This window comes from Pseudofrankia sp. EUN1h (genome assembly GCF_001854645.1).
GTDB lineage: Bacteria > Actinomycetota > Actinomycetes > Frankiales > Frankiaceae > Pseudofrankia > Pseudofrankia saprophytica.
In genome coordinates this window covers 1-57,671 of record NZ_MBLN01000054.1, presented here as the reverse complement: position 1 = coordinate 57,671, position 57,671 = coordinate 1, and the positions used below count along the sequence as shown (strand labels likewise).

Annotated in this window: 50 protein-coding genes (1 of these 50 running past the window's edge); 19 read left to right on the top strand and 31 right to left on the bottom strand. The window is 72.4% G+C overall.

Features of this window, described 5'->3' with window-relative positions:
- The 4 genes from BCD49_RS18275 to BCD49_RS18260 form a co-directional block, all read right to left on the bottom strand.
- On the bottom strand, positions 1-838 hold the 5' portion of the coding sequence (locus BCD49_RS18275) for a Gfo/Idh/MocA family protein (RefSeq protein WP_007517864.1). The gene continues 818 nt to the left of window position 1, outside the view; the window shows 838 of its 1,656 coding nt (coding positions 1-838); it begins with the start codon at positions 836-838; the stop codon falls past the left edge of the window.
- A gap of 401 nt (positions 839-1,239) precedes the next feature.
- Positions 1,240-2,493, bottom strand: coding sequence for an NAD(P)/FAD-dependent oxidoreductase (locus BCD49_RS18270; RefSeq protein ID WP_007517866.1), 1,254 nt, complete (start codon positions 2,491-2,493; stop codon positions 1,240-1,242).
- Positions 2,494-2,592: 99 nt separating this feature from the next.
- Complete coding sequence (thiH, locus tag BCD49_RS18265; protein ID WP_007517868.1) at positions 2,593-3,735, bottom strand: 2-iminoacetate synthase ThiH; 1,143 nt, start codon at positions 3,733-3,735, stop codon at positions 2,593-2,595.
- Positions 3,732-4,574 carry a thiazole synthase gene (locus BCD49_RS18260; protein ID WP_007517870.1) on the bottom strand — a complete coding sequence of 281 codons (843 nt, stop codon included), beginning with the start codon at positions 4,572-4,574 and terminating at the stop codon, positions 3,732-3,734. Before BCD49_RS18260 ends, thiH begins: the two co-directional genes overlap by 4 nt.
- Before the next feature lie 256 nt (positions 4,575-4,830).
- On the opposite strand from BCD49_RS18260, the gene BCD49_RS18255 reads away from it, so the two are divergent.
- Positions 4,831-5,886 carry a lytic transglycosylase gene (locus BCD49_RS18255; RefSeq protein WP_007517871.1) on the top strand — a complete coding sequence of 352 codons (1,056 nt, stop codon included), beginning with the start codon at positions 4,831-4,833 and terminating at the stop codon, positions 5,884-5,886.
- Positions 5,887-5,901: 15 nt separating this feature from the next.
- Entirely contained in the window at positions 5,902-7,941 is a 2,040-nt protein-coding gene (locus BCD49_RS18250) for a Stk1 family PASTA domain-containing Ser/Thr kinase (protein WP_071041717.1), read from the top strand.
- A 587-nt stretch (positions 7,942-8,528) separates the two neighbouring features.
- On the opposite strand, the gene BCD49_RS18245 is transcribed toward BCD49_RS18250, so the two are convergent.
- The 5 genes from BCD49_RS18245 to BCD49_RS18225 form a co-directional block, all read right to left on the bottom strand.
- Positions 8,529-9,917, bottom strand: a complete 1,389-nt coding sequence (locus BCD49_RS18245) for a class II 3-deoxy-7-phosphoheptulonate synthase (RefSeq protein WP_051467456.1) — start codon at positions 9,915-9,917, stop codon at positions 8,529-8,531.
- A gap of 196 nt (positions 9,918-10,113) precedes the next feature.
- Positions 10,114-11,259 carry an ABC transporter substrate-binding protein gene (locus BCD49_RS18240; protein ID WP_007517877.1) on the bottom strand — a complete coding sequence of 382 codons (1,146 nt, stop codon included), beginning with the start codon at positions 11,257-11,259 and terminating at the stop codon, positions 10,114-10,116.
- Between the two features lie 186 nt (positions 11,260-11,445).
- Entirely contained in the window at positions 11,446-12,429 is a 984-nt protein-coding gene (locus tag BCD49_RS18235) for an ABC transporter permease (RefSeq protein WP_007517879.1), read from the bottom strand.
- Between the two features lie 38 nt (positions 12,430-12,467).
- Positions 12,468-13,304, bottom strand: a complete 837-nt coding sequence (locus BCD49_RS18230) for an ABC transporter ATP-binding protein (protein ID WP_007517880.1) — start codon at positions 13,302-13,304, stop codon at positions 12,468-12,470.
- A gap of 1 nt (position 13,305) precedes the next feature.
- The gene (locus BCD49_RS18225) at positions 13,306-14,400 is read right to left on the bottom strand and encodes a TauD/TfdA family dioxygenase (RefSeq protein WP_027141327.1); all 1,095 of its coding nucleotides are present in this window, start codon (positions 14,398-14,400) and stop codon (positions 13,306-13,308) included.
- A gap of 212 nt (positions 14,401-14,612) precedes the next feature.
- Between BCD49_RS18225 and BCD49_RS18220 the strand changes: the two genes are divergently transcribed.
- Positions 14,613-15,317 (top strand): GntR family transcriptional regulator, encoded by a 705-nt coding sequence (locus BCD49_RS18220; RefSeq protein WP_106410603.1) that lies wholly within the window; start codon positions 14,613-14,615, stop codon positions 15,315-15,317.
- Positions 15,318-15,451: 134 nt separating this feature from the next.
- Here BCD49_RS18220 and BCD49_RS18215 read toward each other — a convergent pair whose 3' ends face one another.
- The 5 genes from BCD49_RS18215 to BCD49_RS18195 all read right to left on the bottom strand — a co-directional run bounded on the left by BCD49_RS18215 (position 15,452) and on the right by BCD49_RS18195 (position 20,605).
- Positions 15,452-16,480: a 6-phosphofructokinase gene (locus tag BCD49_RS18215; protein WP_071041747.1), complete on the bottom strand. Its 1,029-nt coding sequence runs from the start codon at positions 16,478-16,480 to the stop codon at positions 15,452-15,454.
- Between the two features lie 210 nt (positions 16,481-16,690).
- Complete coding sequence (locus BCD49_RS18210) at positions 16,691-17,212, bottom strand: polyadenylate-specific 3'-exoribonuclease AS (RefSeq protein WP_007517888.1); 522 nt, start codon at positions 17,210-17,212, stop codon at positions 16,691-16,693.
- Positions 17,213-17,392: 180 nt separating this feature from the next.
- On the bottom strand, positions 17,393-18,670 hold the full coding sequence (locus BCD49_RS18205) for an ornithine cyclodeaminase family domain (RefSeq protein WP_071041716.1): 1,278 nt from the start codon (positions 18,668-18,670) through the stop codon (positions 17,393-17,395).
- 382 nt (positions 18,671-19,052) lie between these two features.
- Positions 19,053-19,736, bottom strand: coding sequence for a hypothetical protein (locus tag BCD49_RS18200; RefSeq protein WP_007517892.1), 684 nt, complete (start codon positions 19,734-19,736; stop codon positions 19,053-19,055).
- 5 nt (positions 19,737-19,741) lie between these two features.
- Positions 19,742-20,605 (bottom strand): alpha/beta hydrolase, encoded by an 864-nt coding sequence (locus tag BCD49_RS18195; protein WP_007517894.1) that lies wholly within the window; start codon positions 20,603-20,605, stop codon positions 19,742-19,744.
- Positions 20,606-21,131: 526 nt separating this feature from the next.
- Here BCD49_RS18195 and BCD49_RS45095 point away from each other — a divergent pair.
- Both BCD49_RS45095 and BCD49_RS43600 read left to right on the top strand, forming a co-directional pair.
- The gene (locus BCD49_RS45095) at positions 21,132-22,238 is read left to right on the top strand and encodes a lysophospholipid acyltransferase family protein (protein WP_241832351.1); all 1,107 of its coding nucleotides are present in this window, start codon (positions 21,132-21,134) and stop codon (positions 22,236-22,238) included.
- An 82-nt stretch (positions 22,239-22,320) separates the two neighbouring features.
- Complete coding sequence (locus BCD49_RS43600; protein ID WP_071041715.1) at positions 22,321-23,994, top strand: hypothetical protein; 1,674 nt, start codon at positions 22,321-22,323, stop codon at positions 23,992-23,994.
- Between the two features lie 75 nt (positions 23,995-24,069).
- Here BCD49_RS43600 and BCD49_RS18180 read toward each other — a convergent pair whose 3' ends face one another.
- Positions 24,070-25,884: an AMP-dependent synthetase/ligase gene (locus tag BCD49_RS18180; RefSeq protein WP_007516311.1), complete on the bottom strand. Its 1,815-nt coding sequence runs from the start codon at positions 25,882-25,884 to the stop codon at positions 24,070-24,072.
- A 342-nt stretch (positions 25,885-26,226) separates the two neighbouring features.
- Between BCD49_RS18180 and BCD49_RS18175 the strand changes: the two genes are divergently transcribed.
- The 5 genes from BCD49_RS18175 to BCD49_RS18155 all read left to right on the top strand — a co-directional run bounded on the left by BCD49_RS18175 (position 26,227) and on the right by BCD49_RS18155 (position 30,766).
- Positions 26,227-26,994 (top strand): metallophosphoesterase family protein, encoded by a 768-nt coding sequence (locus tag BCD49_RS18175; RefSeq protein WP_071041714.1) that lies wholly within the window; start codon positions 26,227-26,229, stop codon positions 26,992-26,994.
- Positions 26,995-27,345: 351 nt separating this feature from the next.
- The gene (locus BCD49_RS18170) at positions 27,346-27,846 is read left to right on the top strand and encodes an SRPBCC family protein (RefSeq protein WP_007516309.1); all 501 of its coding nucleotides are present in this window, start codon (positions 27,346-27,348) and stop codon (positions 27,844-27,846) included.
- Between the two features lie 7 nt (positions 27,847-27,853).
- A complete protein-coding gene (locus BCD49_RS18165) occupies positions 27,854-29,068 on the top strand; it encodes an ArsA family ATPase (RefSeq protein ID WP_007516308.1) in 1,215 nt (404 codons plus the stop codon).
- Complete coding sequence (locus BCD49_RS18160) at positions 29,065-29,661, top strand: hypothetical protein (protein ID WP_232794390.1); 597 nt, start codon at positions 29,065-29,067, stop codon at positions 29,659-29,661. The genes BCD49_RS18165 and BCD49_RS18160 overlap by 4 nt, the downstream gene beginning before the upstream one ends.
- On the top strand, positions 29,654-30,766 hold the full coding sequence (locus BCD49_RS18155) for an ROK family glucokinase (RefSeq protein WP_007516306.1): 1,113 nt from the start codon (positions 29,654-29,656) through the stop codon (positions 30,764-30,766). The genes BCD49_RS18160 and BCD49_RS18155 overlap by 8 nt, the downstream gene beginning before the upstream one ends.
- 15 nt (positions 30,767-30,781) lie before the next feature.
- Here BCD49_RS18155 and BCD49_RS18150 read toward each other — a convergent pair whose 3' ends face one another.
- From BCD49_RS18150 to BCD49_RS18140, 3 genes are all read right to left on the bottom strand, one after another.
- Positions 30,782-31,927, bottom strand: a complete 1,146-nt coding sequence (locus BCD49_RS18150) for a glycosyltransferase family 4 protein (protein ID WP_071041713.1) — start codon at positions 31,925-31,927, stop codon at positions 30,782-30,784.
- Between the two features lie 55 nt (positions 31,928-31,982).
- A complete protein-coding gene (locus BCD49_RS18145; protein ID WP_232794391.1) occupies positions 31,983-32,306 on the bottom strand; it encodes a hypothetical protein in 324 nt (107 codons plus the stop codon).
- 130 nt (positions 32,307-32,436) lie between these two features.
- Positions 32,437-33,747 (bottom strand): NYN domain-containing protein, encoded by a 1,311-nt coding sequence (locus tag BCD49_RS18140; RefSeq protein WP_007516303.1) that lies wholly within the window; start codon positions 33,745-33,747, stop codon positions 32,437-32,439.
- A 427-nt stretch (positions 33,748-34,174) separates the two neighbouring features.
- Between BCD49_RS18140 and BCD49_RS18135 the strand changes: the two genes are divergently transcribed.
- Positions 34,175-35,500, top strand: coding sequence for a DUF4352 domain-containing protein (locus BCD49_RS18135; protein WP_071041712.1), 1,326 nt, complete (start codon positions 34,175-34,177; stop codon positions 35,498-35,500).
- A 127-nt stretch (positions 35,501-35,627) separates the two neighbouring features.
- On the opposite strand, the gene BCD49_RS18130 is transcribed toward BCD49_RS18135, so the two are convergent.
- Positions 35,628-36,023 carry an HIT family protein gene (locus tag BCD49_RS18130; RefSeq protein ID WP_007516301.1) on the bottom strand — a complete coding sequence of 132 codons (396 nt, stop codon included), beginning with the start codon at positions 36,021-36,023 and terminating at the stop codon, positions 35,628-35,630.
- Positions 36,024-36,154: 131 nt separating this feature from the next.
- Here BCD49_RS18130 and BCD49_RS18125 point away from each other — a divergent pair, with 131 nt between their 5' ends.
- The gene (locus BCD49_RS18125) at positions 36,155-36,568 is read left to right on the top strand and encodes a VOC family protein (RefSeq protein WP_007516299.1); all 414 of its coding nucleotides are present in this window, start codon (positions 36,155-36,157) and stop codon (positions 36,566-36,568) included.
- A gap of 41 nt (positions 36,569-36,609) precedes the next feature.
- On the opposite strand, the gene BCD49_RS18120 is transcribed toward BCD49_RS18125, so the two are convergent.
- The gene (locus BCD49_RS18120; protein WP_007516298.1) at positions 36,610-37,653 is read right to left on the bottom strand and encodes a DUF3592 domain-containing protein; all 1,044 of its coding nucleotides are present in this window, start codon (positions 37,651-37,653) and stop codon (positions 36,610-36,612) included.
- 215 nt (positions 37,654-37,868) lie between these two features.
- Here BCD49_RS18120 and BCD49_RS18115 point away from each other — a divergent pair, with 215 nt between their 5' ends.
- Together BCD49_RS18115 and BCD49_RS18110 are read left to right on the top strand one after the other, a co-directional pair.
- On the top strand, positions 37,869-39,656 hold the full coding sequence (locus BCD49_RS18115; protein ID WP_071041711.1) for a DEDD exonuclease domain-containing protein: 1,788 nt from the start codon (positions 37,869-37,871) through the stop codon (positions 39,654-39,656).
- Between the two features lie 284 nt (positions 39,657-39,940).
- Entirely contained in the window at positions 39,941-41,008 is a 1,068-nt protein-coding gene (locus tag BCD49_RS18110; protein ID WP_157845329.1) for a type IV toxin-antitoxin system AbiEi family antitoxin domain-containing protein, read from the top strand.
- A gap of 327 nt (positions 41,009-41,335) precedes the next feature.
- Here the strand turns inward: BCD49_RS18110 and qcrB are convergent, their stop codons facing one another.
- The 7 genes from qcrB to BCD49_RS18075 form a co-directional block, all read right to left on the bottom strand.
- Entirely contained in the window at positions 41,336-42,967 is a 1,632-nt protein-coding gene (gene qcrB, locus BCD49_RS18105; protein WP_071041710.1) for a cytochrome bc1 complex cytochrome b subunit, read from the bottom strand.
- On the bottom strand, positions 42,964-44,127 hold the full coding sequence (gene qcrA, locus BCD49_RS18100; protein WP_007516294.1) for a cytochrome bc1 complex Rieske iron-sulfur subunit: 1,164 nt from the start codon (positions 44,125-44,127) through the stop codon (positions 42,964-42,966). The genes qcrB and qcrA overlap by 4 nt, the downstream gene beginning before the upstream one ends.
- Entirely contained in the window at positions 44,124-45,266 is a 1,143-nt protein-coding gene (qcrC, locus tag BCD49_RS18095) for a cytochrome bc1 complex diheme cytochrome c subunit (RefSeq protein ID WP_335341696.1), read from the bottom strand. The genes qcrA and qcrC overlap by 4 nt, the downstream gene beginning before the upstream one ends.
- Positions 45,267-45,271: 5 nt before the next feature.
- Positions 45,272-45,910: an aa3-type cytochrome oxidase subunit III gene (gene ctaE, locus BCD49_RS18090; RefSeq protein ID WP_027141331.1), complete on the bottom strand. Its 639-nt coding sequence runs from the start codon at positions 45,908-45,910 to the stop codon at positions 45,272-45,274.
- A gap of 957 nt (positions 45,911-46,867) precedes the next feature.
- Complete coding sequence (locus BCD49_RS18085) at positions 46,868-47,458, bottom strand: DUF3501 family protein (protein WP_007516290.1); 591 nt, start codon at positions 47,456-47,458, stop codon at positions 46,868-46,870.
- A gap of 328 nt (positions 47,459-47,786) precedes the next feature.
- Positions 47,787-48,221, bottom strand: coding sequence for a rubrerythrin family protein (locus tag BCD49_RS18080; RefSeq protein WP_007516289.1), 435 nt, complete (start codon positions 48,219-48,221; stop codon positions 47,787-47,789).
- 66 nt (positions 48,222-48,287) lie between these two features.
- On the bottom strand, positions 48,288-48,728 hold the full coding sequence (locus BCD49_RS18075; RefSeq protein WP_007516288.1) for a Fur family transcriptional regulator: 441 nt from the start codon (positions 48,726-48,728) through the stop codon (positions 48,288-48,290).
- A gap of 416 nt (positions 48,729-49,144) precedes the next feature.
- Here BCD49_RS18075 and BCD49_RS18070 point away from each other — a divergent pair, with 416 nt between their 5' ends.
- Genes BCD49_RS18070 through BCD49_RS18060 form a run of 3 tightly spaced genes read left to right on the top strand, consistent with a single transcriptional unit; the run spans position 49,145 to position 51,139 of the window.
- On the top strand, positions 49,145-49,582 hold the full coding sequence (locus BCD49_RS18070; RefSeq protein WP_007516287.1) for a response regulator transcription factor: 438 nt from the start codon (positions 49,145-49,147) through the stop codon (positions 49,580-49,582).
- On the top strand, positions 49,579-50,697 hold the full coding sequence (gene trpD / locus BCD49_RS18065; RefSeq protein ID WP_007516286.1) for an anthranilate phosphoribosyltransferase: 1,119 nt from the start codon (positions 49,579-49,581) through the stop codon (positions 50,695-50,697). The genes BCD49_RS18070 and trpD overlap by 4 nt, the downstream gene beginning before the upstream one ends.
- 46 nt (positions 50,698-50,743) lie before the next feature.
- A complete protein-coding gene (locus BCD49_RS18060; protein WP_007516285.1) occupies positions 50,744-51,139 on the top strand; it encodes a type II toxin-antitoxin system PemK/MazF family toxin in 396 nt (131 codons plus the stop codon).
- A gap of 170 nt (positions 51,140-51,309) precedes the next feature.
- On the opposite strand, the gene BCD49_RS18055 is transcribed toward BCD49_RS18060, so the two are convergent.
- Genes BCD49_RS18055 through ctaC form a run of 3 tightly spaced genes read right to left on the bottom strand, consistent with a single transcriptional unit; the run spans position 51,310 to position 54,473 of the window.
- On the bottom strand, positions 51,310-51,711 hold the full coding sequence (locus tag BCD49_RS18055; protein WP_007516284.1) for a cytochrome c oxidase subunit 4: 402 nt from the start codon (positions 51,709-51,711) through the stop codon (positions 51,310-51,312).
- A 12-nt stretch (positions 51,712-51,723) separates the two neighbouring features.
- Positions 51,724-53,421, bottom strand: a complete 1,698-nt coding sequence (gene ctaD / locus BCD49_RS18050) for an aa3-type cytochrome oxidase subunit I (RefSeq protein ID WP_007516283.1) — start codon at positions 53,419-53,421, stop codon at positions 51,724-51,726.
- On the bottom strand, positions 53,418-54,473 hold the full coding sequence (gene ctaC / locus BCD49_RS18045) for an aa3-type cytochrome oxidase subunit II (protein ID WP_083401534.1): 1,056 nt from the start codon (positions 54,471-54,473) through the stop codon (positions 53,418-53,420). Before ctaC ends, ctaD begins: the two co-directional genes overlap by 4 nt.
- A gap of 485 nt (positions 54,474-54,958) precedes the next feature.
- On the opposite strand from ctaC, the gene BCD49_RS18040 reads away from it, so the two are divergent.
- Both BCD49_RS18040 and BCD49_RS18035 read left to right on the top strand, forming a co-directional pair.
- Positions 54,959-56,104: a cysteine desulfurase family protein gene (locus BCD49_RS18040; RefSeq protein ID WP_007516281.1), complete on the top strand. Its 1,146-nt coding sequence runs from the start codon at positions 54,959-54,961 to the stop codon at positions 56,102-56,104.
- 73 nt (positions 56,105-56,177) lie between these two features.
- A complete protein-coding gene (locus BCD49_RS18035) occupies positions 56,178-56,438 on the top strand; it encodes a sulfurtransferase TusA family protein (protein WP_007516280.1) in 261 nt (86 codons plus the stop codon).
- A gap of 114 nt (positions 56,439-56,552) precedes the next feature.
- Here BCD49_RS18035 and BCD49_RS18030 read toward each other — a convergent pair whose 3' ends face one another.
- Positions 56,553-57,536, bottom strand: a complete 984-nt coding sequence (locus tag BCD49_RS18030; RefSeq protein WP_071041745.1) for a carbohydrate kinase family protein — start codon at positions 57,534-57,536, stop codon at positions 56,553-56,555.
- Between the last annotated feature and the right edge of the window lie 135 nt (positions 57,537-57,671).

Here is a 57,671-nt window from a genome sequence, read left to right as displayed (position 1 = left end):
ACGGGATGACGACGTCCTTGCCGGCCTCCAGCGCTCGGGCGGCCCACTGCGCGCGGGTGTTGTTCGGGGTGCCGATGATGACGAGGCGGACGTCCGCGTCGGCGATCAGGCCGTCGGGCTCGTCGTAGGAGCGTGCCTGACCCTCGCCGGACCGGGCGCCGGCGGCGCGGCCGGTGCCGCTGACCGCGACCAGGTTCAGGCCCTCGGTGGCCTCGACGGCCGACTGGTGGTGGGCCCCCGGCATGCCCGGGGCGCCGAGCAGGCCTACGCCGACGGGCTCGGCGTCGTGGACGCCGAGGGTGTGGCGCAGCCAGCGGCCGACCAGCCGGTGGTAGGCGGGATCGGCGAGCGTGCTCGCGGTGGAGCCGAGGGTGAACATGCCCAGGCCGGTGGACGGCCGCCAGGTGCAGACCGGGTACTCGGTCAGGCTGTGCTGGACGACCAGCAGCCGTTCGACGTCGTCGGCGATCTTGTCGGGGACGACCCAGCTGTCGACCGGTCGGAAGTCGCCCATCCGGGCGGCGACCTGCGCGCCGTTCGGGCCGACCGTCACCCGCAGCTCGTGCGCGGGCGTCGTGTGGCCGGGAATCAGCCCGGAGGCCTCGACCAGCGGGCTGTCGGACGGCAGCGCGCGCACGGTGGGTCCCGCGAGCAGCACCGGCACCGACTGCCGCGCACGGTCGAGAAGCTCCTGCTCGACGGAGTCCAGCGGCCGGTCGATGAGGACCAGTAGGGCGTCGGCGGAGCGGGCTGAGGTAGGCCCGAGCCCGGCGGCCCGGAGGTGGTCACCGAGGGCGCTCACCCCAGGCAGGTTGGAGACCAGGTGAATGCGCGGCACAGCGCCAGACTCTAGTGACAGGACCCCATCCGCCCGCCAACGGGTGCTATACGTCCGATCGACCCGAACGTCCAGCTAGCCGCCCCGCCCCACGCTCCTGACGACGGGCACCGGCGAGCCCACGACCAGCGACAAGCCGCCGCGGCCACCACGTAGTGTGACATCGGCCGGTCACAGGGCGGCGCAGCCGGCGCCCCGCCCCGGCGGGCCCGGACCGCGCCGCCGGCGCGCGGCATGAGATCTGGTCATGAAGCACGCCTTGTCTGGCGGCCCGAAACCGTGTGGGAGGCCGTCCCGCGCCCACGTGCGCCTCAGGTCGGCCACGAAGGACGGCCTCGGTCGGTCACCAGGGACGGCCGGGTCCGTCACCAGGGACGGCCGGTCGGTCACCAGGGACGGCCTCAGTCAGCCACGAAGGACTTCAGGGGGACGGCCGGGTCGGCGAACTGGGCCTGGTCGGGRCGGGCCGCGGCGGCGAGCAGGCGGCGGCCGGCGACCATGTCGATCGGGCGCGCCACCGTCACCAGCGCGGTGAGCGTGCCGTCCGGGGCGAACCAGCCGGCCGTCCAGCCGGGTGCCTTCTTGGCGTCCGGCTCCCGGCGCGCGGTCGGGTCGCCGCGGAACACCAGATGGGCGTCGTCCGCCGGCAGGCCGGCGAACTGCACCATCCGGCCGAACTGCTCCGACCAGAAGTACGGCACCGGGTTGTAGACGGGCAGGTCGGCGACGGCCTGGCCGGCGGCGAGGCCGAGCAGGGTGCTGGCCGCGACGGCGGGCGCGCCCTGGGCGCTGTCCCAGTGCTCGACGTGCATCCGCTTGCCGTAGCGCAGCGACCACCAGGCCGCGCAGTCGCCGACGGCGACCACCGGCGCGGCGCCCGCCGCGCCGGCGACGTCGGGGGCCCAGGTGGCCAGCAGGTGCTCGTCGCTGACGATCCCGCGCTCGAGGGCCAGCGCCCCGCCGAGCCAGCCGACGTCCGGGCGCACGCCGACGCCGACGACGATCTCGTCGGCCGGGATGAACTCGCCGCCCACGAGCAGCAGCCCGTCCTCGCCGATCTTGTCGACCATGGCGTCGACGCGCAGGGTGACACCGGCTTCCTCGTACCAGTGGACGGCGTGCCCGCCAACCTCGGCGCCCAGCGGCGCGAGCGGGAAGCCGCCACCTTCGACGACGGTCACCTCGGCGCCCTGCTTGGCGGCGACGGTCGCGACCTCGGCGCCGATCCAGCCGGCACCGACGATGACGAGCCGCAGCCCCGGACGCAGCGCCTCGCGCAGCGCGAGCGAGTCGTCGATGGTGCGCAGCACCCGCTGGCCGGGCGCGCCGGGCAGCCGGATCGGCGCCGAGCCGCTGGCGATCACCAGGCCGTCGTACTCGACGGGGCCCGCGTCGGTGTGGACCACGCCGGGTTCCAGGCCGGTCGCCTGCCGGCCGAGCAGCAGCTCGACGCTGTCCAGGTCGTGCAGCCCGTAGGGCAGGTGGGTGCTGTCGGTGCGGCCGGTCAGCACTGCCTTCGACAGTGGCGGACGGTCGTAGGGCGGGTGCTCCTCAGCCCCGATCAGCGTGATCCGGCCGGTGTACCCCTGCTCGCGCAGCTCGACGACGGTCCGGCCGCCAGCCAGCCCGGCGCCCACCACCACAACGTGTTCCATGGCCGCAGGCTACCTGCGCACCACGCCAGGAAGCCCCCGTGAGATTCGCCAGATCACAACCGGCGGCGTCCACGCGCCGTCATGTGGTGACCTTGCTGGTCAGGTTGCGACCAGCGGGAAGGCGTCCTTCCAGACCGGGTCGTAGCCGGCCTCGACGAGCATGGCCGCGACGGCGTCCGGGGGGCGCTCGTCGCTGATCGAGAACTGTTCCTGCGCGCTGCCGGGTGTCCCGTAGCCGCCCGGCTCGGTGGACGAGCCCGCGCTCATCGTGGTCACCGCGATGCGGACCAGGCCGTCGCGCATCGCCGCGGGCTCGCGGGTGGACAGCGACAGGTCCAGGTCGGGCTCGTAGAGCCGCAGCGCGGCGTGCGCCTGGACGAACTCGGCGTCGCCGACGACGACCACCGGCGGGAAGCCGGCCGCGTTCGGCCGGATCCGCGGCAGCGCCGCGGTGATCTCCGTGCGCCAGAACCGGCGGGACAGGAACGACGCGTGCGCGGCGAGCGCGAGCACGTCCGCTCGCCAGTCGACGGCGAGGCCGAGCAGCACGCCGAGGCCGAGGCGACGCACGCCGGCGGCGCCGGCCCGCTCGAACGAGGACAACCGGCGGTCGAAGTCGCGCTTCCACCCGGCGACGTGCACCTCGCGGTACCGGGTCCGGTCGTAGGTCTCCTGATAGTGGACCGCCCCGACCAGCCCGCCGGCGACGAGCCGGGCGTAGGTGTCGTCCGACCAGGTCTGGGTCTCGATCGAGATCGCTGGAAACAGCGGGGAGAGCCGCTCGACGACGGCGACGAGGTAGTCGGCGGACACCTCCGTCCGGTGCTCGCCGGAGACCAGCAGCAGGTGGCGGAAGCCGCGCTCGGCCAGCAGCCGCGCCTCGGCCTCGGTCTCGTCGAGGGACAGCGTCCGGCGCACGACCGGCAGCCCCTTGGAGAAGCCGCAGTACGTGCACGACGACAGGCAGGCGTTCGAGACGTACAGCGGGGCGAACAGCCGCACGGCGCGTCCGAAGCGGCGCAGCGTCGTCTCGCGGGCGGCGCGGGCCAGCTCCTCGATCCGGCCGGTCGCGGCCGGGGAGAGCAGGACGGCGAGGTCGGCGAGCCCGAGCCGGCCGCCGGCGCGCGCGGTCGCGAGCACGGCGGTCACCGCGGCGTCGTCGGCGCGCAGCCCGGCGGCGGCGATCCCCGGCGGGTCGAGACCGGCGAGGACCTTCGCGAACTCCCCCGGCGGGGCGCTCACGGGGCGAGGGTCCCGGGCTGGGCGCCGAGGAAGCCGGTCAGCGGAGAGGACGCCTCGGCCCTCGTCGACGCGCTGACGGCGCCGCGGCCGGCGAGGTAGCCGAGCCGGCCGGCGACGGTCGCGAGGGCGAACGCGCGCGCCATCGTCACCGGGTTGCTCGCGACCGCGATCGCGGTGTTGACGAGGACGGCGGACGCGCCGATCTCCATCGCCTCCGCGGCGTCGGAGGGAACGCCCAGGCCGGCGTCGACGACGACCGGCACGCCGGCCGCCTCGATGATCACCTCGAGGGCGTCGCGGGTGCGCAGGCCGCGGTTGGAGCCGATCCAGCTGCCGAGCGGCATGACCGTCGCGCAGCCCGCCTCCTCGAGCCGGCGGGCGAGCACCGGGTCGGCCGGGCAGTACGGCAGCACGGTGAACCCGTCGGCGATCAGCAGTTCGGCGGCGCGCAGCGTCTCCACCGGGTCCGGCGCGAGCGTGCGCGGGTCGGGAGTGACCTCCAGCTTGACGAGCGGGCTGCCCGTCGAGGCCCGGCCGAGCCGGGCGAGCCGGTGCGCCTCCTCGGCGTTGACGGCGCCGGAGGTGTTCGGCAGCAGGGTCACCCCCGGTGGGACGAAGTCGAGCACGTCGCCCTCGCCGGCCCGGTCAAGGTCCACCCGGCGCAGCGCGACCGTCACGATCTCGGCTCCGCTGGCGACGAGGCTGTCGCGCATCAGGGCGTGACTGCCGAACTTCCCCGTGCCCACCATGAGCCGGCTGGTGAACGCCCATCCGCCGATCCGCAGCGGCTCGTCCTCGAGCTCGGTGAGCCCGGCCGACGCCGTTCCAGGTGCTGCCATCACCTTTCCCTCCCCACGCGCGCATGATCGCGATCGGGTCGACGGGTCGCCGACGGCTGCTGGTCGGCCTCTCAGCCCGCCTCACGCGGGCTCCCCGGGTCCGCCCGGATTGTATGCCCCGCGTTCGCCCGAACGCGGCTAGCGGGCGAGGCAGCGGTACCACGCGGACCTCGCACCCCAGACAGGGATGATCTTGCTGTTGTGCGCATGGTCCGTCACTGTCGGTCCTTGCCGACCGACGCCGGAGGAAGCCCGGATGCCACCACGACGCCCGATTGCCCTGGCGCGCGCCGCCCGCCTCGCCCATGCCCAGCGGCCGAGCTCCGCCACGGTCCGAGGCGCCGGGTTACTGGTCACCGCGCTCGCCGTCGCGCTCGCCGGCGGCGCGGCCGCTGGCGGGTGGGGGCCCTATGAGGTCAGCCCCGGAGACTCGCTGTGGTCGCTGGCCGCCCGGCACGGGACCACCGTCGAGCGGATCAGGACCGTGAACGGCCTGCCCGACGACGAGCTACGGGCGGGAGAGCTGCTCTACCTCCCGGGTTCCCATTCCGGGGCGGCGGAGACGGCCCAGCCGCGGATGGCCGGGGGTTGTGCGTCCTGGTCGCCGGCGGGGGCGTGTCAGCCGGCCCCGCCACCGGGCGGGTATGTCGTCCAGCCGGGTGAGTCGCTGTCGGTGCTGGCGGCCCGGGCGGGCCTGAGCGTCGCCGATCTCGCGGCCCGCAACGGGCTCGGCCCCGACGACGGCCTGCGGATCGGCCAGATCCTGCTGGTCACGCCCGACCCGGGTCAGGTCGGCACGCCCGCCATCACCCTCTCGGCCAGCACCTCCGCGCCCGTCCTGCCCGGTGCGTCGGGTGATGGGGTCGTGCCGGGCGTCGCGGCACCGGCGGGCCCGGTGCCGGCCCTCTCCGCCATCGGCCAGACCCAGCTGGTGATCCGGGCGGAGGCGGCCCGCCAGGGGATCGACCCGACGCTCGCGCTGGCGATCGCCTCGGTCGAGAGCGGGTTCGACCCGACGGCCGTCAGCCGGGTCGGGGCGGTCGGTGTCATGCAGCTGATGCCGCGCACCGCGCGCTGGCTGAGCACCGTGCTCGACCGTCCGGTCGACCAGTCGAACCCGGCCGACAACATCGCGGGCGGGGTGGCGTTCCTGCGATTCCTGCTGGCAGAGACGTCGGGGGATGTTCCTACGACGGTCGGCAGTTATTACCAGGGCCTTGACTCGGTGCGACGGTACGGTTTCTTTCCGGACACCCAGGAGTATGTCGGTAAGGTGATCGCGAGGCGGGCGCACTTCACCGCAGCCCCCTAATCGTAAACTGTCGGCGTGGATGCCACGGTCGCGGACCCCGTCATCGGTCGCCTGCTGGACGGCCGGTACACCGCGCAGGAGCGGCTGGCCGTCGGCGGCATGGCGAGTGTCTACATCGCGCACGACAACCGGCTGGACCGGATGGTCGCCCTGAAGGTGATGCATCCGAACCTCATGCACGAGCCGGACTTCGTCGCACGGTTCCACCGGGAGGCCCGGGCAGTCGCCAAGCTGAACTCCCCGCGGGTCGTGCAGGTCATGGACCAGGGCGCGGCCCAGACGCCGGTCGGGGTCCTGAACTACCTGGTCATGGAGCTGGTACGCGGCAGGTCGTTGCGCCAGCACCTGGGCACACACGGGYGGCTCGCGCCCTACGAGGCCATAGACATCATGGAGGCCATCGCCGAGGCGCTGGCCGCCRCGCACCTGGCCGGCATCATTCACCGCGACATCAAGCCGGAGAACATCCTGCTAGGTGACGATGGCCAGGTGAAGGTCGCGGACTTCGGCCTCGCCCGCCCCATCAGCCAGCCGACGGCCGCGCTGACCCAGGGCGTGGTCATGGGGACCGTCGGGTATCTCGCGCCCGAGCAGGTCACCCACGGCGTCGCGGACTATCGCAGCGACGTGTACGCGGCCGGTGTCGTGCTGTTCGAGATGCTCACCGGCCAGCTGCCGCACACCGGCGCCACCCCGATGTCGGTCGCCTACCAGTCGGTCCACAGCGAGATCCCCGCACCGTCGACCATCGCGGGCGGCATCGAGCCCGAGCTCGACCACCTCGTGCTGCGGGCCACCGCCCGCCGGCCCGACGAGCGCCCGTCGGACGGCGTGGCGCTGCTCGACGAGGTACGCCGCGTGGTGCCCCTGATCGCCGACTCCGGCCCCGCCGGGCCAGGCTCGGCCGGGCCCGCGGTGCCTCCCTACCTGGCCGACTACCCGCCCAGTCCGGCGCCGGCGGGCCGTTACACGCCCACCCGGGTCGAGCACCGTCCCGGCGAGGACGAGCTCGGCGGCTACCTCGACACGCCGGCCTACTCTCCCGAGCCGGCCGGGCGCGGCGGCGGCCACCGCGCCGCCCCCGGCGGCCGAGGAGACGCGCCCGGCTACGGGAACCAGCCGACCGGCCACCGCGGCGCCGGGGGCTTCCGCCCGCCGGCGTGGGCGTACGCGGTGCTTGCCGTGGTGGTCGTGCTGATCCTCCTGATCGTCGGAATCAAGGCGATGGTGGGCGGCGGTGGCGGCACCGAGGTACCTCTGCTGACGGGGCTGACCAAGGCGGACGCCGAGGCCGAGCTGAGGTCCGACGGCCTGAAGTGGACCTACGGATCGCCCGTCCACAGCTCGACCATCCCCAAAGACAAGGTCGCCGACTACTCGCCCAACGGCAGCACCAAGGTCGACCCCGGCGACACCGTCACGATCATCCTGTCGCTCGGGCCCGAGCAGATCTCCATCCCCGACCTGAAGGGCAAGTCGCAGGCGGACGCGCAGGCCGAGCTCCAGTCGACGAACCTCGGGTTCGCCGRCCTGCGGCAACAGCCCAGCGACGACGTCGACAAGAACAAGATCATCGGGACTGACCCGGCGGCGGGCACCAAGGTCGATCCCGGCACCCAGGTCACCCTGCTGGTCAGCAGCGGCCCGGCCGCCCGGACCGTCCCCGACGACCTCGTCGGCAAGTCCTACGACGACGCGAAGGCCGAGTTGGAAGCGCTCGGGTTCACCGTCCAGAAGGACATCGACACCAGCGGCGCGTTCGACAAGGACAAGGTCGCGCGTACCTCACCGGACCCAGGTCAGCAGGTCAACCCAGGCGGCACCATCACGCTGTTCGTCTCGGCCGTCGACGGTGGCGGCGACGGCTCTGGCGTCATGGTCACGGTCCCGAACCTCAGAGGGAAGTCGGCCGACCAGGCGCAGTCGATCCTCCAGGAGGCCGGGCTCCAGGCCGACTTCCAGAACTGGTTCTTCGGGAGGAAGGTCAAGTCGACCAACCCACCCGCCGGCACCCGAGTCGAGCAGGGCACGACCATCCACGTCGTACTGGGCTGAGTTGCTGGTTCGCTCCGTGCGGGCGGCGCGCTCCGGCCCCGTACTCACGACCTCCGAAATCGGCTTCGCCGATTCCGCAGGGACCCCGTCGCTCCCACGGGACCTCCGCGCGCCGTCCTCCTGCGCTCACGGGCGCTCCGGCGACCTCGCTGCGGCCCGACCCACCTCGCTTCGCTCGTGGGCCGGGCCTCCGCGAGGCGCGCCTCCGCGCCCGCACGGTCGCCTACCGCTGAACGTCACCTACCCGAAACCGCTGTCTCGGTAGGGCCACGTCGCTTCGCTCGTGGAACGTCCGGACCTGTGCTGGTCGCGGGTTTCGTACCGACAAGGCACGAAGGCCACCCCACGAGCGAAGCGACGTGGCCCCGGGGGTTGGCCATGGTCGAACCGTGCAAGCGTCACGCAACCGAGCTGGCGCGGAGGCGCGCCTCGCGGAGGCTTCCCTACGAGCGAAGCGAAGTAGGGAGGCCGCAGCGAGGTCGCCGCAGCGCCCGTTCGCGGAGGAGGACACGGCCCGGAGGTAGCCCGCGAGCCGCCAGGCGAGCGGGCTGCCGGAGGGCCGTGCCTGGACGGAGCGAACCAGAGACTCAGCGGCGGCGGGAGCGGGCGGCCTGGAGCATCTCGGCGACGAGGAAGGCGAGCTCCAGAGCCTGGCTGGTGTTCAGGCGCGGGTCGCAGGCCGTCTCGTAGCGGCCGCCGAGGTCGGCCTCGCCGATCTTCTGGCCGCCGCCGAGGCACTCGGTGACGTCGTCGCCGGTCAGCTCGATGTGCAGGCCACCGGGGTGGGTGCCGAGCTGCTGGTGGACCTCGAAGAAGCCGAGCACCTCGTCGAGCACGTCGTCGAAGTGGCGGGTCTTCACGCCGCTCACGTCGCGGGTGTTGCCGTGCATCGGGTCACAGGCCCAGACCACCGGGTGGCCGGCGCCGTTGACCTTCTCGATGACCGGCGGCAGCGCGTCGCGGATCTTGCCGGCGCCCATCCGGGAGATCAGGATGAGCCGGCCGGGGATGTGGTCGGGGTTGAGCCGCTCGACGATCGCGAGGACCTCGTCGGGGCTCGCCTTGGGACCGACCTTGCAGCCGATCGGGTTGCCGACCCTGGACAGGAAGTCCATGTGCGCGCCGTCGAGGTCACGGGTGCGCTCGCCGATCCAGATCATGTGGGCGGACAGGTCGTAGACCGCGTCCGTCGCCTCCTCGACCCGCGTCAGCGCCCGTTCGTACTCCAGCAGCAGGCCCTCGTGGCTGGTGTACAGCTCGACGCCGCCGAGCTCGGCGGTGCGGTCGAGGTCGATGCCGCAGGCGGCCATGAACGCGAGCGCCCGCTCGATGTCGGTGGCCATCAGCTCGTAGCGGCGGCCGGCGGCCGAGTCGCGCACGAACGCCTTGTTCCACTCGTGGACCTGGGACAGGCTCGAGAACCCGCCGGTCGCGAACGCGCGGATCAGGTTCAGCGCGGCGGCACTGTGGTGGTAGGCGGAGACCATCCGGGCCGGGTCCGGCCGGCGGCCCTCGGGCGTCGACTCGATGCGGTTGACCGCGTCGCCGCGGTAGGACGGCAGGCCGGTGGACGTCTCGATGTCCGTCGAACGCGGCTTGGCGTACTGGCCGGCGATCCTGGCGACCTTCACCACCGGCGTGCTGGCACCATAGGTGAGCACGACCGCCATCTGCAGCAGCGTCTTCACCTTGTCGCGGATCTTGTTGGCGGTGTTCGCGGCGAACGTCTCCGCGCAGTCACCGCCCTGGAGCAGAAACGCCTCCCCGCGGGCGACGTCCGCGAGCCGCTCGGTGAGCGAGCGGACCTCGGGAGCCGTCACCAGCGGCGGCAGCGTGGCGAGCTCGGCATAGGCGGCCCGCAGCTCGCCCTGGTCCGGCCAGGAGGGCTGCTGCTTGGCCGACAGGGTCCGCCAGAAGTCCAGTTCCGGTCGCGGCCGCTCGAGTTCCGTCTGCCCGCCATCAGGTCCGAGGTCCATCACCCAACCAGGGTACGGGCAGTCGACCGAACGTTTCACTCCAGTTTCCCGCGGGCCGATCGTGCGGTGGCACACAGTGACATGACACGCCGGCTCGCCCGCGTCGAGGGGCGCTCGACGCGGGCGAGCCGCCATCCCAACCGCCCTGGTGGGCGGTCGCCGGGGTGGGCGCTGCCTGCCCGCCCCGGCGACCGCACTAGTTCAACGGGCCGTTGACCCAGGTCATGAGCGCGCTGTTGGCCCGCAGCTTCTGGAACCACTCCTCGGCGTTCGCCACCTCGGCGGGGTCGTAGCCGGCGGGCGGTGCCGGCGAGCTCTGCTCGATGTCGAGCGTGACCTCGTTGCGCCAGTAGAACGGGCTGGCCGCCGCGAACACCTTCGAGGTCAGGTCCTCCGGCGTCAGGAAGTCCGTGAACTGGGTGGCGAGGAGCTTCACCTGGTCCACCGGCAGGCTCCCGGACGAGGCGGTGTTCACCAGATCGGTGAGCTTGGGCGCCGCGCTGTCGAGGTTGCCGTCGATGTACCGGGAGGTCTTCAGGACGATGGCGAGGACCTTGAGCGCCAGCTCAGGGTTCTTGTCCAGCCAGGACTGGCTGGTCGTCCAGGTGTCGTAGGCGAGGCCGGCCGGGCCGAGCACCTCGTAGCCGCCAACGTTCACGTAGTCCTTCGGGTGGTCCAGCAGCAGCGCGCTCTGGATCGGCAGGCTGCCGGTGTAGTAGTCGCCCTCCCCGCTCTGGAAGGCGGCCGCGGCCTTGGCGTCGTCGGCGAAGTTGTTGACCTTGATCGACGTCGGGTCGATGCCCGCCGCCTGCAGGCCGGCCGCGATCGGCGCGAGGTTCTGCGAGCCGACGATGTCGAAGGTCTTGCCGACCCACGACTTCAGGACCGCCGTCTTCGCCGCTTCGGGCGTGGAGCCCCCCGCGACGAGATCGGAGTACACCGGCGGGCCGTCCTCCGTCCGCCCGACGAGGAAGAAGCCGAGGAACTGGTCGCGAATGATGTAGTTGCGCAGTGTCGGCGCGGTCTTCGCCAGCGGCACCAGGCCGCGGATCGTGCCCGCTCCCACATCCAGCTGGCCGGTCTGGATGGCCTGGTAGATGGCGTCGTTGGACGGCAGCGTCTTGAAGTCGAACCTGATGCCCTGCTCGGTGGCGAAGCCCAGCTGCTGCGCGAGCGGGAGCGTCTGGTTGTCGAGGAACGGGCCGATGCCGACCTTGACGGTCGTCAGGCCCGGCCCGGACGAGTCATCGGATGACGACGACGAGCAGGCCCCGAGAGCCACGGCCAGGAGGGCGGCGACGGCGACGGCTCCCCTACGCGGGCGCCACGGTCTTCTTGACATTTTTTCTCCTTTTCTTTCCTACTTTTTCGGTCTGTTTTGGGCAGGAGAGAGCCGCCCTGGGGCAGGCTGGGGGCAGGGTGGAACTCGGCGCCGCGGCGGCGGCGTGAGCCGTGCGGACCTATCGAGGGCGCGGTCGTACGCCACGGGCCGGCGCGATGTCCCGCCGGCTGGTTGGCCGCGGGTTTCCTAGTTCCCGCGGAAGGCCGCGTCCGCGGCGGCGGACTGCTGTTCCCGGGTGGTCCAGCCGGTGAGTGGCCGTTCCACGAGCACGATGACGCGGTCGAGGACGGTGGCGAGCAGCCCATAGAGGACGACGACGACCAGGATGCCGGCGGTGTCGATGTACTGCTCGCGCGTCATCATCAGGTAGCCCAGGCCGTTCTGGGACCCGATCAGCTCGGCCGCGACGTCGAGGCCCCAGGCCGCCACCGCCGAGAAACGCACCGCGCCGAGCAGGTGCGGGAAGATGCTCGGCACCACGATCGTGCGGTAGATGGCCCGGCGGGACGCTCCCATGGTCGCGGCGGCGCGGATATGCGTGGGGCTGACATTGCGCACGGCGTCGAGCGTCGTCACGCTCAGCACAACACTCGTCCCCATCGTGATCAGCGCGATCTGCGGCCCTCGGCCTATTCCGAACCACAGGAGAAACAGCGGGATCAGGGCGAACACCGGCGCCGGCCGGATGAAGTCGAGGACACCGCCGAACAGGTCACGCAACATCCGTGAGTACGCGAACACGAGGCCCATGCCGACGCCCAGCACAAGCCCCAGGCCATATCCGGTGAGCGTCATCCCGACGCTGGTGACAAGTGCCCCGGGCAGGGCGGCCCGCATGTCGACGAACGCGGACCACAGGGCCGACGGCGTCGGTAGATAGATCGCGCGGACGAGCCCGCCGTAGGAGACCGCGCACCAGGCCGCGACGAGCAGCGCGGGGACCAGCGAGCGGATGGCGACGCGGCGAGCCAGCCGGCGCGCGGCTCGCCCGATCCGCGACGCGGCGACCTCGGCGCCGGCTGGTCGCGACGCATCCGCCGCGGCGAGCGTCGGCGCGGTCCGCCGCGCCTCCGTGACCGGCAGGGCCGTGGCGGCCGTGGCGGCCGGCGGCCCGGCCGATGCCGCCGCCGGAGCCGTCGTCGCCGCCGCGGTCACGGCCGCGGCCGTCACCTGAGCCTGAGCCGGAGCTGCTGAGGCAGTGGGTACCGTCACGGCGCACCCGTCTCGTTGGCCGCCGCTTCCGCGGCCTCGACGAGCTGCCCGAGCACTCGGCGCAGCTCCTGGAAGGCGGGCGTCAGCTTCAGCTCCGGGGGGCGCGGCCGCGGCAGTGGTATCGCCAGCGTGTCGGCGACCCGGCCCGGATGGGGGGCGAGCACGACCACCCGGTCGGACACGTAGATCGCCTCCTCAAGGTCATGGGTGACGAACAGGACCGTCATCCGCGACCGCTCGAAGATCTCGTCGAACTCGGTCTGCAACCGCTGCTTGGTCATCATGTCGAGCGCGCCGTAGGGCTCGTCCATGAGCAGCACCGGCGGGTCGACGGCGAGCGCGCGGGCAATGTCGACCCGTTTGCGCATGCCACCGGACAGCTGCCGCGGCCACAGACCGGCGCTGGCCCGCAGTCCGACCAGGCCCAGTGCCTCGTCGACCAGTCGCTCCCGCTGCCGGCGTGGCACGCCGCGGACCTTGAGGCCGTATGCGACATTCGTCCGGACGCGCATCCACGGGAAGACCGCGTCGTCCTGGAATACCATCGCGCGCTCCGGCCCGGTCCCGGTGACGGCCCGGCCGTCGTACCGGACCTCGCCGCGCTCCGGCCGGACGAATCCCGCCACGGCGCCGAGCAACGTGGTCTTGCCGCAGCCGGACGGGCCGACCAGCGCGACGAACTCGTGTGGCTCCACGGCCAGGTCGATGTCGGCCAGGATCGTCCGCCCGCCGAGCCGGACGTGCAGCGAGCTCAGCTCCAGGCGTCCCGCGGGCGCGGCCGTCGAGCCCGCAGCCGGCGGGCCGGTGTCCAGCGGGCCCGGTACGCGGCTCATGTCAGCTCACCCCGGCGTGCTTCAGCGGCACGCCGCCGCGGCCGAGGCCGTCGGTGTTGACTCCCCGGTCCCAGTCGAACGGCAGCGGCCGGGCGTGGTGCATGGCGATCCAGAGTCGCAGCAGCAGCCGCCGCTGGGCGGGGTCGTCCGCGTCGTGGAACCGGGACCGGCCGTGCAGCACGCTGTAGTTGTTGACGACCATGAGATCGCCGGAGGTGAAGTCGACCTCCGCCCCGCCCTCCGCGGAGATCTCGTCGAAGACGTCCATCAGGCGGCGCTGCCGCGCCGTGAGCATTGGCACCCCGGGCGCGGTCTGTGCCCCCTCGATCATCTCTCGCGAGTAGCGGGTGCTGATCGACCTTCCGATGATCACACAGAGCCGGGTGAGGTAGAACGGGTCTTCACCCTCGGGCTGCTCCTCGTTGCGGTCGAACGCGAAGTAGTCCTCCAGCAGCGGCACGAGCAGCTCCGGCTCGCGCCGCGCGATCTCCCGGACGGTACGAGCCGAGCTGGAGATGAACGAGTTGCCGCCTGTGACGGCCTGGCGCACGCACATCAGGGCCAGCAGGTCCGATCCGTCGGTGTGGTGGCGCAACGGGTCGTTGGTGTCCTCGGGCTTCGTGTCGCGGCCTCGCCGGGGGTCGCGCAGGTCCCGCAGGTGGGCCAGGATCGTGCCGCCGCCCATCTGGTTGACGGGCCGACCGAGGCGACTGCCGATGGCCCAGAGCAGGTTCTCGTTGTAGGCGAGGTCGGCGTCATCGCGGCTCACCGGCAGGTTGCGCAGCCGCGCGATGCCGACGCCTCCTTCTAGCGAGCTCTCGCAGCGCTGGAAGAACGCGTCCAGGCCCTCGGTCACGGCGAGCCAGACACCTGGATACGGGTTGGCCCGCCAGTCACCGGTCGCGGCGCTGGCCACGCGCACCGCCTCGCGCAGCTGGTCCGCCTCGCCATCGGTCAGCGTGAGTTCCCAGCTGTCGCGGCGCGCTTGGAGGGCGGCCGCGTCCCAGCAGGCTGGGTCCTCGATCGTCGCGATGTACGCGGCGACCTTCGGCAACCCGGCGCTGCGGGTCGCGTCGAATGGAGCCGCAACCGTCATCGAGCCCCCTGCGAAACTTGGCATACCAACCTGGTATGCCAAGTTGGTATGCCAAGTGAAGACACCCTTGATGACGGCCCGCTTGCCCACCCGTTTCGGTGCGGTAAAAGACGCGCTCGGGCCGATCATGGCGACTCCGCTGGAGCAACACTGGTATGCCAGAATGGGAGCGGCGGTTCGAACCTGAGGATGATCGCGGAGATGCGCACGGTATGGACGACGAGCAAGCGGTGACCGACCAGCACGTGGGCGAGGACGTCCCCTGGCCCACGGAATCGCTGGCGGACAAGGTCTACCGGGAGATCCGCGATCGCATCATCGCCGGCACGTACGCGCAGGGATCACGCCTGCGGGAGCGGGAGATCGCCGACGCTCTCGGCGTGTCCCGCATACCTGTACGGGAGGCGCTGCCCCGCCTCCAGTCGGACGGCTTCATCACCACGTCGCCCCGGCGCGGGGCGACGGTCGCGGAGCTGACGATGCGCGACATCGAGGAGTTGTACGCCGTCCGGCTGGGCGTCGACGTCTACGGCACGCGGCTCGCCGCCCAGCGCGTGGCCGCCGGCGCGTCGCCGGCGGCCCTGGTCGCGGCGGTCGACGCGGCCGACGACGCGCTCGCGAGCGGCGACTTCGCGGCGATCATCGCGACGAATGCCGACATCCACGAGGCGATCATCGAGCTCGCCGAGAACTCGCTGCTGTCAGCCCTCATGCGCCCGGTTTCCGGGCGTGCTCGCTGGATCTCGCGGCTGTCCGCGCACCCCGACCCGCGCGTCGCGTGCCGCGAGCATCACGACCTTCGCGAGGCCATCTGCTCCGGCAACGCCGACCTCGCCGCGGCACTGGCCTACGCGCATATCGAGGGCGGGCGGGAGCCGACCCTGGAGGTTCTCAAGGGCATCTTGCTGCCCGGCTGACCTCACCGGCCACCACCAGCACCAGCCACCACCAGCAAGATCATGACGGCACACCGCGGCATCGGGGGTGCACCGCCCGCCGGTCCGGCCGGTATACCGGCGGGACCAGCGGGCGGGCGCCCGTTCGCGGGCCATCAGCCGAAGAAGACCTCGGCCTCGGCGTAGAGCTCCTCGGGGACGGTCTTGAGCTCGACGACGGCGTCGCGCAGCGGGACGAGCTCGATGCGGGTGCCACGCAGGGCGGTCATGACGCCGAAGTCGCCGTCGTGGACCGCATCGATCGCGTGCAGGCCGAACCGGGTCGCCAGCCACCGGTCAAACGCCGTCGGGGTGCCGCCGCGCTGGACGTGGCCGAGCACGGTCGCGCGCGACTCGTGGCCGGTCCTCGCCCTGATCTCGGCCTCCAGCAGGCCGGAGATGCCCTGCAACCGGACATGGCCGAAGGAGTCCAGCTCGCCCTCCTTGACCACCATCGTCCCCGCGAGCGGAGTGGCACCCTCGGCGACGACGATGATCGGCGCGTAGTGGGTGGCGAACCGGCTCTCGACGAAGGCACAGACCTTGTCGATGTCGAACGGTCGCTCCGGGATGAGGATCACGTTCGCACCGCCGGCCATGCCGCTGTGCAGCGCGATCCAGCCCGCGTGCCGGCCCATCACCTCGACGATGAGCACCCGGTGATGACTCTCCGCCGTGGTGTGCAGCCGGTCGATGGCCTCCATCGCGATGTTGACCGCGGTGTCGAAGCCGAACGTGTAGTCGGTGGCGGCCAGGTCGTTGTCGATCGTCTTGGGCACGCCCACGACCGGTACCCCGGCGTCGTCGTACAGACGGCTCGCGACGCCGAGAGTGTCCTCACCGCCGATCGCGATGAGCGCGTCGACCCCCAGCTCCGCGAGGTTCGCCTTGATCCGGTCGGACCCACCCGCGATGTTGTACGGGTTGGTCCGGCTGGAGCCGAGGATCGTGCCGCCGCGCGGCAGGATCCCGCGCACCGCCTGGATGTCGAGCACGCAGGTGTCGTTCTCCAGCGGCCCGCGCCACCCGTCGCGGAACCCGACGAAGTGATGCCCGTAGACCCCGATGYCCTTGCGCACGATCGCGCGGATCACCGCGTTGAGCCCGGGGCAGTCGCCGCCCCCCGTCAGCACACCGATCTTCACGGCCTTGGTCCTCCAACGGTCGACGAAGCCGATCGATGACGGAGCGTAAGACGAGGTGATGGCCATCACAAGGTCCACATACCGCCAACCGCCTGGTCGACAGCATCACATCCACGGCCGGCAGTGGTCTCGTCCGCAGAAGGCGGGTCGGGCCGTGTCCTTCGGCCCACATCGACGTCCCGACCAGCACTCGCGTCGCGGTGCCTTCTCCTACGAGGCGGCCGCCCGATGGGAGCGCAGCGGAGCAAGCACCCGCCAGCGGGCCAGGTTGTGGCGGGCGTCGACCAGCGCGTCGTGCGCGTCGGCCGGCGGCGCGGGCAGCCGCGGCTGACCTGTCTCGTCCCACAGCTGCCGCAGGTCACGGGTGAACCGTGGCAACGGCCGCGGCAGGGCCGGCATCATCCCGAAGAGCTGGCACAACACGACGTGGTCATAGGCGCCGTACCAGGCCCACAGCTCCGGCTCGCCGTCTGCGGTGAGGAAGGCGAGCAGGTCGTCGCGGATCCGGGCGCGCGAGCGCCACGCCGACGCTGACGGGGACGGCAGCTGATCGAGGACGTTGCGGCGCACCCACGGTCCCGCCCTCGTCGGATCGAACTCGGTGGAGACCGCGTAGAACTCCCGCTCCCCGTCCTCGCTCACCACCCCGATGCTGACCAGGTCGAGCCAGAAGTGGCCGCCGTCCAGCCGCTCGATGAACTCGGTGTCGTAGAAGTACCGGCCGCCACTCACTCCCCCAGTGAACCCGTTCCCTCTCCCCTCCGGTCGGGCGGGCCGCCGTTACGCCCGACACGACGAGAGGAGACGGGGRAAAGGCCCGTGCGCCGGTCACGACCGAGGTCGCTAGAGGGCCAATGGGCATGCAAAAATGATCTTCTTTCGCACAGCTGGAGGCCGTTGTCCCCAGGATCGCTAACGGCCATCGGCGAAGGTGGCGGGCGGCTGGGGCGAGTGGTAGTCGGGCACGAGCTCCTTCGCGAGATGCTCGAGGAAAAGGCCGGTGTCGGCCACGACGCCGAGGCCCTGCGAGGCCGCCCGGTCGGTCAGCGCGGCGACGGTCGCCGGGTTCATGTCGACGGCGGCCAGCGGCACCGACGCCGGCAGGATGTTGCCCGTCGCGACCGCGTGCAGCGCGGTCGCGATCATGATGGTGAAGCCGACGCCGCGCAGCGCGGCCCGCATCGCGCGCTGGCCGCTGAGCACGTCGGTGTGCACGTCCGGCAGCGGGCCGTCGTCGCGCACCGAGCCGACAAGCACGAACGTCTTGTTGRCCTTCACCATCGCGTGCATGACGCCCTGGGCGAGCACGCCCTGCTCGACGGCGGCGCGCACCGAGCCGGCCCGGCGGATCGTGTTGATCGCGCGGATGTGCTGCTCGTTGCCACGCTGCACGCGCTTGCTGCGCAGCGGGCCGATGCCGATCGGGTGGCCGTAGAGCGCCTGCTCGATGTCGAGGGTCGCCAGCGCGTTGCCGGCGAACAGCACGTCGACGTAACCAGCCTCGACGAGGGCGACCAGCGCGCCGCCGGCCCCGGAGCTGATCGCCGTCTGCCCGAGCACCCACAGCACCTGCTGGTTCTCGGCCTTGACCTCGCGGATCTGGCGGGCGATCGCGCTGACGAGCATCGCCTGCGGCTGGGTGGACCCGACGGGTGGCAGCGACATCGCGCCGAAGGTGCCGTAGGAGCGGGCCGAATGGGTGGAGTGGTCGGTCATCGGCAGCACGACCTTCACCCCGGACGACCCACACACGATCTTGTCCCCGGCGCGGACCTCGGCGACCGGCACCGTGCGGACCCGGCCGCCGGACACGACCAGGCCGCAGTCCATCTCGGGCTGCTCGACCGGCACCCACTGGCCGTCCAGATGAACGACGGTCTCCAGGTTGGTGGTGGCGTAGAAGTCGGAGGGGAACACGCCGTCGCGGTCCGCCGGGCGCAGCACGGCCTCGCCCGGGTCGACACGGTTGACGCCGTGAACCTGGATGCGCATGAGGATCCGCATGAGCAGGTCCTCGGTGTCCGCCCCGACCGTGATCACCGCATGGGACTCGTCGTCGTGCGTCCGGCCCAGGTCTATCCGGTCGACCCCGTAGTCACCGCCGTAGTCGAGCACGTCGTCGAGCACACGGGCGAGCACGCCCGTGTCCATCAGGTGCCCGTGGACCTCGACCTTCTCGTAGAAACGCACGCCGCCGTCCCTCCCTGTCCAGTTCGGCGGCGGTCCCGGCCCTGGACCGCCCGCCCCTCACCGCCCGCGCCGAACACCCGACCACCGGCCCGCCGTCCGCCCCACCCCGCCGTCGACCAGCCGCCCCCCAGGCGGCCGGCTCGCTCGCCGGCCACGTTTCGGACGATCATGCCGGTACGGCGCCGAGCGCGCCATCCCGCCAGGCGAGGTTCTTCCCTCGGTGTGGCGGGTATCCCCCCGCCCTGCCCATGACCCGCCCCGGCGGGCGGTGGCGCCCGCTCGTGGGCGGTATCCACCCAGCGTGACGCACGCCGGGCCGACGCGCCACGCTTGGGCACCGAGGCGGGCAGCGCGGTGGCGCCGTCCGCTCGAGCCCAACCAATCAGAGGACGGCGCCGTTGTCCGGCCCGTCGTCGTCGGTGGGAGGACGCTCACCCAGCCGCGCGACCAGCGCGCCGACGCCGCCCAGGATGAGCGCCACGCCGGTGATCTCGCCCGCGCCGCCCGTCGCCTGGCTGACCAGCGCGGGGACGACCAGGATCAGCACGCCGAGCGCGATCGCGCCGAGCGCGATCCCGGTGGCGGGCCTGACCCAGCCGGCCCTCGGCGGTGGCGGCGGGACATAGTGCACGTCCTCGTCCAGCAGGTCGTCCTCGTCACCCGACGCGGCACCGCCGCCGCCGGCGTCATCCGCGCGTCGCCCACCGGCGCCCTCGACCAGCCCGCGCCCGACGGCGTCGTCGAGCAGGTCACGGCCGCTTCGCCCACCCGGCCACCCGCCGGCACCGTCGGCGAGACCAGACGCCGGCGGCGCGGCGCCCGCCGGGTCGGGCGGAGCGCCGTTCTCGCCGCCATCCGCGGCGTCGTCGCCGGCCAGCCGGGCGGAGCCGGACGGCGACCGGACGTCCCCCGGCGCATCCGACCCGGGGGTGACATCCTCGGCCTCCGGCCAGGTGTGCTCCGCTGGCTCGTCGTCGAAGTGGGAGACCAGCTCGGCGAAGACGTCGTCGTCGGCCGGTTGGTCGGCGTCGCCGTCAGCCGGCCGCGGGCCGGGGTTGTCCGCCATGGTCGTCAGCCGTCGCCCTCGGCCACGACGACCGGCTCCACGCCGTCACCCGCGCCCTGGGCCGGGACGGCGACGAGCTGACGAACGAAGTCCAGGCTGCCCCGGAAGATCGTCTCCTTGTCGTTGTCGAGCGTGGCGACGTGGTAGCTGTCGGGCAGCAGCCGCTCGGTCACCGGCGCCGAGGTCACCCCGGCGAGCAGCCGTCTCCCGGAGCTGGGTTCGACCACATGATCGACGACGCTGCGGAACGTCAGAACCGGGCTCACGATCCGCCGCAGGTCCGGAACGGTGATCTTCCACAGTTCCCGCAGCGACACGAAGGCGCGCACGGAGACCCGGTCGTAGCCGATCTCGGCGACCCCGTCGGCCTTGACGTCGCTCGCGATCCCGGGGACCGACCGGCGGACCTTGGCCAGCAGTGGGGCGATCTTCGCGTCCCAGCGGTCGGTGCCGAGGCTCGGGTTGACGGTCACCGCGCCCGCCACCTCGGCGCCGCGCTCCTCGGCGAGCCGCAGCGCCAGCGTGCCACCCATCGACAGGCCCATCACGAAGACCTGGGAGCAGTGGGCGCGCAGGTCGCCGAAGGCCTCGTCGACCGCGCCGTACCAGTCACGCCAGCCGGTCACCGCGAGGTCCTGCCAGCGGGTGCCATGCCCGGGCAGCAACGGGCAGCGCACCGTCAGCCCGGCGGCGGCGAGGAACTCCCCCCACGGCCGCATGCTCTGGGGCGTGCCGGTGAACCCGTGTACCAGCAGCACGCCGATGTCACCCCCTCCACCCAGCTCGAAGGGCTCCGCGCCCGGCAGCACCGGGCCGGAGCTCGCCGCCGCGTCGGCGGACGCCGCCGTCGTACGTCCGGCACCAGCCATCTGATCCGCCTTCCCCCGTCAACGCGTCGTCCACCTAGAGGGCCAAAGGAGGTGCGAAGATGCTCTTCCTTCGCGCCTCCGGCAGCCCCTGCCCCAGAAACACCAGAGGGCCAAGGGAAGTGCRAAGATGCTCTTCCTTCGCGCTTCCGGCGGCCACCGTCCCCGGAGGCCTGGCGGGAACACACCAGTATCGGAATGCTCGCACGGCATCGCCGGCCAGACCACGGCCACCATCAGACCGGGTACGCCCGGCGTCGGATGCTTTGACCGGGTCGTGGGAGTGTCCCGGCGGTGGACCGGCGGTGACCGCGGGCTGGATGCGCCGGCGCCGGCGGCGGGGATTGCTCCCGGGCGTCGCCGCGGAAGGCTAGGGTCGATTCGACCATCGGGCGCGGCCACGGCGCGGCGGTGGCACCGTGATGCCGGGAGACCTCGCCGTCGGCGACCTTGACCGCGAGGCACGACGGTGGCGGGGAACCTCGGGAGTGGGGAACCGCGATATCGGGAACCACGGTGCGGACGGACCGTGGCGCAGGGTCCGGGCGCCGGGAGGGCAGGTGGCCGCGGCGCGGCCGAGCAGGGAGCTGGCGTGTTCTACTGGATGCTCAAGGTCATCCTGTCCCCGTTCCTGCGCACGTTCTACCGACCCTGGATCGAGGGCCTGGAGAACGTGCCGGCGGAGGGGCCGGCGATTCTGGCCGGCAACCACCTCTCCTTCCTGGACTCGATCTTTCTGCCGCTGATGCTTCCGCGGCGGGTGACGTTCCTGGCGAAGATCGACTACTTCACCGGCAGCGGGTTGAAGGGCACCGCGAAGCGGATGTTCTTCAGCGGCGTCGGGCAGCTGCCGATCGACCGCAGCGGCGGTAAGGCCAGCGACGCCGCGCTGCGCTCCGGGGTGCGCGTCCTGGGGCAGGGCAAGCTGCTCGGCATCTACCCCGAGGGCACCCGCTCGCCGGACGGCCGGCTCTACCGCGGCAAGATCGGCGTCGCCCGGATGGCCCTGGAAGCCAAGGTCCTGGTCGTGCCGGTGGCGATGTTCGGGACCTTCGAGGTGCAGCCGCAGGGCCGCACGATCCCGCGGATACGCCGGGTCGGGATGCGCATCGGCCGCCCGCTGGACTTCAGCCGCTACGAGGACATGGCTGATGACCGGTTCGTGCTGCGCTCGATCACCGACGAGATCATGTACGAGCTCATGCAGCTGTCCGGCCAGGAGTACGTCGACATGTATGCCCAGAAGGCCAAGGACGATCTCGCGGCCGCCCGCGCGGTCGCCACGGCCGAGGCCACCGGCACCGGCACYGGCACCGGCACCGGCACCGGCACGACGTCACCCGACGGCGCGGTCAAGCCAGCCAAGCCGGTCAAGCCGGTCAAGCCGGTCAAGCCGGCGAAGCTGGCCGGCACGCCCAAGCCAGCGAAGCTACTCAGGCCGGGCCGGGCAGGCACGTTCACCAAGCCGGGCAAGCTCACGAGTCCGCTCAGCGGGGCCGCGGCGGCGCCGGCGTCCGCGGCGGCGCTGGCGAACACCGCCGCCGCCGAGCACCCGCCGACGGAGATCCCGCCGTCGCCGCGCCCGCAGGGGCCGGACGTCGCCGCCGACCTGCCTCCCGACCCGCTCCAGCGCTGAGCTTCGCGACCATCCTGGCGCGCGGGCCGACCCGCCGCGACCCACCAGACCGCGAGACGGCGCACACGGCAGGATAGAGGACGTGGGGGCATATTTCTGGCCGGGTCGGGCAGCGGGGCAGGGCACCCGCCGGCTCACCGCCGGCGCGGTCCTGGCCGGCGTCCTGTTCGCGCTGACTCCGGCGTCGCCGCTGTCCGCGGCGACGGGAGCGCTCGCCGCCGGCGCCGCGACGCAGCCCCCCACCACGCCGTCCCACGCGCCGCCTGGGACCGTCACCAGGACCAACCAGTACCTGACCGACGCCCAGGGCCGGGTGCTGGTGGCGCACGGCCCGATGCTCACCGCCGGGGTGACCCCGGGCGAATCCGACCTGGATGCCTGGGTCGGCGCCGGTCTCAGCGCGGTGGGCGTGACGGTCGCGCTGACCTCCGCGGGCGGCTTCCCCGACTCACGGCCAGGCGCCGCCGCCACCACCGTGGGCGACCCCGGCCTCGCGCAGGCGGCGGGCGTCGTCCGCACTCTGACCGACCGGGGCTTCCGGGTGGTGCTGCGGGTGGTGCCAGCGGCCGGTGGCGGGACCGCGCCCGCGGCGACGCTGACGGCGGCGGTCAGCCGCCTGGCCGCGGCGTTTCGGGGCACCGGCGGTCTGGTCGGGTACGAGCTCACGGCCGCCGAGTCCGCGCGTGCCCCCGGCGTGGCGAACGCCGTCGTCGCCGCCGACCCGTTCCACCTGCTCTGGCGCGAGCGGCCCGCGCCGTTYGACCCGACGGCGACGGTCGCCGTGAACGACCCGGCCGGCTACCTGACCGGCCCGGCCGGCACCGGGGACGGCGCCGTCGCCGCGTTCGCCGCCGCCGCCGACGGCAACCAGATCGGCTGGTTCTACCCGGTCGGGGCCGGCGGCGCGGGCGGCCCCGTCGCCCTCCCCGCGGCGCTCGCCCGTCCTTACCCGATCGCCGTCGCGGGTGAGGTCTCCCAGTTCGGCGTCGACGGCGCCGGCACGTTCACCCTGCGCTACGGCACGACGCTGCCCGTCGGCAAGCCCGCGCCGGGTGGACTGCTCACCGCGGTCAGCCTGCCGGCCGCCGCCTACCCGACCGGCTACCAGGTCCAGGTGACCGGCGCGAAGGTGTTCTCCCGGCCTGGTTCGGCGCTGCTGTGCCTGGCCGCCGAACCCGGCGCCACGGCGGTCTCGCTCACGGTCACCCGGGCCCCGTCCGGCCAGGCGCCGGCCCCGCCGCCGGCGGCCGGGCCGGCGGCGTGCTCCGCGGTGGCGGCGCCCGCCGCCTCGGGGACGCCGGTCACCGCCCCCACGGCCGGCGGCGAGGCCAAGTCGTCGCGCTACGACGGCCCGCTGCTGTGGGCGCTGCCGCTGCTGGGCGCCGCGGGCATGGCTGTGGTGCTCGCCCTTCCGTTCCTGAAACTTCGCCGGTTGCGTGCCGGTTCCCGCGCCAGCGCGGTGGCCGGCCACGCCGACACGGACGACGACGGTCACGGCGATGACGGCTACGGCTTGGCCGACGTTGGCGACCCGGGCGCGGCGGGTGGCGGCGCCCTGGACCAGCTGTACTCCGGCTCCAGGTATGACTCCGGCTCCGGGCATGACTCCAGCTCCGCGTACGACCCCGACACCGCTTATGCCGGGCAGGGCGACGATCCGACGCGCGCCGGGCTGGAGACCGACGGCACGGCGGATGACTCGCCGTCCAAGCGGCCCGGCGCGGCCGGAGGCAAACACCGAGCCACCCGCCGGTAGCGCCCCGCCGGCCGCAAGCCCGCGGCGCACGGGCCGCGACGCCCTCTCGCGGCCCGTGCGCCGGCCGCGCCCGGGCTACTTCTCGGCCGCGCCGCCGTAGAGGTCGGTGACCGTGTCGGCGAACCTGTCCATGACGGCGGAGCGGCGGACCTTCAGGCTCGGGGTCAGCTCGCCGCTCTCGACGGTGAAGTCCGCCGGCAGCACCACGAACTTCTTGATCCCCTCGGCGTGCGAAACGGACCTGTTGGCCGCGTCGACCGCGCCCTGCAGGTCGGCGAGCAGCTCCTGGTCGTGGACGAGCTCGGCTGGCGGCGTGCTCGCCGGGCGGCCGTGCGCGGTGAGCCAGGGCTCGAGCGCCTCCTCGTCGAGGGTGAGCAGGGCGGCGACGAACGGGCGCCGGTCTCCGATCACCATCGCCTGGCTGATCAGCGGGTGCGTCTGCATCAGCTGCTCCAGCGGCGCCGGGGCGACGTTCTTGCCGCCGGCGGTGACCAGGATCTCCTTCTTCCGGCCGGTGATCCGCAGGAAGCCCTCGTCATCCAGGGTGCCCAGGTCGCCGGTGTGGAAGAAGCCGTCGGCGTCCAGTGCCTCCTTGGTGGCGGTCTCGTTGGCGTGGTAGCCGCTGAACAGCACCGGGCCGCGGACGAGGATTTCGCCGTCGTCGGCGATGCGCACCGTCACCCCGCCGAACGGCTGGCCGACCGTGCCCATCTTCACGTGGCCCGGCCGGTTGGCGGACAGCGCCGGCGCCGTCTCGGTCAGGCCGTAGCCCTCCAGGACGACCACGCCGATGCCGCGGAAGAAGTGGCCGAGCCGTTCGGACAGCGGCGCGCTGCCGCTGACGGCGTAGCGGACGCGCCCGCCGAGGACCGCCCGCAGCCGGGTGTAGACGAGCCGATCGAACAGCCTGTGCCGCAGGCGCAGCCCGAGGCCGGGGCCGCCCTGGGTCTCGAGCGCCTGGCTGTAGGCGATCGCGGCCTTCTCGGCGGCGTCGAAGATGGGTCCCCGGCCACTCTTGTGCGCGGTCTGGCGCGCCCGCGAGTGAACCTTCTCGAAGATCCGCGGGGCGGCGAGCAGGTAGCTCGGCCGGCACTTGGCGAGGTCCTCGACCAAGGTGGAGACATCCGACGAGTAGGCCAGCGGGAAGCCGACCTGGACCGCCACGTTCTGGACCAGCCGGGCGAAGGCGTGCGCCAGCGGGAGGAACAGCAGCGTCGACGGGTCGCTCTGCCTGTTGAACAGCTCCGGCAGGTGCGCCTCGGCCGCCTTGGCGTCGAACAGCAGCGCTCCGTGGCTGAGCTCGCAGCCCTTCGGCCGGCCGGTGGTGCCCGACGTGTAGATGATCGTCGCCACGCTGCCGGCGCGCACGCCGGCGCGCGCGGCCGCCAGCTCCTGCGAGGTCACCGCCGCGCCGTCGGCGCGCAGGGTCTCCAGCGCGCCGGCCTCGATGACGAGGACCTCGCGCAGCGCGGGCGTCCGTTCGCGGACCTCGGCGACCAGCGCGGCGAGCCGCGGCGTCTCGACGACCGCGAGCGTCACCTCGGCGTCGGTGAGGATCCACTCGATCTGGTCCGCGCTGGAGGTCTCGTAGACCGGTACCGTCACCGCGCCGGCCATCCAGATCGCGTAGTCGAGGACGGTCCACTCGTACCGGGTCCGGCTCATCAGCGCGACCCGGTCGCCCGGGCCCACCCCGTGGGCGACGAGACCGCCGGCGGTCGCCATGACCCGGTCGAAGAAGTCCCGGTAGGTCATGTCGACGAACTCGCCGTCGATCTTGTGCCGGATCACCACCTGGTCGGGGCGGTCGCGGGCGAGCTCGAAGACACCGTCGGTGAGGGTCGCGTCGTCGGGCAGGGTGACCAGGGCTGGTGAGGTGAACTCGGGCACCGGAAGGGCTCCTCGGTTTCGCGGGGCCGGTTGCCTCGGCCACGTCGGCACGCGCACGGGACAGGTCGCGCGGGTGGGGGTCGTGGATGGGCGGGATCGCGGGGCAGGGCATGGTCCTGGGGCAGGCGGTCCTGGTGGGCGGGTCAAGGTCAGACGTTAGTCCGCGAGTGAGGGTGACGGCGAACCTCGCGGCGGGTGCCGCCGGCTGTTTCAGCCGTCTGAAACCGGCTCGAAACGGTGGCGTTCCGGGAATGGAGGCACCTCGGTTACTCCCCAGTAGGATGGCGCGTACCTCGTCCGCGAGGCATCCGTTTGCGGCGGACGGGGCTCTAAGCTTCGGATATGCGGGTCCATGTGGTGAGCGACGTGCACGGACGGGCCGACGCGCTCCCGGCCGCCGCGGAGGGCGCCGACGCGTTCGTCTGCCTTGGCGACCTGGTCCTGTTCATCGACTACCACGACCACAGCCGCGGGATCATGGGCGACCTGTTCGGCGCCGCGGCCGTCGGCCGGATGATCAAGCTGCGCACCGAGATGCGGTTCGACGAGRCCAGGGAGTGGTCGCGCGGGCTGTGGGCCAGCCTCGAGGGCGACCGCGCCACCATCATGGAGGCGGCGATCCGCCGTCAGTACGCGCAGCTGTTCGCGGCGTTCCCGACGCCCACCTACCTCACCTACGGCAACGTCGACCTGCCGCACCTCTACCCGGAGTACCTGCGCGACGGAGTCACCCTGCTCGACGGCCAGACCGTCGACATCGGCGGGCTGCGGTTCGGTTTCATCGGCGGCGGGCTGCGGACCCCGATGAACACGCCCTACGAGATCGACGACGAGACGTTCGCCGCGAAGGTGGCGGCGGTCGGCGAGGTCGACGTGCTGTGCTGTCACATCCCACCGCACGTGCCCGAGCTCGTGTACGACGTCGAGGCCGGCCGGTTCGAGCGGGGCAGCGAGGCGGTGTTGGAGGCCATCCAGGCCACGCAGCCGAAGTACGCGCTGTTCGGCCACGTCCACCAACCACTTGTCGACTCTTTGTATATTGGCTCGACGCGCTGCGTGAACGTTGGGCATTTCAACGCCCGTGGCACGCCCTTCGTACTCGAGTGGTAGGCCAAAGGAGATGCGATCATGCACTTCTCGCATCTCCGGCGGCCTACCACGGGATCGTAGTGGCAGGCCAAAGGAGGTGCGATCATGGACCTCTCGCATCTCCGGCGGCTGGAGGGACGGGTCGGCTGGTGAGGTCCCGGCGTCGGTCGGGTAGCCTCAGGCCCTTCAAGGGCCCGGCTACCCAGCATGCGATCATGTATTTAGTCGCATGCTAGGCGACCTCCCCAGGGACATCGCGGAATAGATGCAATCATTCAACCGGTCGCGGCACGGTGACCCTGGCCGATGTGTTGGGGACGTCGTTGCCGGGGGCCGGGTCAGCCCCGGGCGGATCTGGAGGTACTGACAGCGATGGCCGATCACGCACGCGCCTCGATCGTCATCAACGCCAAGCCGGCGACCGTGATGGCCACCATCGCCGACATCGCGAACTACCCCACGTGGGTCGGTCAGATGGAGCAGACCGAGGTTCTCGAGGTCGGCCCGGAGGGCCGGCCGAGCCGGGCCCGCTTCCGGGTGAACGCCGGCATCGCCAAGGACGAGTTCGTCACCGACTACTCCTGGTTCGGCGACGAGAAGGTCACCTGGACGCTCGTCGAGGGCCAGGCGATGTCCGCCCAGGACGGCAGCTACACGCTGCGCGACCTCGGCGAGAGCCGGACCGAAGTGACCTACGACCTCACCGTCGAGCTGAAGATCAAGATTCCGGGCCTGCTGCGTCGCAAGGTCCAGGGCGGCATCGTCGACGCCGCTCTCAAGGACCTCAAGCGGCACGTCGAGGCCTCGCCCGCCCTCGGCGCCGGTGCCTACCCCGAGAAGTTCTCGAACCTCGAGAAGAACGTCGAGAGCTGAGGCTCGTGTGCGGTGTGTGCTGTTCACCGGTAAGGGCGGCGGCGGGACCACGACGGTAGCCGCGGCGAGCGCGACGCTCGCCGCCCAGCGCGGCCACCGGACGCTCCTGGTGTCGTTCAACCCGGTCGGGGGGCTCGGGGCCACGCTCGACCACCCGGTGTCCGGCGGGCCGGTCGAGCTCGAACCGGGGCTGTTCGGGCTGCAGGTCGACCTGCAGGACTCGTTCGGGCGGCGGCTGGACGCCGTCCGGCCGCTGCTGGACGCCGCGTGGACGCACGCCGACCTCGACCCGGTCGAGACCGAGGAGCTCGCCGGGCTCACCGGCGTCGGCGAGACGCTGGCCCTGCTCGAGCTGCGCGACCAGCTCACCAGCGACCGCTACGACCTGGTCGTCGTCGACGCGGGCCCGGCGGCCGACGCGCTGCGGCTGCTGTCGTTCCCGGAGACGCTGTCCTGGTACTGCCGCCGGCTGCTCCCCCCGGACGGGCGGTTCGTCCGCTGGGTACGCCCGTCGCTGGCCCGCTCTGCACGGCTGGCCGCCCGGATGGGCCACCTGGCCGAGCCGGTCTACGACGTGTTGATCCGGCTGCGCGCGACCGCGGCCGACCTGCGCGAGGTGCTCACCGACCCGGCACGGACCAGCGTGCGGCTCGTGCTCACCCCGGAGACGGCCTCTGTGGCGGTCACCCGGCGGGTGTTCACCGCGCTCTCGCTGCATGGCCTGCCGGTGGACGCGCTGGTGGCGAACCGGGTGATCGGCCCGTCCGGCGGCGACGTCTGGCGTGCCGGCTGGGCGGCGGCGCACCGTGAGCAGCTCGGCGAGATCGAGGCCGCGTTCGCGCCGCTTCCCGTGCTGCGCGCCGCGTACCGGGGCGGCGAGCCGGTGGGGCTGGAGGAGCTGGCCGCGTTCGGCGCGGCCGCCTACGGGTCGCTCGACCCGGCGGGCGTGCTCGGCGCCCGGGCGGGCGCGGACAGCGAGGCGCCGCTGGTGGAGCGGACCGAGGACGGCTACTCGCTGTCTTTCGGCGTGCCGTTCGCGGACCGGGGCGAGGTGGACCTGGCGCGGCTCGGCGACGATCTGGTGGTGACGGTCGGCCCGCACCGGCGGCTGCTCGCCCTGCCCGCCGCGCTGCGCCGCTGCGACGTCCGCGCCGCCTGGCTGCGGGACAACCGCCTGGTCGTCTCGTTCGTGCCGGACCCGGACCAGTGGGTGCGGGCGTGAGCGCAGGAGCAGGCGAGCGGAGTGGTCGTCCGAGGGACGAGGACGGCCGCGGAGGGAGTGCGGCGACGGAGGGAACTCGCGACAGAGCGCACGGCTCCTCACAGGTTCCGCCGGAGCCGGGCTCGCTCGCGCAGGAGGCCGCGCTGCTGGCCGTCGCGGTCCGCGAATGGCTGACGGCGCACGGCGGCGACGCGTACCCGCCGGCGGACGTCCGGGACCCGTTCGCCCCGAAGGACGCCCCCGGACCCGACCCCGACCCCGACCCGGGCCCGGGTCGGGGGGCGCACGCCGGCCCGCCCTGGACGGTGGGACCCGGCGAGACCCTGTGCACCGGCTGCCCGTTGTGCAGGCTGCTCTCCAGCGTCGCCGGCAGCCACGCCGAGGTTCTCGGGCACCTGCTGGCGGCGGCGAGCTCGCTCACCGCCGCGGCCCGCGCCGCGTGGCCACCCGCCGGCGCCCCCGGCCAGGGCACGGGTGACCAGCGCGACGAGCGCGGTGGCCCGGCGGCCTGGCAGGCTTTCCCACGACAGACCGCGACGCAGCAGACCCGGTCGGCCCGCGACCGGGTGCAGAGGATCGACATCGGTGAGTAGCACGCCCGCGCCCGGCACCGCCGGGACGTCCATCTCGTCCAACGGGCCCTATGCGCCATCGGGCCCGGGTAGGTCCGGCCTGCCCGAAGCCGAGCCGGGCGGACCGCCCACGCTGCCCGCGCCGGCCGGCCCCGTGTCAGGCCTGGCGATCGGCGTCGACGTCGGCGGKACGAAGGTGGCCGCGGGCGTCGTCGACGGCCGCGGGCGGATCGTCGGCTCGGTGCGCCGCCCGACGCCGGGACACGAGCCGGCGCTGGTCGCGGACACGATCGCCGAGGTCGTCGGCGAGCTGCGCGCCCGCCACGCCGTCGGCCTGGAGGCGCCGATCGGCATCGGCGCCGCCGGCTGGCTCGACCGTGACGGCGCGCGGGTGATGTTCGCGCCGAACCTCGCCTGGCGCGACGAGCCGCTGCGGGACATCATCTCCGACCGGCTCGGCCGCCCGGTCATCGTCGACAACGACGCGAACACGATGGCGTGGGCCGAGTACCGCTTCGGCGCCGGGCGCGGCTGCGCCGAGCTGGTCTGCGTCACGGTGGGTACCGGGATCGGCAGCGGGCTGGTGCTGGACGGCAAGGTGCGTCACGGCGCGTTCGGCGTCGGCGCGGAGTACGGCCACATGCAGGTGGTGCCGGCCGGGCTGCCGTGCGGCTGTGGCAGCCAGGGGTGCTGGGAGCAGTACGCGAGCGGTCGGGCACTGGTCCGCAACGCGCGGGAGATCATCGGCGGCTCGCCGGAGGCCGGCCGCCGGCTGCTCGAGCTGGCCGGGGGCGACCTGGACCGGCTGACCGGCCCGGACGTCACGACCGCGGCCCGCGAGGGCGACCCGGCGGCCGTCAAGTGCTTCGAGGAGGTCGGGTACTGGCTCGGCCAGGGAATGGCCAGCCTCACCGCCGTGCTCGACCCGGCGCGGTTCGTCATCGGCGGCGGCGTCTCCGACGCCGGTGAGCTCCTGCTCGGCCCGGCCAGGGCTCAGTTCCGCGCCGCCCTCCCCGGCCGCGGCCACCGCCCGGAGGCCGAGATCGTCCTCGCGCACCTCGGCCCCGACGCCGGCTTCGTGGGCGCGGCCGACCTGGCGCGCACGGTCAAGCTCGGCCGCGCCTGAACGATGCCCGCCCCGCTACCGCCCCTGGCGGGGGGCGGGGCTGGGGCTCAGGAACTCGACGAGATTCTTGGTGAGCAGGTCCCAGCGCCAGGTGAGCTCGACCCAGGCACGACCGGCGGCACCCATGGATCGGCCCCGGTCCGGGTCGTCCAGGAGCTCCGCGACGGCCGAGGCGACGTCGGTCAGGCTGCGGCCGTCGACCACGAGACCGGTCCGGCCGTCGAGTACGGCGTCGGGCGCTCCACCGCTGTCACCGGCGACGACCGGGAGCCCGGCGGCGGACGCCTCGAGGTAGACGATCCCCAGGCCCTCGACCTCCAGGCCGCCCAGCCGGGAACGGCACGGCATCGCGAAGATGTCCCCGGCGGCGTAGTGCGCGGGCAGTTCCTCCCACGGGACCGACCCGGTGAAGACGACATGGCGTTCGACGTCGTGCTCCCGGGCGAGCCGGCCAAGGTCGGCGCGGTAGGGGCCGCCGCCGACGATCAGCAGGGCGGTGTCGGGGTAACGGCGCCGCCAGCTCGGCAGGGCGCGGATCAGCATGTCCTGCCCCTTGCGCGGGACGAGGCGGCTCACGCAGACGACCACCCGCCGGCCGGTGAGCCCATGCCGGGCGCGGATCTCGTCGCGGCCGGCGCCGGGGCGGAACAGCTCGGCGTCGACGCCGCTGGGCAGCCGCTCCAGGCGCGGGCGAGGACCGAAGGCCGGGCCGATCCTGCGCCGGGTGTAGTCGCCGAGGTAGGTGATGACGTCGGTGGCCGCGCCGATCTGGCGCAGCGTCTGGCGGGCGCCGGGCAGCGCGGCCCAGCCGACCTCGTGGCCATGGGTGCTCGCGACCACCCGCTCGATCCCGGCCGTCGCGCGCAGCCGGGCGCCGAGCAGCCCGAGCGGCGCCGCCGCGCCGAACCAGAGCGCGTCGCACCGCTCGGCGCGGGCGATCTCGCGGGMGCGGCGCAGCACCGACCGGGTCGGCAGCATCAGCGACGTCGGGTGCCGCACGACGGGGAAGTCCTGGGCCGCGTCGAACTCGGTCGCGCCCTTCCACGCGGGCGCGTAGACGACGACGTCACCGGCGGGCAGCCTGCTCGCGAAGTTGTGCACGTAGGCCTGGATGCCGCCGGCACGCGGTGGGAAGTCGTTGGTCACCACGAGCACCCGCATGCGCCCATGGTCCCCCACCGGCTCTCCCAGTGCAGGCCCCTCCCCCCGCCGGCGGTCACCCGACGCGGCGGGAGCGGCGCCCGGGGCCGTCGGCGTCGGGGCGGCGCGCGGGCCGGGAGCGCTGCCGGGGGCCGACCGCGAACGGTTCGGCCAACGGGATCATCTGCTGCCCCGGGGGCGAAGCCGGAACCTCCTCCGGCGCCGCGGCGCCGTCGGCCGGCACGACGTCCAACGGCGTCACCAGCCGCAGCCGCGGCAACAGGCCCGCGTCGGCGAGCAGGGCGAGCGCTCGGCGCTCGTCCTCGTCCCATTCGACGACCGGCGGCGGCGTCACGAGCACCGACAGCACACAGTCCCCACACGCGTTCCCACGCGCCACGCACGAATCACAGTCGATCAGCATCGCGCTCACCTCTGTCGTTCACACTGTGTCATCGCGAGACGGTAGACGCGTGGTCCGACAGTTTTTCGGGACCGGGGTGTGACGACGGCGTGACGAGGGTGTTCGGTCAGCGCTCCAGCCGGGCGAGGAGCGCGGCGGACGGGACGGAACGGGCACCGGCGGCGGCGCAGGTCTCGGCGACCTCGCGGTCCGAGGTCACGACGACGACCGGGCGGCCGGGGGGCTCGGCGCGGACCAGCCGGACGATCTCCTCGTCGGCGAGCTCGCCCTGCCGGCTGAACAGCACCCGGACACCACGCGGCACCGTCACCCCGACGGGACGGCTGGCGACCGCCGTGGCGTCGAAGACCACGGTGACCTCGGCGTCCGGTGCCCGGCCGGCGAGCGGGCCGAGCCCGGACAGCAGCCGCACCCGCTGGGCCTGCAGCGGCAGCGCGCCATAGCCGCGCTTGGTGACGTTGTAGCCGTCGACGATCAGATGGATGCCCGGGATCGTGAGCACCTCGTCGATGGCCGTCGGGTCGTCCTCAGGACGCCCACGGGCGCCGACCGCGGAGAACGGGTCGCGGGCCTGCCCGTCCACGGTGGCGCACAGGTCGGCCGGGCGCGCCACCGTGGTGGGCAGCCCGAGCTCGCGGCGGACGCCGTTGGCCGCGCCCATCAGCGTGTCCAGCAGCACGCGCAGGCGGGCGTCGTCGAGGCTGCGCGCGTCGCGCCCTTCCCGGCGCGCGCCGGCGAGCGCCGCCTCCAGCTCGCCGACCCTGGCCCGCAGCCGGCGGGTCTCGCCCTCCGCGGCCCGAGCCAGGACGCGGGCCCCGTCCCGGTCCGCCACCGCGGCGGCGACCTCCTCCTGCGCGGCCTGCTCGGCGCGCCGGACCCGCTCGGCCGAGCCGCGCATCCGCCGGCGCAGGTCATCCACCTCCAGGCGGATGGTGGCCAGCTGGTCGTGCAGCTTCTCCCGCTCGGCGCGGCCGCTCTCCTGGACCGCGGCGAGCGCCTCGGTGAGCCGGTCGACCTCGCGGGCGGCCTCGTCGGCCTTCGCCGACATCGCGGCCTGCACGGACGACGTCGCGGCGACGGTGAGCAGGTCCTCCCAGCCTGGGGGGCGTAGCACGAAGGCGACCGCGGCGACCTCGGCCGGCGGCGCCGCGGCCGGTGGGCCCTCGGTCGCCGTCACGGCGTCGGCGAGGCCCGGATGGGTTCGCCGGACCCATTCCGCCACCCGGCCCCGGAAGATCGCGTCGTGCTCGACCGCCGCCGCGAGTGGCACCGCGCCCTGCTTGGTCCGCCGCGCGGGCGTGAACCGGCGCACGGCGACCAGGCTTGCCGGCACCTCGGCATCCTCGAGGCCGGCGAGTGTGTCAGCGGCGAAGGCGACGACCTGGGTCCGTACCTCCGCCGGCAGCGGCTTGCTCACCCGGCGTCCGGGAGAGGCAGGTCGACGGGCACGGTACGGACTCCCTGTCGCAGGAACGAGTGGCAGCACTCCAGCGTAGTCCCGCGCCATAGCCATCACCATCCGCCACGAACCGTCACCATCTGTCACGGATTCGCGGAGCGCCCCGGCCCGGGCGCAGGCGGGCTCGAGCCTCCGCCGGGACCGGGGACTCTTGGCCCGCGAGCGCTCCAACCCGGCCGACATCCACACCGAAAAGCCAACGCGACAGCAATCTCGTCGATGGACCGACAACGCCAGTCGACAGATGTCCCGATTCGGTTGACTCAACAAGCACAAAGAGGTTCGACAAGGGCATTTCTCTTGGGTATGACCGACTTCTGTAATGTCGCGCTATCCATCTGCATGCTCCGTTTTTGGCAGCGGGGTGTACGCCGAGAGGAACACTGTGAGCGACCAGAACCCTCCGACCCCGCCAGACGGCGGGGGCGGGCACGGGCAGGGCGGCGGCGGGTGGCCGCCGCACACCCCAGCGCCGGACTGGCATGCGGCCCCGACCGCCAAGGCGGACGGCTCGGCCTGGTCATCGGCCGCCGGCCAGACCCCGCAGCCCACGCCGCCAGGCACCCCGCCACCTGGCGGGCAGGGCTGGCCGGGCACGCCGGCGCCGGGCGGGCAGTGGCCAGGTCCCGGTGACTACCCACAGACGGGCTACCCGCAGGGCACCCCCGCGCCCGGCGGCTACCCCCCACCCGGAACCCCGCCGCCCGGCGGCTACCCCCAGCCCGGCACTCCAGCACCGGGTGGCTACCCCGCGCAGGGCACCCCGGCGCCCGGGTACGCCCCGCCCGGCACGCCCGCGCCAGGCGGCTATCCGCAGACGACGCCCTACCCGCAGGGCGACGCCTACCCGCCCGCCGGTGGCTACCCTTCCTCGCAGCCTGGGTACCAGCAGCCTGGCTACCAGCAGCCGGACTACGCCCAGCCCGGCGGCTACCAGCAGCCCGGCTACCAGGACACGGGTTACCAGCAGCAGGGCGGCTACCCCCCGCCCGGCACCCCCGCCGGTTGGTCCGGCCAACCAGGTCAGCCAGGGCAACCCGGTCAGCCAGGCAGGCCCTCCAGGCGCAACGGTGTCATCCTCGTCTCCGCGCTCGCGGCGGTCGTGGCGATCGTCCTCGGTGTCGTCATCGCGCTCGCGGTGAGTGGCGGCGACAAGGACGACACCCCTCCGGTCACCGCGCCGTCGGTGACCACGCTGGGGACCGGCCCCGCGCCGACGGGCAGCGCCCCGGCGGTCGCGCCGACGACACGCCCCGCCGGACCGGCCGGCTGCACGCCGATCAACGCGCCGGGCACCGCGCCTGAGGCAGGTATCGCCGACATCGGCCAGACGGTGACGGTGATGGGCGACGGCGACAGCTCCGTCTCCACCTACACCGCGCGGATCACGCTGAACAGCCTCTGCCGCACCACTTCGCCGATAACGAGCTACGGCGACCCGCCGGAGAACGGGCTGTTCATCATCGCCAACTTCACCGTCCAGGTGGTGAGCGGCACGGTGAACGTGTACCCGCTGCACTTCTTCGGGGTCTCCCCCGACGGCTCCCGATACGACGCGACCTACGACGAGGTCGGAGCCCGTCTGGACGCCGACGACCTGGCGTCCGGCCAGAAGGTGACCGGCAACATCGTCTTCGACGTGCCGGACGGCGACCACCTGCTGTACTGGGAGCCGCTGTTCGCCACCTCCCGGGCGAACTTCCGCTACTGAGCCCGGTAGGCCCCGTCGGCTGGCCCGACCGACGGGGTCTCCCTGGCCGCGGCCGGTCCGTGCGGGGCCGGCCGAACCGGGGCCGCAGCACCATCCGGAAGCCCACGGACCCGCAGGGGCCGCAGGGTCAGGCGACGGCGGCCCTGATGCGCTCGGCGACCTCGTCGAGGTGCTCCGGCGCCGGGTGCGGGTCGGCGAGGCCGAAGTCGAGCTGCTTCTCGCTCTCGATCGGGATCAGGTGCACGTGCACGTGCGGCACCTCCAGCCCGGCGATGATCGCCGCGACCCGGCGCGGCTGGAACGCGGCCTGGATCGCCCGGCCGACCTTCGACGCCGCGCTCCACAGCTCGCGCTGCGACTCGTCCGGAAGATTGATCCAGTGGTCGATCTCCAGCCGCGGCACGACGAGCGTGTGGCCCGGCCGGATCGGAGAGATCGTCAGGAACGCGACCGTGTGCTCGTCCTCGTAGACGAACCGACCCGGCAGCTCTCCGTTGATGATCCGGGTGAAGATTGTCGGCATGGCCAGGACCCTACCGACCCAGGTGGCCCAGGGGATCTAGCGGGACGCGGCCCGCCGCGGAGCCCGCCGGTCGGTTCAGATCAGTGACCGTTTCACAACACGCCGACCACCGATGAGCCAAGGCACCCGCAATGCGGCATCATGCGCGAGTGGCCGGGTTTGAGACGCACGGGCTGAGGGTAGCGCGGGTCGGGGTCGACTGCGTGGATGTCGACCGAATGATCCGCTTTTGGTCTAGAGCGCTGGGATATGAGGTAACCCTCCGCGGCGGCGACATCGCGGAGCTGCGCCATCCTGCGAGCGCGGGGCCGAAACTGCTGCTGCGCCAGGTCCGCAAGCTCGGCCCGGCGCGCAACCGCCTCCAGCTCGACCTCTATGCCGTCGACGCCGAGCGCGTCGCCAGCTGGCTCGCCACCCTGGGCGCCCGGCGCGTCCGCCGCCTGGAGGCCGCCGGCGAGGCCGGCTACCTCCTGGCCGACCCCGAGGGCAACGAGTTCCGCGTCATCACCGCCGGCCCCGCCGCCTTCACCCGCCCCTTCGCGTAGGCACCGCGGCCGCGGCCGGCCGGTCGGCGCGTGCCGACGTCCTATGGCCAGGGCGGCGCACCACCGTGACCGGCCCAGACGTTGACGGGCAGAGCGGCCCCCGCGACTCCGAAGGCCAGCGCACCGGCCGCCACCGCTCCGATGGAATAGCCAGCCGCGACGGCAATCATCGTTGCGAATGTGGCGCACACGGCGGCACCGACGAAAGCGAAGAAGGCCGGTCGATTCCACCGGGCCGACCAGGTACGCGCCGTCGCCGGCTCAAGTACGAAGGACTCGGGCAATCGGGAACGTATCGACCCTATGGGCACGAGACGGGTGCCGTCGGCCAGTTGGACCACCACGGGCCCGATCAGCCAGCCAGACCTCGCCAGGTCACCGAATATGATCACAGAGGAGCCAGGCGGCAGGCTGGCGGCTGCCGGATGCCACATCACCCGCTGCCAGCTGACCGCCCATTCGGTCATTCCGTAGTGGTTGGCGGCCGGCCCGACCAGCTGGATCCAGAGCTCCGCCCCAGCGGGAATGAAGAACCGATGGAACTCGACGCGAGTGAAGGACGACCAGTCAAGGTTCTGCTGCCCTACGTACGCGGCCGCGGTCATGGGTCTCGCGGACTGACGAGACACGAAGCGGAACTGCGCGCCGATCACGGCCCACCATCCGAGAACCGGAACCAGGCCAGCGAGAGCAAGGAACCGGAGATGACCGTTCGCGGTGGTGATCTCCCCCGGTAACGCGGGATAGGCGCGCGTGTTCGGTCTCCGCGGGTCGTACAGGACAGGGAAGCGGTCACCCGAGCGGTGCTCGGCACGCGTCTCGAAGTTCTGTACGTGCGTGTCGCCGGCGGCATCGGACCAGCGGACCTGGACGGACGACCCGCTCTTGCCATGATGAGCACTGATGACGGTTCCCTCGGCGAGGGTTGCCGCGCGGGCACGCTGGTCCCGCTCCTCGTGGTACCACCAGGTCATCAGGCAGAAGACGATCGTGACGGCGTAGAGCGCGCTGGCGAGTCCCACGAGCGCGGCGATCGTCTCGGGGTGCTCACGGTCGGCCTGGGAGGGCGTGAAGGTGTCTCGCATCCGTGCCTCCCGGCGCTGGACGTCGCGATCCGACCGCCGACCAGGCTTCCCGGCACACCACGAATCAAGGTAGTCACTCTGACGATCCCGGACAACGGACAAAATGCCGGGCGACGCGGGATCACAACGGCGCGCGACCCGGCCGGTGCCGGCCTGGAGTGTCGGGCCTGGTCACCGGTTCGTGGAGTGTCGGACCTCGTCACTAGGTTCGTGGTGTGTCACCTGAGCCTTCGGCGCCGGCCCCGGCCGGCGGGCGGCAGGGCAGCTTCGACGAGCTGGGCCGGCCGCTGCGGGACGTCACGTTCGTCGTGTTCGACCTGGAGACGACCGGCACCGGGCCGGCCGAGTCCGAGATCACCGAGTTCGGCGCGGTGAAGGTCCGCGGCGGCGAGGTCGTGGCCGAGTTCGCCACCCTGGTACGCACGTCCGACGGGGTGCCGCCGCTGATCACCGTACTGACCGGGATCACCGACGCGATGCTCGCGACCGCGCCGGCGCTGGCGGAGGTGCTGCCGGCGTTCCTGGAGTTCAGCCGCGACGCCGTGCTCGTCGCGCACAACGCGCCCTTCGACCTGAGCTTCCTCAAGGCGGCCTGCGAACGCGTCGGCTATCCCGTCCCCGCCTGGGAGCACCTGGACACCGCCCGGCTGGCCCGGCGGATCGTGACCCGCGACGAGAGCCCCAACAACAAGCTGTCGTCGCTTGCCCAGCTGTTCGGGGCCCGCACCGAGCCGTGCCACCGCGCGCTCTCAGACGCCCGCGCCACCGTGGACGTCCTGCATGGCCTGTTCGAGCGGCTCGGCAACCTGGGCGTGACGACGCTGGAGGACGTCCACGAGTACAGCGCCCGGGTGTCCCCCGCACAGCGGCGCAAGCGCACCCTCGCCGACGATCTGCCCACCGGCCCCGGGGTCTACCTGTTCCGCGACGGCTCCGGTCGGGTGCTCTACGTCGGCAAGTCCGCGTCGGTGYGGGCCCGCGTGCGCAACTACTTCACCGCGAGCGAGACGCGCACCCGGATGGCCGAGATGGTCGCGGCCGCCGAGCGGGTGGACGCGATCGAGTGCGCGCACGCGCTCGAGGCGGAGGTGCGCGAGCTGCGCCTGATCGCCCAGCACAAGCCGCCCTACAACCGCCGGTCCCGGTTCCCGGAGCGGGTGGTGTTCCTCCGGCTCACCGACGAGCCGTTCCCCCGCCTCTCCCAGGTCCGCGCGGTCCGGGACGACGGCGGCACCTACCTCGGCCCGTTCGGCGCCGCGGCCGGCGCGGAGCTCGCCGCCGACGGGCTGCTGGAGGCGGTGGCGCTGCGCCGCTGCGGCGGGCGGCTCTCGCCGCGGCGAACGAGCCCGGCCTGCGCGCTGGCGGAGCTGGGCAAGTGCGGCGCGCCCTGCGACGGGCGGCAGTCCCTGGAGGAGTACGCCGCCGTGGTGGCCACGGCCAGGGAGGCGATGGCGGGCGACCCCGCGGTCGTCGTCGCCGCCGCGCACGCGCGGATCGGCCGGCTGGCCGCCCAGCAGCGGTTCGAGGAGGCCGCGGTCGTCCGGGACCGGATGGCTTCGTTCGTGCGGGCCGCCGCCCGCCACCAACGACTGGCGGTTCTGGGCGCGATCCCGGAGCTGGTGGGCGCCGTCCCCACCGCCGACCGCGGCTGGGACCTCGCCGTCGTCCGCCATGGCCGGCTCGCCGCCGCGGCGACCGTGGCCCGCGGCGTCGACCCGCGCCCCTGGGTGGACGCCGTCGTCGCCACCGCCGAGACGGTGCGACCTGGCCCCGGGCCCACCCCGGCCGCGTCCGCCGCCGAGATGGAGCGGATCGAGCGCTGGTTGTCCACCCCCGGAGCCCGCCTCGTGCAGCTCGCGGGTACCTGGGCCTGGCCCGCCGCCGGCGCGGCCCGCGCCGCGTCCGAACTCCCCGAGCGGGCCCCGGCCCCATCTGCCCCGTCGGGCCCCCGCACCGACCGCCGCATGGCCCACCAGCCCGGGCACCCGCGCCGCCCCTCCTAGCCCGGGTGCGGCGCGTCCTGTCAGACGTGAGGGGCACGGAAGGGTGCTCGTCGCGCCCCTGACGTAGGACAGGGTGCGGGTGCGGGTGCGGGTGGTGCTCTGTGCGCCCTTGGCGTGGGCGTGGCGTTGCCGTTGCTGTGGGTGAGGAGGGAGGCATCAGGTTCCGAGCTCGCCGCCCATCGCGGCTCGGGGGTCAACTGGGCTCTTCTGTGGATACACGTCGATTGTCCACAGGGCCACGGCTCTGCATGGACAAGAAGATCGAACGGAACGACCCTCAGGGTGTGTCCAGAAGATCAGCCCAGTCGGACTCGGCGGCGATGCGGCTCGTCGGGCGGGTGGCCGAGGGGCAGAGCGGGATGGTCACCTATGCGCAGGCGATGGAGACCGGGCTGACCCGACAGGAGATCCGGACGTTCGTTCGCCGGGGCTGGTGGGAGCGCCCGGTACGCGGCGCCTACATCATCAGGTCGATCGCCGACCGAGTCGATCCGCCCGGCCATCCCGGCCAGTGCGCCCGGCTGCGCCCGCGGGTGCTGGCCGCACTCGCCACCCATCCGGATGCCGTCGTCTGCGGCATCACGGCGGCTCGGATGCTCGGTTTCGGCTCGGTCGTGGACGCGGCCGACGACGAGCCGGTGCATCTGTTGGTCCCCGACCGCGGGAGCCGGCGTTCAGCACGCGGAGTGGTCCTCGTGCCGCGACGCGGCGCGCCGCCGCCCGAGGACGTCGTCGTCCTGTCGGGCATACCGATGACCTCACCGGCCCTGACCCTGGCGGATCTCGTCCTCATCGCTGACACCCGGGAGGACGCGGTGAGCCTCATGGACGCGGCCCTGCGGTCCGGGACGCTGGTCGACGTGACGCCGGCACGCGCCGCGAGCGCCGGGCGGCCCGGATGCCGGCGTGTCGCCCCCTGGTGGGCCCTGGCCGACGGACGGTCGGAGTCCGTGTTGGAGACACGCACCCGCCTCCTTCTGGTCGATCATGACCTCGCGCCCGAAGAGCTGCAGTACCCGGTCTGGGACGACCGCATCAGGTTTGTGGCTCGGGTGGACCTTGCCTACCCGCGCGACCGGGTCGCCGTAGAGGCGGATGGAGCCCGATTCCACGGCAGCGGCGGAGGCGGAGGCGCGAAAGTTGGTCCATCCAGTCCGAGTCCGCCCCGCCCTGGAACAACTCAAGACGGCGACGCCCACGGCTTGGAGCCTCTCTTCCGCGACCGCCGCCGGCAGAACGCGCTCACGAGGCTCGGCTGGAAGATCGTGCGCGTCACCTGGGCCGACGTGACGAACCACCCGCGCCAGGTGATCGGCGACATCCAGGGCACCCTCCGGACCCGGCGCTCCTAGCTCGTGTCCGACGCCGTGGCGCGTCCCGTCAGACGCCAGGGGCACTGAAGGGTGCTCCTTGCGCCCCTGATGTCTGACAGGACGCGGGACGCGAGACGCATGAGATGGAGAGAGAGGGTCGGGAGGGAGGCGCGGCTCTGGACGGGTGAGGCCGGGCCTCGGGTCCTGGGAGGCCAGAGCTCCCGAGGAAAGCCAGGAGCCCCGAGAAACCGGAGTTCCGGGGAAGCCAGAGGTTCGGGGAAAGCCCGAGGTTCCGGGAAGCCGAAAGGGGCGCGCTCAGGCGAGCGCGCCCCTTTCGGGTGGGTCAGGTCCGGCGACCGGTGGGTGTCAGTGGCGGGGGGCGCCGCCGACCGGTTCCTCGCCGCCTTCGGCCTTCTCCTCGGTGAAGAAGCCGGTGACGGCCTTGCGGGCCCGGGTGCCGATGCCGCCCTTGGCATGCCCGTTGCCGTTGGCGTGACCCGCGGCCGGCAGCTCGAAGCGATGCGTCGGCACGATCGGGTAGTCGGGCACCGGGTCCGGCTTGGGCCGGTGGTCCTCGACGAACTCGCCGGTCGGCAGCTGCCGGATGATCCCGGTCTCGATGCCGTGGTGGGCGATGTCGTGATCCCGCTTGTTGAGCGAGATGCAGATCATCTTGGTGACCTTGTACGCGATCGGCGGGACGATGATGATCCCGACGCGGCCGGCCCAGGTCATCGCGTTCAGCGAGATGCTGAACGTCTTCGCGAGGACGTCGTTGCCACCCGAGATCAGCAGCACCAGGTAGAAGCTGATCGACATGGCGCCGATCGCGGTGCGGGTCGGCGCCTCCCGCGGCCGCTGCAGCAGGTTGTGCGACTCGCGGTCCCCGGTGAACTTCGACTCGAGCCACGGCCACAACGCCAGCAGCGTGAACAGGATGCCGGGCAGGATCACCGTCGGCCAGAACACGGCGGCGACCGTGTGCCCGAACCCGCGGAACTCCCAGGGCGGCATGAGACGCGTCGAGCCGTCCAGGAAGCCGATGTAGAAGTCCGGCTGGGACGCCGAGCTGACCTTCGACGGGTCGTACGGGCCGAACACCCAGATCGGGTTGATCTGCGCGAGGCCGCCCAGCAGCGCCAGCATCGCGAAGACCATCATGAAGAACCCGCCGGACTTCACCGCGAACACCGGGAACACCCGGTGGCCGATGACGTTGTCCTCGGTCTTGCCCGGGCCGGGGAAGTCGGTGTGTTTCTGGTACCAGAGGATGCCCAGGTGCGCGCCGACGAGCGCCAACAGGAGGCCCGGTATCAGCAGGATGTGCGCGACGTAGAGCCGGGGCAGGAAGTCCGTACCGGGCCATTCGCCGTTGAACACCAGKAACGACGCCCAGGTGCCGATGATCGGGATCGACTGGGCGATCGACGAGGCGATCCGCAGGCCGGTKCCGGAGAGCAGGTCGTCCGGCAGCGAGTAGCCGGCGAAGCCCTCGAAGATGCCCATGACCAGCAGGCCGACGCCGATCAGCCAGTTGACCTCACGCGGCTTGCGGTACGCACCGGTGAAGAACACCCGGAACAGGTGGACCATCATCGCCGCGACGAACAGCAGCGCCGCCCAGTGGTGGATCTGGCGGAAGACCAGCCCGGCCCGGGTGTCGAAGCTGATGTCCAAGGTCGACGCGTACGCCCGGCTCATCTCCACGCCCTTGAGCGGGACGTACGAGCCGTTGTAGATGACCTCGGTGTTGCTCGGGTCGAAGAACAGCGTCAGGTAGATCCCGGTCAGCAGCAGGATGATGAAGCTGTAGAGCGCGATCTCACCGATCATGAACGACCAGTGGTCGGGGAAGACCTTGTTCAGGTTCTCCCGCAGCGCCCGCTGGGTGTGGAACCGCTCGTCCACCGCCCGGTTGGCCTTGCGGACCGGGCTCGGCCGCTTCGCGAGCTTCGGGGCGGCCGCGGGCTGGCCGGCAGGCCCGGTCGTCGTCGTCATGAGCGCTCCCAGAACGCGGGCCCGATCGGCTCAGTGTAGTCGCCGTTCTTGGCGATGAGGTAGCCCTCACCGTCGACGCCGAGCGCGAGCTGCGGCAGCGACCGGCTGGCCGGGCCGAAGATGGCGCGGCAACCGTCCGGCACGTCGAAGACCGACTGGTGGCACGGGCAGAGCAGGTGGTGGGTCTGCTGCTCGTAGAGGCTGACCGGGCAGCCGGCGTGCGAGCAGATCTTCGAGTAGGCGACCAGGCCGGCCAGGTCCCAGTTCTCCCGACCGGGCCGAGGCTTGTTGATGCCCGGCTCGAGACGGACCAGGATCGTGGCGCTGTCGGCCTTGGCGTGCAGGTCGAGCTGGGGCTCGAATTTCGTGGAGCCGCCCGCGTCCTTGATGGGCACCGCCGGGAAGACGGTCTCGATGCCGCCGATGGAGATGTCGCCGAGCTTGACGAACCGTCCCTCGCCGGTGACCATCCGCGCGCCCTTCACCCAGTGGGTGTGGTCGAGCTTCTTACCCGGCTTGGCGTTCGTGAGGTTCAGCAGCGGCACCACCGCGAGGCCGCCGAGCACGGCGCCGGCGCCGAGCAGGCTGCGGCGCACCAGCTTGAACCGGCCCAAGCCCATGGCGTCGAAACCGAGGGCCACCTCCTCCTCGAGGACCGCCGTCTCGACGTCGGTGCTCTTGAAGGAGTGCCGCTCCTGGACGGCCTGCTCGTGCGGCATCAGCCGCTTGGCCCACAGGATCATCCCGACGCCGAGGCCGCCGACCGCGAGCGCGATCCCGAGACCCAGGCACGGGGTGTAGTACGCCTTGTGCTTGTCGCCCACGAAGTTGGCGACGATGAAGCCAAGCGTTCCGATCACCGAGACGGTGAACCAGAGCGCGATCAGCCGCTCCGCGCGCCGCTCGGCACGCCGGTCGACGTCCTCGGCCCGAGGCGGGCGGGGCGTGACGCTCGCGTGCCGCCAGGAGGTGTGCTCCTCCAACTGCGTGGAGTCGGTCGGAGCCGGCGGGGTGCCCAGCACCTCGGGGCCCTCCGGGATCCCGGAGCCGCCGCTCCCGCTGGCCGGCCCGCTCCCGCCGGCCGGCTCGCCCCCGGCCGGGCGCTTCACCCGGTCGAAGACGCTCTCACCCCCGGTGGGGGTGTCGTCCTGCTCGCTCATACTTTCTGCCTCGCTCCGATCCACAGGCACACGCCGAGCAGGCCGCCGATACCGATCAGCCAGGCGAGCAGGCCCTCCGGGACGGGGCCGTAGCTGCCCAGCTTGTGACCACCGGGGCTGGGGGTGTCGCGGTTCATGATGATGTAGGCCGCGATCGCCTTGGCGCCCTCGTCATCGACCTGGCCGGAGCCGAACACCGGCATCGACTCGGGACCGACACGCATGGCCTCGACGATCTGCTCCGGCGTCGCGTCGGTCAGCGCCGGGGCGTACTTGCCGTAGGTCAGCGGAGCGCCCTGGCCCGCGGACTGGTGGCACTGCGCGCAGTTCGCCCGGTAGAGCTCGCCGCCGTAGGTCAGGTCCGCGTCGGCGAGGTCCTCCTTGCTGATCTCCGGCGTGGTGGTGCCGCCGCCGAGCGTCTGGATGTAGGCCGCGAGCTGGTCGATCTGCGTCTCCGAGTAGCTCGGGTCCTTGCGCTCGGCCTGGGCGCCCGGGTGCGCGAGCGGCATGCGCCCGGTGGACACCTGGAAGTCGACCGCAGCGGAGCCGACGCCGATCAGGCTAGGGCCGGAGACCGTGCCGGCCGCGTTGATCCCGTGGCAGGTCGAGCAGCCCTGCAGGTAGAGGGCGCGACCCTCGCGGACCGCCGCGTTGTCGGCCGAGTCCGCCGCGCTGCCGCTGGGCGCCAGCACCGACCACAGCACGCCCGTGGCCATGAGGGCGAGCGAGAGGACGAGCGTTGACGAGCGGCGCCGACGGCGCGCGCTGGCCGGGCGACGAGACGAGCGGGAGGTCCTGGTGACCAGCCGGCCGCGCACCCCCGCGAGCGGCGCGGGCGTGTCCGCCGCCTGCTCCGCGGCGTCGCGCCCCTCGGCATCCGTCACCTCGGCGTCCAGGTCCCCGGCGTCCAGGTCTTCGGCCACCTCGGCGTCCAGGTCCTCGATGTCCGGCTCGGTCACCGCGAGCGCTGACGCCGTGGCCGTGTCGCCGCCCACCCCGGTCGCCGCCACCTCAACCGCCTCGGCCACGTCACTCACCTCCGCCGCCTCGGGCACGCCGGTCGACACGGTCGCCGCGGCCGCCTCGGCGGCGGGACCGGTGGGCTCGGCCATGTTCTCGTTGCCGGTGGATGCAGTCATGTCGCTCACTGGAGGAGGTAGATGGTCGCGAACAGGCCGATCCAGACGACGTCGACGAAGTGCCAGTAGTACGACACGACGATCGCCGAGGTCGCCTTCTCCGGCGTGAAGCGCCCGAAGGTCGACCTGGCCAGGACCATGAGGAAGGCGATCAGACCGCCGATCACGTGCAGACCGTGGAAGCCGCTGGTCAGGTAGTACACCGAGCCGTAGGCGTGCGAGTTCAGCCCGAACTCGTTCTCCCGGAAGAACTCGTTCGCCTGGCCGAGGACGAAGACCAGGCCCATGACGAACGAGATCGTGTACCAGCGACGCAGCCCGAACACGTCGCCCCGCTCCGCGGCGAACACGCCGAGCTGGCAGGTGACGCTGGACAGCACCAGGATCACGGTGAAGACCAGCGCATAGGCGACGTGCAGGTGCACTGGGCCGATCTCGGAACCAGCCGGATCACCGGTCGTAGGCGGCCAGTTGCCGCTGTTGACCGAACGGATCGTGTAGTACATCGCGAAGAGCGCCGCGAAGAACATCAGCTCCGACGACAGCCACACCACGGTGCCAACCGAGACCATCGACGGACGGTTGGCCATGGGATGTGGGGGCGGAGCCTTCTCGAGGACGGGTGCCGTGGCCACGTCGGTCATTCTGGCACGCGCTGGCGCAAGCGCCACCGAAGGTTCGACGTTCGGTAGGACTACGGCCCGTCGAGGAGCCGCCGACCCACCTCCTACGGCTAGTAGAAGACTGTCCGATGGCCCTTCTGAGCTAGGTAGGACGCGCCCCGGCCAGCGCAGACACCTCCACCGCACACCGGAGACACTGCGGCAAAAATCTCCCAAAACCGAGGCCCTACCGGCGCCTCGCTCCCGCCGAGCCCGTCACGCGGGGCGGCCCGGTCGACGCCCACCCTCGATCCGCCGGACCAGGTTGCAGATGTGCCGCGACTCACGGCCCCTCCCGCCCATCGGGCGGGATGGTTGGTGCCAGTTCGCCCTGGAACACAGCCAGGGTCGAGGCAGAAGGTTGTCGCCGGTTCGCTCCGTGCGGACCAAACGATCTAGCAGGTCGAGGCAGAAGGTTGTCGCCGGTTCGCTCCGTGCGGGCGGCGCGCTACGGCCCCTTACTCGCTTCGCTCCCAAGGGACCTCCGCGCGCCGTCCTCCTCCGCTCACGGGCGCTACGGCGACCTCGCTGCGGCCCGACCCCGGTCGCTTCGCTCCGGGGCCGGGCCTCCGCGAGGCGCGCCTCCGCGCCCGCACGGTCACCTGCCGCTGCACGTCACGTACCCGCAGCAGGCCCGTCCGTGGGGCCACTTCGCTGCGCTCGTGGAGTGCCTAACAGGGGTGAAGACCGTCACGAGCGAAGCGAAGTGCTCAGACGGGCGTTGTGGTTGCGGGCTGGTGACTCACAGCGAAAAGCAACCGCGCTGGCGCGGAGGCGCGCCTCGCGGAGGCCCGGCCCACGAGCGAAGCGACGTGGGCCGGGCCGCAGCGAGGTCGCCGCAGCGCACGTTCGCGGAGGAGGACACCGCGCGGAGTGGTCGTCCGAGCCGCCAGGCGAGGACGGCCGCGGAGCGCGGTGCCCGCACGGAGCGAACCAATGTCACAGCCTGAGGTCCGCGATGAGGCTCTTGCGGGTCGGGCCCTCGATGGGGGTGGAGTCRCTGTAGGCCTCGTGGTCGACGGCGAGCTCGACCGGGACCTCGGGGTCGCGGAACTTGTCGCGCTGCTCGTCGGTCAGCGGGAACCGGAACATGTGCACCGAGACGGTCTCGCTTGGCGTGTCCGGGTCCTCGTCGACGCCGCGGATCTCCTCGGCCGGCGCGCGCTCCCCGTCGATCTCCAGGGCGATCGCGTTCTGCAGGCCGGCGAGGTGCGCCAGCTCCTCGCGCACCGACTCGGTGGCCCGCAGCTCGACGAACATGGTCGCCGTCAGCGCGTGGCTGGACGGCATCAGCCGCCCGTAGACCTCGACCTCGTGCGCGACGTCGGTCCGCTCGGTCAGCCGCTCTGTGTAGACCATCTCCTGCACCTGGTAACGCAGCGTGTCCAGGTTCTCGAACTCGAACGCGATGAGGTCGCCGACGCGGACCCGCCGCTCGGCACGCACCGGGATCATCCGTTTGCGCGCCTCGGCGCGGCTGGCCGCATAGGCCTGGTGGTCGGTGGTGATGTCGTCGACGGTCAGCGTCATCGGTAACCCCCTGGATGCGGGCGGCGTGGCCGCCCGGCTCGCGGTCCGATCCTGGCCCAGGTGACTGGCCCAGGTGATACGTGCCACGAGCGTGCCGCCCGCACGCATACGTGACCCCGGGCGGGTGCCGGCCCGGCCACGGGCAGGCACCGGTCGTGGGAAAGCGTGGGGCCGGGGCCCGGGCGGCGGCGACGGTATCCGTGTCGCCGCGCCCGGAGTCCCGGCCCGGATGGTGCTGGTGCGCACCGGTCGGCTTGGCCGCGGGCCGCGCGCTGGCGGTGAAGCCGCGCGCCGCCCACAGCCTTCAGCCGGTGTGGCGTGCCGAGGGCTAGGCGTTCTCCTCGGCCAGGACGGCGTCGAGGGCCTTCTGGAACCGGCCGGCGTGGGTCTTCTCGGCCCGGGCCAGCGTGGCGAACCAGTCGGCGATCTCCTCGAAGCCCTCCTCGCGGGCGTCCTTGGCGAAGCCCGGGTACATCGCGGTGAACTCGTAGGTCTCGCCGGCGACGGCCGAGGCCAGGTTCTTGGAGGTGTCGCCGACCGGCGCGTCGGTCGCAGGGTCGCCGACCTCGGCCAGGAAGTCCATGTGGCCGAAGGCGTGGCCGGTCTCACCCTCCGCGGTGTCGCGGAACAGCGAGGCCGCGTCGGTCAGGCCCTCGATGTCGGCACGACGCGCGAAGTACAGGTAGCGGCGGTTGGCCTGGCTCTCGCCGGCGAACGCCTCCTTGAGGTTCGCGTGCGTCTTGGTGCCCTCGAGCTTCGGCATACGTGCTCCTTCGATTCGTTTCGAGTTGAGGTGGGTCGGTCGGTGCCCTTGGTCCCTACTCGGGCCTCAGGCCCCCCTGTCCGCACTCGGATCGGGCACGGCGCCGGCTGACGCCACGCACTCCGGGCAGAGGCCGCGGAACTGCAGGTCGTAGCCGGTGATGGAGAAACCCGAGTTCCGAGCGATCTCCGCCACCATCCCGCGCGGGATGGGGTGGTCGATGTCGACCGCGCGTCCGCACCGGTCACAGACCGCGTGGTCATGGCGGTCGGTGTTGGCGTCATAGCGGGCGGCAACTCCAGCGCCCAGGTTGAGCTCCAGGGCGTGCCCGGTGTCGACCAGCAGCGCGAGCGAGCGGTAGACGGTCGCGCTCCCGATGCCCGGCGCGACCGCACGCACCCGCTCGTACACCTCGGACGCGGTCGGATGGTCGTGCGCCGCCCGCAGCACCGCCAGCACGGCGGCACGCTGGGGAGTCAGCCGTAGCTCCTGCTCCCGGTTCGGCACGCGTCACCTCCTTCGCGCCATGGCGGGCCGGTCGGCTGGTTCCTCCCGGCCGAACCAGGCCGGCTGAACCAGACGATTTCTGAGAACGAGTCTCAGTATCGATTCCTCGACTGACGGGTGACAAACGGCCGAGTGGTGAGCTGGGTCTCATGGCCTGGACCGCGGCGGGTCTCCGGGCTGGGCAGACCGTATCGCGCCTGGTCCGATACCCTCGCACCGGATTCCCTGTCGTCGTGGTGTTCGCCACGCCATGCCGGCGCCCCGGTTGTCACGGGCGCCGGCGGACGCGGCGAGTGGTCAGGCCAGGCTGGCATGCCGGCCTGGCCGGCGCCGGCGCCGTCGGCCAGCCGCGACGGACGGGGCGCCGCCCCGCCGCCCAACGCGGCGGTACCTCGGAGCGAAAGGCCGCGCAGGACATGAGCACCGTCCTGGTGTACGCCGACCGGGCTGACGTGCGCGAGCGCGTCAAGGCGGCCATCGGCACCCTCCCCGACCAGCAGCTCGGCGAGATCGAGTTCGTCGACGTGGCCGACGGCCGCGATCTGGTGACCGCCGTCGACCGCGGTGAGGCGGATCTCTGCGTCCTGGACGCGGAGGCCACCCCCGAAGGCGGGATGGGGCTGTCTCGCCAGCTGAAGAACGAGATCACCGACTGCCCACCCACGATCCTCCTGGTGGCGCGCCAGGACGACCGGTGGCTCGCGACGTGGTCGCTGGCGGACGCTGTGGTGACCCACCCGGTCGACCCGGAGGAGCTGACGGCCGCCGTCGTCGGCCTGCTGCGGGCCAGGGCCTCCGGGGCACCCGTCCGCCGGCCGGTCACCTACGCGGCGCACGGAACGTCCGAGCGGTGACGCCCTCGGCGCCGTCGCCGGCCGAGCAGACCTGGCCCGACCTGCTGCACGCGCTGCTGTCCGGCCAGGACCTCGCGGCGGAGCAGGCCAGCTGGGCGATGAACGAGATCATGTCCGGCGCGGCCAGCCCCGCGCGGGTCGCCGCGTTCGTCGTCGCGCTGCGCGCCAAGGGCGAGACCGCGGCCGAGATCGGCGGCATGGTCGCCTCGATGCTCGACTTCGCCCTCCCCGTGCACGCCGACGCGTCGTTGCTCGCCGCCGCCGTCGACACATGTGGCACCGGCGGCGACCGGTCGCACACGGTCAACCTGTCGACGATGGCGGCGATCGTCGCCGCCGCCGCCGGCGTCCCGGTCGTCAAGCACGGCAACCGGGCGTCGTCGTCGTCGTGCGGCTCGGCGGACCTGCTCGAGGAGCTCGGCGTCGTGATCGAGCTCTCGGCGGCGGGGGTGGCGTCGACGCTCGCCGAGGCGGGGATCGCGTTCTGCTTCGCGCGGGCGTTCCACCCGGCCATGCGCCACGTGGGGGCGGTGCGCGCCGAGCTCGGGGTGCCGACGGCGTTCAACATTCTCGGGCCGCTCACGAACCCCGCCAGGCCCGGCGCGCAGTCGCTCGGCGTCGCCGATGCCCGGCTCGCGCCGGTGATGGCGCAGGTGCTCGCGGACCGCGGCACCCGGGCGCTGGTGTTCCGTGGCGACGACGGGCTGGACGAGCTGTCCCCGTCCGCGCCGTCGACGATCTGGGTGACCAGCGGGGACGGCGAGCTGCGGACGGAGCGCTTCGACCCGCGCGACGTCGGCATCGACGTGGCGGATCGCCAGGCACTGCGCGGAGCTGACGCGCCGTTCAACGCAGGGGTGACCCGCGCGGTGCTCGCCGGCAAGCCAGGCCCGGTGCGCGACGCGGTACTGCTCGCCTCGGCCGCGGCGATCGTCGCGGCCGAGGGGCCGACCAGCCAGCCGGTGACGGAACAGATCCGCCCGCAGCTCGAACGCGCCGCCGCGGCCGTCGACTCCGGCGCCGCCACCGCCGTCCTCGAGCGTTGGGCAGCCGCCAGCCAGACCGCCGCTCGCGACCAGGCGGCGGCTGTCAGCCAGGCGGCCGCCGGTTCCTAGTGCCCGACCGCTGGCCGGGTCGGCCGCCTTCGCTAGGCTCGTCTTCATGATCGACGACGTGCGGGACCAGATCGTCTACGAGCCCAGGCGTGACGGGCGGCCCGACCCGGGCGAGGTGGTGTGGGCGTGGGTGCCCTTCGAGGACGACCCGAGCCAGGGCAAGGACCGGCCGGTGTTGCTGATCGGCACCCGCGGTGACCAGCTGCTCGGCCTGATGCTCACCAGCAAGGACCACGACCGGGACGCCCAGCAGGAAGCCCACTACGGCCGCCACTGGATGGACGTCGGCACCGGCGGCTGGGACCGCGAGGGTCGGCCGAGCGAGGTCCGCCTCGACCGGCTGCTCGTGCTCGACCCCGAGGTGGTTCGGCGCGAGGGCGCCGCCCTGCGCGAGGGCGTCTTCGACGAGGTGGTCGCCGCCGCCCGTCGGTTCCACTCCTGACCGTCCGGCGCGGCTCCGGCGGGCTCCGGCGCGGCCAGGCTCGCCGTCCCGGCCACGGCTCGGACGCCGGGCCCCTGACAGCGCGAAGCACGAAGGCCTGGCTGGTTGGCACGAAAACTTTCGTGCCAACCAGCCAGGCCTTCTAGTACCCGGCGTCGAGCTCGCTAGTCCTAGTCCTCGGGGACCGGCGGGTGCCAGTAGTTCTCGAAGACCAGGCAGGTCGCGAAGAACACGGTCATCAGGCCGCCGATCAGGGCGAGCCAGATGCCGAAGATGAAGCCCGACACGAGAAGGGTGGCGCTGGCGGCGATGAAGAACGGGTAGTAGCTGCCCGGGGTGAAGTGCCCGAGCTCGCCCGCGCCGTCCGCGACCTCCGCGTCGGGAAGATCCTGCGGGCGCATCCCGATCCGCCGGCCGGTGAACAGCAGGTAGCCACCGACCAGGAAGCCCATGCCCCCGGTCAGGGCCAGCGCCGCGGTACCCGTCGGGTCTTGCGAGTAGATCCAGTAAATGATGTCGACGATCACGGCGAACACGCCGATGATGCTGAAGACGTAGCCTTCTACCCTCATGCCGCGGCCGCCTTAGCTGCTCAGTTCCGGAGTGGCGCGCTGCTCTATCGCCCCGCCCGTGGCGTACGCCGGGTGGTGCAGGTCGAAGGCGGGACGCTCGGAGCGGATCCGCGGYAGYGACAGGAAGTTGTGCCGCGGCGGCGGGCAGGATGTGGCCCACTCCAGCGAGTTGCTGAAGCCCCACGGGTCGTCGACCTTGACGATCCGGCCCTTCTTGTACGAATGCCACAGGTTGTACATGAACGGCAGGGTCGACAGCGCCAGGAGGAACGCGCCCGCCGTCGAGAAGGTGTTCAGCGTGGTGAAGCCGTCGTCCGGGCCGTAGTCGGCGTACCGGCGAGGCATGCCCTTGATGCCCAGCCAGTGCTGCACCAGGAAGGTCATGTGGAAGCCGAAGAACAGCGTCCAGAAATGGATCTTCCCGATGCGCTCGTTCATCAGCCGGCCGGTGACCTTCGGGAACCAGAAGTAGACGCCGGAGTAGGCGGCGAACACGACCGACCCGAACACCACGTAGTGGAAGTGGGCGACGACGAAGTAGCTGTCGGAGACGTGGAAGTCGATCGGCGGGCTGGCGAGCAGCACACCGGTCAGGCCACCGAACAGGAACGTCACCAGGAAGCCGAGGGCGAACAGCATCGGCGTCTCGAAGGTGAGCGAGCCGCGCCACATCGTGCCGATCCAGTTGAAGAACTTGACCCCGGTGGGCACCGCGATCAGGAACGACAGGAAGGCGAAGAACGGCAGCAGCACCGCGCCGGTGACGAACATGTGGTGCGCCCAGACCGAGATCGACAGCGCGCCGATGCCGATGGTCGCGAAGACCAGGCCCTTGTAGCCGAACAACGGTTTACGGGAGAAGACCGGTAGTACCTCGGTGATGATCCCGAAGAACGGCAGGGCGATGATGTAGACCTCGGGATGCCCGAAGAACCAGAACAGGTGCTGCCAGAGGATCGCGCCGCCGTTGGCCGCGTCGAAGACGTGCGCGCCGAACCGGCGGTCGGCCTCCAGCGCGAACAGCGCCGCCGCCAGCGGCGGGAAGGCGACCAGCACCAGGATCGACGTCACCAGGAAGTTCCAGCAGAAGATCGGCATCCGGAACATCGTCATGCCGGGCGCGCGCAGGCACAGGATCGTGGTGATCATGTTGACGCCGCCGAGGATGGTGCCCATACCTGACGTCGCCAGGCCCAGCACCCACAGGTCGCCGCCGACGCCGGGCGAGTAGGTGGCGCTGTTCAGCGGCGCGTAGGCGAACCAGCCGAACGCCGCGGCGCCGTCCGGCGTCAGGAAGCCGGCGACCACCGTCAGGCTGCCGAACAGGAACAGCCAGTACGACAGCGCGTTCAGCCGCGGGAACGCGACGTCCGGCGAGCCGATCTGCAGGGGGATCAGGTAGTTCGCGAACGCGAAGGCCAGCGGCGTCGCGAACATCAGCAGCATCAGCGTGCCGTGGATCGTGAACAGCTGGTTGTACTGCTCGTTCGACAGGAACTGCAGGCCCGGCCGCGCGAGCTCGGCCCGCATGAACATCGCCAGGATGCCGGCGAAGGCGAAGAACGCGAACGAGGTCAGGAAGTACATGAGGGCGATGTCCTTGTGGGACGTCGTCCGCAGGTAGCCCAGGAGGCTGTTCACCGCCTTGGGCGGCGCCTCGTCGGCCGGCGGGCCCGCGTGCCCGACCGGCGGCTCGTGCACAAGCGTCACTGTCCGCTCCCGGAGGTCGTGCCGCTGCCGGCAGTGGTGAGCGCGGGAGTGCCGGCGGCCGCGGCGCTCGCCGCCGTACGCTCCGCGATGAACTTGTCGTACTGGTCGGCGGGGACGACGTTGACGTAGAAGTTCATCTTGTCGTGGTCCGCGCCACAGAGCTCGGCGCAGCGGCCGATGAACGTCCCCGTCTTGGTCGGCGTGACCTCGAACGTGTTGATCCGGCCCGGCACGACGTCCCGCTTGAACAGGAACTCCGGCACCCAGAACGAGTGGATGACGTCCGGCGAGGTCAGCACGAACTGCACGGAGCGTCCCTCGGGCAGCACCAGCACGGCCGGCTGGCCGGGCTGGCCGGTCACCTCGACGACGCTGCCRCCGCTCTTGCCGGTGTCGGTGTAGCGGAACTGCCAGTTCCAGCGGAAGCCGACCACGTTCACCGTGACGTCCKGGTTGGCGGAGACCTTGTCAATCTCGGTCTCGTCCCGGGCGGTGTAGTAGAACAGCCCGGCGACGATCACCAGCGGCACCACCGTGTACAGCACCTCGACGGGGAGGTTGTACCGGACCTGGCGAGGCAGGACCTCCGACCGCTTCCGGAACGCGATGATCGCGTAGAAGATCAGCCCCCAGACCAGCACACCGACCGCGAGCGCGGCGACGGCCGAGCCCTTCCACAGGTTCAGGATGCGGGGGGTCTGGTTGGTCACCCCGTCCGGGAAGCCGAAGTTCGGCACGCCGCAGGCGGTCGCGGTCAGTGCGAGCACGACGAGACCGGCACCGAGCCGGGTCACCCGGCCGGCGCGCCCGCGGCGATGACTACTACGACCCACGCCGACGGCACGCCCGCCGTCCGCGAGGGCTGGCTCGCCCGCGGTGCCGGTGGCCGCGCCGCCTGTCGGCGCGACGCCGTCCCGGCCACCTCCACTGCCCCCGGACGAGGCCATGACACCGTCATGGACCCCGGCCCGGGACAGCATGGGCGGGCGTTCGACGCCCGCCGCACCCGTGTCCGCGCGCGCCGGCCGGGTCCGACCGAAGGAACTCCTCACCAGGTCCTGCCTCCCACGACTACGTCGGCCCGGGACACGCAAAGATGGGTCACCTGGGCCGGCGCACGGTCTTCGACACGCTGTAGATGCTGCGACGGGAGCGTATCCCAGCCGACGTCACGGTTCTCGGCAGAGGCCCTCCCACGCCGGGCTTCATACGAATCGATCCCGAGGAAGAAGACGCAGCGTAACGATCATTTACGAACAGTCGCCGAACTCGGGCTTTCCACCCCTGCCCGCAGGTCCGGCAGGCCCATCAATGTGACCCACCCAACGCCACCGACCTGGCCCGATCGGCGTTTCCTCCCGGCCCGATTGGCATCTGCGGCCTGACCCGGCCGGCATCCCCTCCTGGCCTGGTCGGCATCCCGTCCTGGCCCGATCGGCGTCACCGGCGTCGCCCCGGCCATCGCCTCGCCCATTGGCAGTCAGGGCGGTAGCGCCGCGATCAGCGCAGGGGGCGGAAAAGGTCGTAGCGTCGGGGTGTGCCGGCCTATCTCGACCACGCGTCGACGACCCCGCTGCACCCCGCCGCCCGCGCGGCGCTGCTGGCGGCGCTCGACGACGGCTGGGCCGACCCGGCCCGGCTCTACCGGGAGGGCCGCCGCGCACGGATGCTGCTGGACGCGGCGCGCGAGACCGTCGCCGGGGTGCTCGGCGCGCGGGCGGATGAGGTCTCCTTCTGCTCCAGCGGCACGGCGGCCGCCCACCTGGCCGTGCTCGGCACCGCGACCGCGCGCCGGCGCGCCGGCGACCTGGTGCTGGTCAGCGCGGTCGAGCACTCGAGCGTGCTGCACGCGGCCGAGCGGCACGAACGGGCCGGTGGCCGCACCCACACGCTCGAGGTGGACCGTCACGGCCGGGTGGACCCGGCGAGCTGCGTACCCCCGCCGGGCACCGCGCTCGTCTCGGTGCAGCACGCCAACCACGAGGTCGGCACCATCCAGCCGGTGGCGGCGGTGGCCGAGGCGTTGCGCGCGGCCATCCCCCTGCACACCGACGCCGCGATGACCGTCGGGCGCATACCGGTGGACATCACCGCGCTGGGCGCGGACCTGCTGACGGCGAGCGCGCACAAGTTCGGCGGCCCGGCGGGTGTCGGGATCCTGGTGGTGCGCGCCGGTACCCGCTGGGTGAATCCGATGCCGGCCGATGAGCGCGAGGCGGGCCGGGCGGCCGGATTCCCCAACCTGCCAGCGATCGTGGCGGCCGCGGCGGCGCTGCACGCGCGAGCCGGCGAGCTCGACGCCGAACGGGACCGGCTGGGCGCGCTCACCGCCGCGCTGCGCGCCCGGCTGCCGGTGCTGGTCGACGACGTCGAACTGCTCGGCGACCCGGACCCAGCCGGCCGGCTGCCGAACCTGGTCGCCTTCTCCTGTCTCTACGTCGCGGGCGAGGCGCTGCTCGGCGAACTGGACCGGGCGGGAATCGCGGTCAGCAGCGGCTCGAGCTGTACGTCGGACTCACTCACCCCGAGCCACGTGCTGGTCGCGATGGGCGCCCTGTCCCACGGGAACGTGCGGGTCTCGTTCGGCCGCGACTCCACCGCCGCGGACCTCTCGGCCCTGCTGGACGTCCTGCCCGGCGCCGTCACCGCGATCCGTGAACGCGTCGGCGCGGTAGGCCTGTAGACGGCGCGGCCACGGACGCGGATGCGACGGAAGACAACAGAAGCGGGAAGACGAGGAAGGTGGGCGCATCGGCATGAGCGGCGCTGATCCGGGCCCGGCACCGGGCGCTCCGGACGTGGTGGTGGATGCGCTGGGCCGGCGGTGCCCGCTGCCGATCATCGACCTGGCCAAGCGGTTCGGCGACGTGCCTGTCGGCGGCACGGTCGAGCTGCTGGCCAACGACCCGGCAGCGACGGCCGACGTCGCCGCCTGGTGCCGCCTGCGCGGTCAGCAGCTACTAGGCGCCCGTGACCTGCCCACCGGGCAGGCATACCTCATCCGCCGGACACGCTGACGGGCCGACCGAGCGCGCTGGCGGACGACGTCGAGTGGCGCTCACCGTTGCTCCGCATGGGCGACGGCGGACCGGATCGGCCGCCGCCGCCACGCCACCCGGCGCGCCCGACCGTCAGGACTTCGGCAGGTAGTCCTTGATCTCGGCGGCGGCCTCGGCACCATAGGCCTCGGTGAACCGCTTGAGCAGCTCGGCCTCGTCGGCCTCGTAGTCCTGCGGCCCGATGGTCTCGAGCACCAGCGTCGCCAGCAGGCAGCMGAGCTGGGCGGACCGCTCCAGCGACAGGTCCCAGGAACGTCCGGCGAAGAAGCCGGCGCGGAACGCGTCGCCGACGCCGGTCGGGTCCGGGGTGTCACGCGCCGGGACCACCGGCACCTGGATCGAGGTGCCGTCCTCGGCGCGCTCGATACGCACGCCGTTTGCGCCAAGCGTGGTGATCCGGGTGTCGACCCGGGAGAGCAGGTCGGCATCCGACCAGCCGGTCTTCTGCTCCAGCAGGGCCTTCTCGTACTCGTTGCAGAGCAGGTAGGCGGCGCCGTCGACCAGCCGGCGGACGTCCTCGCCGTCCATCCGGGCGAGCTGCTGGGACGGGTCGGCGGCGAACGCGTAGCCGCGCTCGCGGCACTCGTCGGTGTGCCGGTGCATCGCCTCGGGGTCGTTCGGGCTGATGATCACGAGATCGAGGCCGCCGAACCGGCCGGCGACCGGGGCGAGCTCGATGTTGCGTGCCTCGGACATGGCGCCCGGGTAGAACGAGGCGATCTGGCACAGGGCGTCGTCGGTCGTGCAGACGAAGCGGGCCGTGTGCGCGAGATCGCTCACGCGCACCGACGCCGTGTCCACGCCGTGCCGGTCGAGCCAGGATCGATAGTCGGCGAAGTCCTCACCGACCGCCCCGACCAGGATCGGGTGCAGGCCGAGCCGGCCCAACCCGTAGCTGATGTTGGCCGCGACCCCGCCGCGCCGGATGACCAGCTCGTCGACGAGGAAGGACAGCGATACCCGCTCGAGCTGCTCGGCGATCAACTGATCGGCGAACCGCCCGGGGAAGCGCATGAGGTGATCGGTCGCGATGGACCCGGTGACGGCAATACGCACGATGCCCAAGCCTAGCGCTGTGACTCTGGTTCGCTCCGTCCGGGCGGCGCGCTCCGGCCCCTTACTCGCTTCGCTCCCAAGGGACCTCCGCGCGCCGTCCTCCTCCGCTCACGGGCGCTACGGCGACCTCCGCTG

Bases quoted from the DNA above. Each gene is read 5' to 3' on its own strand.
- BCD49_RS18260 (WP_007517870.1), bottom strand. From the start codon at position 4,574: ATGGCAGCACCTGGAACGGCGTCGGCCGGGCTCACCGAGCTCGAGGAC.
- BCD49_RS18255 (WP_007517871.1), top strand. From the start codon at position 4,831: ATGCCACCACGACGCCCGATTGCCCTGGCGCGCGCCGCCCGCCTCGCC.
- BCD49_RS18245 (WP_051467456.1), bottom strand. From the start codon at position 9,917: ATGGACCTCGGACCTGATGGCGGGCAGACGGAACTCGAGCGGCCGCGA.
- BCD49_RS18240 (WP_007517877.1), bottom strand. From the start codon at position 11,259: ATGTCAAGAAGACCGTGGCGCCCGCGTAGGGGAGCCGTCGCCGTCGCC.
- BCD49_RS18230 (WP_007517880.1), bottom strand. From the start codon at position 13,304: ATGAGCCGCGTACCGGGCCCGCTGGACACCGGCCCGCCGGCTGCGGGC.
- BCD49_RS18225 (WP_027141327.1), bottom strand. From the start codon at position 14,400: ATGACGGTTGCGGCTCCATTCGACGCGACCCGCAGCGCCGGGTTGCCG.
- BCD49_RS18220 (WP_106410603.1), top strand. From the start codon at position 14,613: ATGGACGACGAGCAAGCGGTGACCGACCAGCACGTGGGCGAGGACGTC.
- BCD49_RS18200 (WP_007517892.1), bottom strand. From the start codon at position 19,736: ATGGCGGACAACCCCGGCCCGCGGCCGGCTGACGGCGACGCCGACCAA.
- BCD49_RS18195 (WP_007517894.1), bottom strand. From the start codon at position 20,605: ATGGCTGGTGCCGGACGTACGACGGCGGCGTCCGCCGACGCGGCGGCG.
- BCD49_RS18170 (WP_007516309.1), top strand. From the start codon at position 27,346: ATGGCCGATCACGCACGCGCCTCGATCGTCATCAACGCCAAGCCGGCG.
- BCD49_RS18130 (WP_007516301.1), bottom strand. From the start codon at position 36,023: ATGCCGACAATCTTCACCCGGATCATCAACGGAGAGCTGCCGGGTCGG.
- BCD49_RS18125 (WP_007516299.1), top strand. From the start codon at position 36,155: ATGCGGCATCATGCGCGAGTGGCCGGGTTTGAGACGCACGGGCTGAGG.
- BCD49_RS18120 (WP_007516298.1), bottom strand. From the start codon at position 37,653: ATGCGAGACACCTTCACGCCCTCCCAGGCCGACCGTGAGCACCCCGAG.
- qcrA (WP_007516294.1), bottom strand. From the start codon at position 44,127: ATGAGCGAGCAGGACGACACCCCCACCGGGGGTGAGAGCGTCTTCGAC.
- qcrC (WP_335341696.1), bottom strand. From the start codon at position 45,266: ATGACTGCATCCACCGGCAACGAGAACATGGCCGAGCCCACCGGTCCC.
- ctaE (WP_027141331.1), bottom strand. From the start codon at position 45,910: ATGACCGACGTGGCCACGGCACCCGTCCTCGAGAAGGCTCCGCCCCCA.
- BCD49_RS18080 (WP_007516289.1), bottom strand. From the start codon at position 48,221: ATGCCGAAGCTCGAGGGCACCAAGACGCACGCGAACCTCAAGGAGGCG.
- BCD49_RS18070 (WP_007516287.1), top strand. From the start codon at position 49,145: ATGAGCACCGTCCTGGTGTACGCCGACCGGGCTGACGTGCGCGAGCGC.
- BCD49_RS18060 (WP_007516285.1), top strand. From the start codon at position 50,744: ATGATCGACGACGTGCGGGACCAGATCGTCTACGAGCCCAGGCGTGAC.
- BCD49_RS18055 (WP_007516284.1), bottom strand. From the start codon at position 51,711: ATGAGGGTAGAAGGCTACGTCTTCAGCATCATCGGCGTGTTCGCCGTG.
- BCD49_RS18035 (WP_007516280.1), top strand. From the start codon at position 56,178: ATGAGCGGCGCTGATCCGGGCCCGGCACCGGGCGCTCCGGACGTGGTG.